This is a genomic window from Mesorhizobium sp. M0029 (genome assembly GCF_040323735.1).
Classification (GTDB): Bacteria; Pseudomonadota; Alphaproteobacteria; order Rhizobiales; family Rhizobiaceae; genus Mesorhizobium.
Map to the genome: position 1 here is coordinate 109,633 of NZ_JAMYVF010000015.1, position 51,902 is coordinate 161,534.

The window sequence follows — 51,902 nt, forward strand, 5'->3', positions numbered from 1 at the left end:
CTGCTTGAGCGGCGCGGCAATGATGCCGGCGATGGTGCGACGCGGGTTGAGCGACGACATCGGGTCCTGGAAGATCATCTGCAGGTCGCGGCGCAGAGGTCGCAGCTCCGCATCCGGCAGATGGGCGATATCGCGGCCCTCGAAATGGATGCTGCCGACGCTCGGCTCCAGAAGTCTGACAAGCGTGCGGCCGAGCGTCGATTTTCCGGACCCGGATTCACCGACGATGCCGGTCACCGAACCTCTCGGCAGATCGAAGTCCAGGCCTTTCAAAATCTCGGCCAGCGGCGCGCGGCCGATCAGCGGCTTGCGGGTCATGTCGGGCAGCGCCACCTTCAGCCCGCGCACGGAAAACAGCGGCTCAACCATGCGGCCGCCTCCACGCCTGGTCTGCCGCGCCGATCTCGGCGGCAAGCCCGGCCAGCACGGTCTCGTCCACCGGCTTCAGCGAGGCCAAGGGATGGGTGTAGCGTGGCGTGGCGGCTATCAATGCCCGCGTATAGGGATGCTCAGGCGCGGCGAAGAGAGCGGCTGCATCAGCCTCTTCCACCACCTTGCCGGCGTAGAGCACAGACACTTGCTGGCTGATCTTTGCAACGACGCCGAGATCGTGGGTGACGAACAGGATCGCGGTGCCATGCTCGCGTTGCAACTCGGCGATCAGGCGCAGGATCTGCTTTTGCACGGTCACGTCGAGCGCGGTTGTTGGCTCGTCGGCCACGATCAGCCGTGGCTCGGCGGCGAAGGCGGCGGCGATCAGCACGCGCTGGCGCATGCCGCCGGACAGCTCGTGCGGATAGCATTTCAGCACCCGGTCGGGATCGCGGATCTGCACTTCATCCAACAATTGCCGGATACGCTTGTCCGCCTTGTCACCGCTCCAGCCGAGAATGCGCACCAGCCGGTCAGTCATCTGCGGACCGATGCGGCGCGACGGGTTGAGCGCAGTCAACGGATCCTGCGGGATCAGCGCCGTGCGGGCGCCGATCAGCGTACGCCTTGCCTTGGGCTGCAGCCTGCCGAGGTCTTGGCCTTCGAGCTGCATGGCGCCTTCGACGATGCGCACGCTTGACGGCAGCACACCGAGCACCGCCTTGCCGATCATCGTCTTGCCGGCGCCGCTCTCGCCGACAAGAGCACGCACCTCACCCCGCTGCACGGAAAGCGACACCGACCGCAGCACGCGCTGGCCGTTCGGCAGCACGGCGCTCAGGTTGGCAATATCCAGGCAAGCGCTCATCGCAGCACCGGATCGAAGCGTGTCTTCAGCGCCTCACCGAACTGGCTGAACGACAGCACGGTGAGGATCAGCGTTACAAGCGGAAACACCAGCACCCACCAGGCCTGATGGATCGACAGCCGGCCCTCGGCGATGATGCCGCCCCAGGTCGGATCGTCGGTCGAGATCGACAGATTGACGAAGGACAGGATGGCCTCGACGATGACGGCGATGCCCATCTCCAGCGACAGCAGTGCCACGATCGACGGCACCACATTGGGCAGCACCTCGCGCAGCATGATGCCGATGCGGCCATAGCCGGCGATGCGGGCGTTCTCGACATAGTCCATGCGCGACTGGCCCATCGCTTCGGCGCGGATCACCCGGCAAAAGCGCGTCCAGTCGATGATGGCGATGGCGAGGATGACGGAGCTGAGACCAGTGCCGAGCACCGCGACCAGCAGGATGGCGAACAGCACCGGAGGAAATGCCATCCAGACATCGACGATGCGTGAAATGATGCGGTCGGCCCAGCCGCCGAAATAGCCGGCGACCAATCCGAGCGTCGAGCCGACAAGGCAGGCGGCAATCGCCGCAGCGAAGGCGACGATGAAGGCGATTTGGCCGCCGAAGATAAGCCGCGACAAGAGGTCGCGGCCGAGGCTGTCGGTGCCCAGCCAATAGCCGGGCTCGGCGCCATCGAGCCAGAAGGGCGGCAGCCGCTCCAGCATCAGATCCTGCGCCAGCGGGTCCTGCGGCGCCACCAGCGGCGCGAACATCGCCGCAAGAAGTACCAGCAGCAGCCAGCCGCCGGCCAGCCACAGCCTCAGGCCCAATCCGCGCCGGGCCATGCGTGCCTCACCCATGGCGCAGCCTCGGATTGAGCAGCGCATACATCATGTCGACTGCAAGATTGATCAGCACGAACAGCAGCGCGAACACCAGCACGATGCCTTGGATCAGCGGCAGGTCGCGGTTGATGACGGCATCGATCGCCATGTTGCCGAGCCCTTCGTAGGAAAACAGCCGCTCGACGATGACCGTGCCGCCGACAAGGAAGGTGAACTGGACGCCGACGAGAGTCAGTGTCGGCAAGGCAGCGTTCTTCAGCGCCTCGCGCAGGATAACCTGCGTTTCCGAAAACCCCTTCACCCGCGCCAGCACGACATAGTCGAGGTCAAGCACTTCCTTCAGCGACTGTTTCAGCAACTGCGCGATGATTGCCGCCAGCGGCAATGCCAAGGCTACTGCCGGCATCAGCATGTGTTTCAGCAGATCCCAGGTCAGGTCGAAGCGCAGCCGAAGCAAGCTCTCGAAGAAATAGAACTGGGTGACGAAGGGCAGATCGAGCTGCGGCGACACGCGGCCGGAGATATCGAAGATCGGCACCAGCACGCCAAACAAAAGGATCAGCACGAGGCCCCACAGGAAATCGGGAATGGAAAGGGCGGCGCCGCTGGCGATATCGATGCCGGCTTCGACCGCCGTGCCGCGCTCGCGGGCTCCGAGGATCGCCGTCGTGCCGCCGAGCCCAACCGCCATGACGAGCGCGATGATGGCAAGTTCCAGCGTTGCCGGCAAACGATTGAAGACAAGGCTGAGCACATCTTGCCTGAGCGAAATCGAGGTGCCGAAATCGCCCCTGACGACGCCGGACAGCCAGATGAAGAATTGCTGCACGATGGTCTTGTCGAGCCCGTAGAGTGCACGCAGCCGGTCGATGTCGGCATCTGTCGCACCGGGGGGCAGCATCATGGCGATCGGGTCACCAGGCGCGACGCGGATCACGACGAAGACGACGACAGCCACGCCGAACAGCGTGATCAGCATCGTCAGCAGACGGATCAGGAATCGTTGCAGGAGCATTCTGGTGTTGGCCCAGTGCGTTTCTAACGAAGAGCCCCCTCATTCGTCCGCTTCGCGGCCACCTTCTCCCCGAGGGGAGAAGAGGTCACGGACAGCTGAGCTGGTCTCTTCTCCCCAGCGGGGAGAAGGTGGCCCGAAGGGCCGGATGAGGGGGCCGCTCAGCGAAGGGTGGCGCCCACAAGCCGATATCAGGCAGGGGTCATCAGCGCCGGCAGCAGCGCGCCGGACACATGCTGCACCACGTTGACGCCCTTGGCATGCACGATAGGTTGCGCATACTGAATCAGCGGCAGCACATAGGCCTGCTCGGCGATATACTTGTCGACAGCCTTCCAGCCGGCGATGCGCTTGGCCTCGTCCTTCTCGCCCCAGAGCGGATTGATCATGTCGATCAGGTCCTGGCTGTCCCACACCGAATGCGGGCTCGGCCCATACATGGCAAAACCAGTCGACGTTGTCGGATCGCCGATGGCATTGCCCCAATTGTAGAAGGCGGCCGGCGCCAGCTTGTCGGCGGCGCGCAGCTCATAGTGCTTGGCGATCTCGTAGACCTCGATCGTCGCCTCGATGCCGACCTTGCGCCACATGCCGACGATTGCCTGGATCATCTCATAATCCTTGGGCTTGAAGCCCTTGGTCGTCTGGATGGTGAACTTGACCGGTTTTTCCGGCGAATAGCCGGAAGCCGCGAGCAGCTCCTTGGCCTTTTCAGGATTGTGCTCGACCTTGATCGAGGCATCGAAGGCCGTGTACTCCGGGGTCTCCAGCGTAGCGATCGGCTGGCCATAGCCGCGCAGCAGCCGTTTGACCAGAAGCTCCTTGTCCACAGCCATGACAGCGGCCTGGCGGACGTTCTTGTCCAGCATCGCTTCAATGTCATTGAAGAAGATCATGCCGATGTCGGAAACAGGCTTGCACGAGCCGGCAAGCCCGTCCTTGGCGATCAGCCGGTCATACTCTTCATAGGGGACCTCCAGCGTCACCTGCGAGGAACCGGATTCGATCTCGGCAACGCGGCTCGCCGCGTCGGTGACGAACTTGATCGTCACATTCTCGAAGGCCGGCTTGTCGCCCCAATAGTGCGGGTTGGCCTTCAGTCGGAGGAAAGCATTTCGCTCGAATTTTTCCACCATGTACGGGCCGGTGCCGATCGGCGCCTTCTCGAAACCTTCCGCGCCAACCTTCTCGTAGTAGGCCTTCGGCAGGATGTAGCCGGTCAGGAACGACATCCATTTGAAATAGACCGGATCGAACTGCACGACGTCGCCGGTGATCTTGTTGCCGTCGATCTTGAAATTGTTGACGTTCTTCCAGACGAACTGGATCGGATTGCCGGTCTTTTCGTCGCCCGCCCGCTGCAGCGACCAGACCACGTCCTCGGGCGTGAAGGGCGAGCCGTCATGCCAGGTCACGCCTTCGCGCACCGTCATCGTCACCTTGGTGCGATCCTCGTTCCAGCCCCATTCGGTGAGCAGGCCAGGCGCAAAGGACAGGTCCGGCTTTTGCGGAATGAACTGGTCGAACACTGACTGGTAGAGGCCCTGGATCGTCGGGTTGACGGCCGAGGGTCCGGTGGTCGGATCCCAGGACGGCAGGTTGACGTTATAGGCGATGGTCAGCTCGCCCGCTGCCGCCTTGGCGATCTCAGGCAGGCCGATCGCCGCCACCCCAAGTGCCGCGGCACTGTATCCCAGCAATTCTCGTCTGTTGATTGTCATGGTCGTTCCCCTTGTTGGTTTTGTTGTCTTTGCGCGGCACTATCAGTTTATCGATCCGGGCTTCGTGGGCAGCAGCGCCTTGCCTCTCGTCGCCTTCATGAAATCTTGCGAGCTACCTCCCGCCAAGCTGTTGCGCGAGCATGAAGCCGGAGGCCGCGCCGGTGCCGGCGCCGGGCCATGTCGCGGCGCCTATGAGATGCAGATTGCCGACCGGCGTGTTCCAGCCGGCATAACCGCGCGCCGGGCGGAACAGGAAATTCTGTGCCAGATGGTGGCTGCCGCAGACCTGGTCGCCACCGACGAGATTGGGGTTCTCACGCTCGAGGTCGATTGGCGAGAACACTGCACGGCCGAGGATTTTCGGGCGCAGTCCGGGTGCGTATATCTCGATGATGTCGAGCACGCGCTCGGCGTAGGCATCCTTGACCTGATCCCAATGCGCGGGCGCGATCCTGCCTGCCGCATCGCCCAGGATTTCGGCAGGCAGCATGCGCACCTGCACCCACAGCACATGCTTGCCCTGAGGCGCGCGCGACGGATCGATCGCGGTCGGCTGGCCGACGACCAGCACCGGTTCGTCCGGCAGCATGCCCGCCATCGCCTGCTGATAGGTGCGCGACATCGCGTCGAGCGACGGCGACAGATGCACATAAGCGAACTGCCGAAGCTCCGCGCCGGCGCGCCAATCGGGCAGGTCGTCGAGCGCCAGATGGATCATCATCGTGCCCGGCGCGTGCCGGAATTTCTGCATCGCCGTGTCGAAGCCGGCGTCGCCGGAACCGTTGGGCAGCAACTTGCCGGTCAGCGCCCTGGGCGCGACGCCGGCAATCACTGCCTTGGTGGCCGTATGTGTCTCACCTGAAGCGAGTCGCACGCCCGATGCCTTGCCGCCGGCAACGGTGATCTCGGCAACTTCCGCCCCGGTGACGATCGTGCCGCCCGCCGAGGTGACCATACCTGCCAGCGCCCGGATGATCGTGTCGGCGCCGCCCTTGCCTAGCACCATGCCAAAGCTCTGGTTTGCGATCGATTCCAGATAGGGGAACACGGCGCCGCCGGCGATGTCGGGTGCGAAATCGAGATGCATGCCCCAGGTGGCAAGCGTTGCCCGCACATAAGGCGACTCGAAGGTCTCCTCCAGCCAGGCGCGAGGTGACGACAGCAAAAGCCGGCCGGTATCGAGCGCGCCTGACATGCCCTTCTTGCGCCACAGGTTCCAGGCGGTGCCGGCAAGCGCGCGGGCACTCATCGGCGATCCCAGCAGCCGGAACAGATGCTCGGCCTCAGCAGGAAGGGCGGCAACGAGCTTGCGCCACGTCGCGGCATCGGCGGCGGAGAACGCGGCCAGCCGCGTGGCAGTCCTTTCCAAGTCATTGCTGACGCCGAACCAGCGTCCGTCCGGAAAGGCGCTGGCGAAACAGTCGGCGACCGGCGCGAACTCAAGACCCTGCGCTTTCAATTCATTTGCATATTTCCGGTGGAAGGCGGAGCCGGCAAACAGGCTCAGATTCATTGCACCGAAATCGTGCCGGAACCCTGGGAGGGTGTATTCGTGGGTCTGGACGGCACCGCCGATTGCTGCGCTGCGCTCGAAAATCCCGGTTTTCCAGCCTTTCAGCGCCAGATGCGCGGCGCATGCCAGACTGTTGTGGCCCGCCCCGACAAAGATGGCGTCGAACTCGCTCACGCCCCGTTCCCATTTCCTTTATGCTTAAAGATAATTGCAGATGCATATGTTTTCGTCTAGTAGGATATTAAGGGCCGAGACGAGCCTTGATCTTCACCAGAAAGAGGGAACTTCAGACCATGGACACGCAAAAACTCCTCGGCGAAGTCGCCGGCCAGCTGCTTTCAGGCGCCATCAGGGTGGTCGACCTCTCTGCGCAACTCGGACCCGACACGCCTCTTATCAAGCTGCCGCCGGAGCTTGCCGTCGACACGCCAAAGGTCGAGATCCATAACATCTCCCGTTATGACAAGAACGGCCCGTGGTGGGCATGGAACTGGCTGAAGCTTGGGGAGCATTCGGGCACGCATTTCGATGCGCCGCAGCATTGGATCAGCGGCAAGGACTATCCGGACGGCGCCACCGACACCATTCCGGCGCAGAATTTCATTGGTCCGGTCAATGTCATCGACTGCTCGAAGGAAGCCGCCGCTGACCACGACTTCCTGCTCACCGTCGACCACATCAAGGCGTGGGAAGCCAAGCATGGCGCCATCAACGCCGGGGAGTGGGTGGTGATGCGCACCGACTGGTATAAGCGCAATGGCTCGGAAGCCGAATTCCTCAACGCCAACGAAACCGGCCCACATACGCCAGGTCCGACAGCCGAAGCCATCCAGTTCCTGATCAGCAAGGATATCAAGGGCTGGGGCTCAGAGACGATCGGCACCGATGCCGGCAAGGCAGGCGGGATGGAGCCGCCATTTCCAGCCCACACGCTGATGCACAAGGCGAACCGCTATGGCCTCGCCAGCCTCTGCAACCTCGACCAGTTGCCTCCAAAGGGCGCCATCCTGATCGCCGCACCGCTCAAGATCGAGCATGGCACCGGCAGCCCTATCCGCGCGCTGGCGCTTGTATCCTACGGCTAGGTGAAAGCACGCCAAGGTGAGCCAGCCGGATCACATCATCGTTGGCAGCGGCATCAACGCGCTGGTCTGCGCGGCGATGCTCGGCGGCAAAGGGGCGCGTGTGCTCGTCCTCGAGCGCAATGACCGCATCGGCGGCTGCGTGCGTACCGAGGAGATCACCGCTCCCGGCTTTATCCATGACGTGATGGCAACCACCTTCGTGCTGTTCATCACCTCGCCGGCTTTTGCGGCGTTGGGCGGCGATCTCGCCAGGCACGGGCTGGAATTCTGCCACACCGGCACGCCAACTGGCGTGCTGCGGCCGGACGGCAGTCATGCAGTGCTCACCACCAACCGCGCCGCCAATGTCGCGGCAATCAATGCGATTGCCGCCGACGATGGCGACCGGCATGCGGACGATGTCAGCGGCATCGAGCGCAATGCCGGCCTGTTGTTCGGCCTGCTCGGCGGCAGCCTGTGGTCCTATCCGACGGCGAAACTGCTGGCCGGCGATGCCTGGCGGCGCAGCCCACGCGGCCTTGCCGCCTTTCTCGGCGAAGCACTGGTGCCGGCGCGCAGCTGGCTGGAAAGCACCTATCGGTCCGAGACAATCCGCGCGCTGTGGGCGCCCTGGGTGCTGCACGCCGGGCTCGGACCGGAAGACGCCTTCTCAGGGCAGATCGCCAAGGTCATTGCCTTCGCGCTGGAAGCGGCCGGGGCGCCGATCGTCAAGGGTGGAGCGAAGACCCTGCTCACCGCCTTCGAAGCTCTGATAAGGGAACGTGGTGGCGACATCCGTACCGTCGCCGATGTCGCCTCGATCGTCCAGAGCGGTGGCCGCGCGACCGGCGTACGGCTCGCCTCGGGCGAAACGATTACAGCAAACAAGAGCGTCATCTGTTCGGTCACGCCGACGCAGCTTTACCACCGGTTGCTCGGCAGCGAGGCTCCCAAGGCCGATGTCGAAGCGACACAGAAATATCGCTACGGCAAAGGCAATTTCCAGATTCACTATGCGCTGAACAAGCCGCCGGCATGGCGCGGTGCTGGCCTGGACCAGGTGGCATTGTTGCACCTGACGCCGGGGCTCGATGGCGTCTCGAAAGCCTGCAACGAGGCGGCGCGCGGCATGCTGCCGGACGTGCCGACCATCTGCGTCGGCCAGCCGCATGCGCTCGATCCGTCGCGCTGCCCGGAGGGCAAGGCGATCCTGTGGCTGCAACTGCCCGAGGCGCCCAGGCACATCAAGGGCGACGCCGCAGGCACGCTGCATGCACCGGCTGACGGACAATGGACCGAGGCGCTGCGTGAAGCCTACGCCGACCGCGTCGAAACCATTCTCGCCAGCCACATCGATGGCTTCAAGGGCAGCGTGATTGCGCGCCGCGCCTATTCACCGGCCGATCTCGAAGCGATGAACATCAATCTGGTCGGCGGCGACCCGTATGGCGGGTCGTCCACCATCGACCAGTCGTTCCTGTGGCGGCCGTTCAAGACCAGCCGCAACCATCAGACCGGCATCAAAAACCTCTATCACATCGGCGCCTCCACCCATCCGGGTGCAGGGCTCGGCGGCGGCTCCGGCTTTCTTCTGGCGGGCAGGCTGTGATGGAGCAGAAGGTCGCAGAAAAACGCCAGCGCATTTCGACGCTTGGCCAGATCGGCCTGCAGCAATTCGCGCCCTATCTGATGAACCGCATCATGGGGCGCTACAACGCCACCTTGCGCGACGATTTCCGCAAGCAGGGCCTGACCATTCCGCAGGTCCGCACGCTCGCCGTGCTGTCGGTCACCGACGGTGTCACCGTCAACGACCTCTCGGTCTACACCGTCATCGAGCAGTCGACCTTGAGCCGCACGCTCGACACGCTGGAAGGGCAAGGCTTCGTGCGGCGCGAGCAAGGCGTCACAGACAGCCGCATCCGCCATGTCTTCCTGACCGATGACGGCCGCGCCGAGTTCGCGCGCGCCTGGCCGGCAATGCATGACGCGTTCGAGGCGATGTTCGACGATGTCGACGACGCCGAATACGCGGCGCTGATCGCCACATTGCAGAAGATGCTGAAGAACATTCGCAAGCACGACATCTAGACGTTAGGCGCCGGCCGCACCGCCGGCAACGGAAGGTTGGAAAAATGGCCGAACGGTCTTTTGCCAAGGAAGTCGAAAAACTCAGGCTCGGCGCTGGCGAGGAATTTGCCGGCGAAGGCATTCTCGCCATCACCAAGGCGCTGCTGCAATGCGGCGTCGGCTATGTCGGCGGATACCAGGGCGCGCCGATCAGCCATCTGATGGACGTGCTGGCCGACGCACAGGACATTCTGGGCGAACTCGGGGTGCATTTCGAGGCGAGCGCCTCGGAAGCCACCGCCACCGCCATGCTCGCTGCCTCGGTCCATTATCCGATCCGTGGCGCGGCGACCTTCAAGTCGACTGTCGGCACCAATGTCGCGTCCGACGCGCTCGCCAACCTTGCCTCCGGTGGCGTTACCGGCGGCGCGCTGATCATCGTCGGCGAGGATTATGGCGAGGGTTCCTCGATCATGCAGGAGCGCAGCCATGCCTTCGCCATGAAAAGCCAGGTCTGGCTGCTCGACCCGCGCCCGAACCTGCCTTCGATCGTCAAGGCGGTCGAGGATGGCTTCGAGCTATCCGAGGCGTCCAATACGCCGGTGATGCTGCAGGTGCGCATCCGCTGCTGCCACGTCCACGGCCATTTCATCGCCAAGGACAACAAGCGCCCGCCGATGACGGTGGCCGATGCGCTCGACGCGCCGCGCCGCGACACCGGCCGCATCGTGCTGCCACCCGCCTCCTTCCTGCACGAGAAGGAGAAGGTGCAAAAACGCTGGCCGGCGGCTGTCGATTTCATCGCGAGGAACAAGATCAACGAATTCTTCGGCTCGGATCACGGTTCGGTCGGCATCGTCATGCAGGGCGGCATGTACAATTCGGTCATCCGCGCCTTGCAGCGTCTCGGCCTTGCCGACACCTACGGCGAGACGGATGTGCCGCTCTATGTGCTCAACGCCGTCTATCCCCTGATAGACGATGAGTTCCTGTCTTTCTGCGAAGGCAAGCAGGCGGTGCTCGTGGTCGAGGAGGGCCAGCCCAACTACATCGAGCAAGCCTTTGCCGCCATGCTGCACAAGGCCGGGCGCGGTACCAGGCTGGTCGGCAAGGAGTATCTGCCGATGGCCGGCGAATACACCGGCCAGGTCATGCTCGACGGCATCGGCGCCTTCCTGCGCGCCGAGGCCTCGCATCTCTTGCCGGGCGAGGTGCGCGCGCCCAACAAGGTCGGCGACGGCGTCGACACCGCCGACCTGATCAATGTCGTGCCGGGCCGTCCGCCGGGCTTCTGCATCGGTTGCCCGGAGCGGCCGATCTTTGCCGCGACAAAGCTGGTCGAGCAGGAACTCGGCAAGCACCACATCGCCTCCGACATCGGCTGTCATTTGTTCTCGATCATGCCGCCTTTCGAGCTTGGCGCCACCACCATGGGCTACGGGCTCGGGCCGGCCTCGGCTTCGGCCTTCAATTCGCCCGACGCCAAACGGAGGTCGATCTCCTTCGTCGGCGATGGCGGCTTCTGGCACAACGGCCTGACCTCCTCGATCGGCAACGCGGTGTTCAACAAGAATGACGGCGTCATCGTCATCGTCGACAATTTTTACTCCGCCGCCACCGGTGGGCAGGACATCCTGTCGTCGCGCGCGGGCAACAAGACCAAGTCGACCAAGCATCCGATCACCGAGGCGGTGAAAGGCATGGGCGTCAAATGGCTGCGCCACATCGACCGCACCTACGATGTCGGCAAGATGCAGGACACGCTGCGCGAGGCGCTGACGACGGAGGAAAAGGGACCGAAGGTCATCGTCGCCTCGTCCGAATGCATGCTCAACCTCCAGCGTCGCGAAAAGCCGCTGGTCGACAAGGCGATCAAGGGCGGAACCCGTGTCGTCAAGCCGAAATTCGGCGTCGACGAGGACATCTGCACCGGCGACCACGCCTGCATGCGGCTGTCCGGCTGCCCGTCGCTGTCGGTGAAATCGCTCGACGATCCCTTGCGTGACGATCCGGTGGCATCGATCGACCAGAGCTGCGTTGGCTGCGGCAATTGCGGCGAGGTGGCGGACGCCGCCGTGCTGTGCCCATCCTTCTACCGCGCCGATGTCGTGCACAATCCGGGCCGCTGGGACCGTTTCCTGGAAAGCGCTCGCCGCGCCGTGATCGGCCTGATGCAGCGCCGCCGCGAGAGCCGAAGGTTGACGTTCGCCGATGCTTGACCAGGCTTCGCCCTTGCGCCCGAAATCCGGTGCCGCCGATACCGAGCCGGTGATCAAACTCGCTTTGCTCGCGGTCGGTGGCCAGGGCGGCGGTGTGCTCGCCGACTGGATCACCGATGTCGCCGAGCGCAATTCCTATGTCGCGCAATCGACCTCCGTCGCTGGCGTCGCCCAGCGCACCGGCGCTACGATCTATTACGTCGAGATGGCCCGCGACACCGGCCGGCTGCCGGTCTTTGCCCTGTCGCCTTCGCAAGGCGATGTCGACATATTGATCGCCGCCGAGCTGATGGAAGCCGGCCGCGCCATCATCAGGGGCTTCGTCACGCCCGATCGCACCACGCTGATCACCTCCTCGCACCGTATCGCCGCGGTGTCGGAAAAGATCGAGCCGGGTGACGGCCGGGCCTCGTCTTCCAAGGTACGCGCGACGGCGGAAGCTGCATCGAAACGCTTCATCGCCTTCGACATGGAAAAGATCGCCGCGGACAATGGCTCAATGATCTCGGCCAGCCTCCTTGGCGCGCTGGCAGGCTCCGACGCATTGCCGTTCAGGCGTGAAAGCTATGAGCAAGCGATCGGCGCCGGCGGCCGGGGCGCGAAAGCCAGCCTCGCTGCCTTCGCGGTCGCCTACGACCGCGCGCGCGGTACGACGGCCCCCGCGCCAGAGCCGGCAGAACCGGCCACGGTCGACCCCGCTCCGGGCGCAGGGCGCGTGAGCGGTCCGCAGAACCTGCTGCAGGGTTGGCAGGCGCTGGCCGCCCGCATCGACCTGATGCCCGCGGCGGTGCGCGACATGGCGCTCCGGGGCCTGAGAAAGGTCGTCGACTACCAGGACATCGCCTATGGCCGCGACTATCTCGACCGGTTGGACAAGGCCGTTGCGCTCGACGATCCCGGCCATGCCTATGGATTGTCCATCGCTGCCGCCAAGCATCTGGCCAACGCGCTGTGCTACGACGACATGATCCGCGTCGCCGATCTCAAGACACGTTCGACGCGTGACCGGCGGGTGCGCAAGGAGGTGGGCGTCAAGAACGGCTCCATCCTGCAGGTGACCGAGTATTTCCATCCGCGCATCGAGGAGTTCTGCGGCACTTTGCCGGTGGGGTTGGGCAGCTACATCGAGAACCGACCGAAACTTGCCGGCTTTCTCGACCGGCGCATCAATCACGGCCGGCGCATCCGAACCGACAGCTTTGCCGGCTTTGCGGTCCTCTGGTTCATCGGCGGCCTGCGCCGCTGGCGCCGCCGCCTGTTGCGCCACAAGGTCGAGACGGCGCATCTGGAGCGCTGGTATGCGCTGGCGCTTGGATATGTGCCCCAGGATTACGCGCTCGCCGTCGAAATCCTGAACTGCCGTCGGCTGATCAAGGGCTACAGCGACACCCACGTCCGCGCCCAGTCCAAATTCGATCGCGTCCTGTCAGCGCTCGATCTGGTCAAGGGCCGCGATGACGCTGCCGACTGGATCAGGCGGTTGCGCGAAGCTGCGCTGAAAGACGAGAAAGGCGACATGCTCGATGGCGCGGTGAAGACGGTGGCATCGTTGTCTGATCATGGTGTGGGAGGAGGTCGAGCTTAGGCTGGTACCTCTACGCTACTGCCGCCGTTTCCCTACTCCCACTGGATTGCGGATTGAACACGCCGCTTCAAGCGATCGCAGCTCGGCTTCCACCCGGATTGCGGGAAGCGTTGCCGGCCGACCTGCCGGGCGTCAGTCGCGCGATATGGACAGCCCCGCGAGAAGCGGAGCGTACGCGGCGAGCCTGCGGGATACGAACTCCGTGAAGAGCCGCACCCGCTTCGTCTTGCGTGTCTCGCCTTGCGTGAGAAGCCACAGTGTCCCATGCATGGGCACGTCGATCCCCGGCACCCTCACCAGCAGGGGGTCGGCATCTCCAACGAAGCACGGCAGTTTCGTTATCCCAATCCCTTGGTGCGCCGCGATGATCTGCGTCTCGGCGTCAGGTGTCCTGAACGGTACTCCCGTCACGTGAACTTCTCCCTCGCGCGCCCAGTCCGGAATTCCATGATTGTCTATGCCTATCCACCGGATGGGATCAGGCGTGCCCGCACGCCACGCGGCTAGTCGATCGCGAGACATGTAGACGCCGCTGAACAGCTCCGGTCCCTTCAGGCCGTGAAGATTGAGCGGCAGGGTCTTGCGGTCGGCGACAATGCGGATCGCGACGTCGGCCTCTCGGTTGGTCAGATTGGCCAGCTCGCCGGACGACAGGATTTCCATCTCGATGTCGCGATGTAGACGCGCGAAGTCGGCGAGATCCGGCATGAGCAGGTGTGTGGCGAGGAACGGTGGAAGCGTCACCCGCAAAAGCCCGCGCGCGCTCTGGTCACGACCGAAGACTCGCGTCTCCAACTGGTGCGACGACGCTTCCATCTGTGTCGCGAGATCGAGGACCTCTTCGCCCGCAGCCGTCAGGCGGTAGCCGGAAGGCAGCTTTTCGAACATCTGCGCCCCGAGGCGTTCCTCGAGCTGAGCGATGCGTCGCAGCACGGTCGAGTGGTTCACACCGAGGTGCGCGGCGGCAGCACGCACCGAGCCGCCGCGCGCGGCGGCAAGAAAGTAGCGGACGTCATCCCAGTCGATCATGGTGCATTCCTGCGCAGCGAAGTGCGGTTTGCAAAGCCCATACTAACACGATCAGCCGTAGTTCGTGCGGTCGCCGCGGCGTTCAATCATCTAGCTGGATCGTTTTCGCACCAGCGATGTGCGCGATTGCGCACTCACCGCCCGACTTCGGCGAACCCATCTTGAGGCTCTCGCGGGACTTTCCCGTGCAGCCAAAGATACGAGACGGCGAAACGAAGGATGCATGACATGAACAGACTGAATGGAAAGACCGCTGTGATAACCGGCGGCGCTACGGGCATCGGCCGCGCCGCAGCCAAGCGCTTTATCGAGGAGGGCGCCTTCGTCTTCATCTTCGGCCGCCGGCAGGAAGCGCTCAACGCCGCCGTGGCTGACCTTGGGCCTAGTGCCCGCGCGGTTAAGGGCTCGGTCTCGGATGAGGCCGACCTCGACCGACTCTACACTGCGGTGAAGGCCGAGCGCGGAAGCCTCGATATCGTCTTCGCCAATGCCGGGGCGGGAAGTCCGCTTCCGCTCGGGCAGATCACCGCCAGGCACATTGACGAAACCTTCGACACTAATGTGAAGGGTACGATCTTCACGGTCCAGAAGGCGCTGCCGCTGATGAGCCAGGGCGGTTCGATCATCCTGACCGGCTCGAGCGCCGGCACCACGGGCGCTCCGGGGTTCACTGCCTATAGCGCGAGCAAGGCGGCAGTGCGCAACCTGGCGCGGACCTGGGCGGAGGACCTGAAGGGCACCGGCATCCGGGTAAACGTGTTGTCGCCCGGGGCGACGGCGACCGAACTCGCGAAGGAGGCGTTGGGCGAGGAAGGCCAGAAGGCCTACGGCGCGATGACTCCGCTCCAGCGCATGGCCGATCCGGCGGAGATCGGGGCCGTGGCCGCCTTTCTCGCGTCGCCGGACAGCAGCTTCATGACTGCCAGCGAGGTCGCCGTCGACGGCGGCCTGGCTCAACTCTGACCCCCAGCGCGGTCCGTACCTGGCCCGTGCGCAACGAAAGACAAAGAATTATGAAAAAACTCGAAGGCAAGATCGCAGTCATCACGGGCGGAAGCAGCGGGATCGGATTGGCCACAGCCAAGCGCTTCGTAGAAGAAGGAGCGCACGTCGTGATTACCGGGCGAAGAGAGAAGGAGCTGAAGGAGGCCGCAGCCTTCATCATGAAAAACGTTACGACGGTCGTGGGTGACGTGTCGCTCCTGGAAGATCTGGATCGCCTCTATGCCGTCGTGAAGGAGAAATATGGTCATATCGACATTCTCTTCGCCAACGCCGGCGCGGGGACGATCGCACCGCTCGCCGTCGCTATCGAGGCACATTTTTGATCAGACCTTCGATGTGAACGTGAAGGGTCTGTTCTTTACGGTGCAGAAGGCCCTTCCCCTGTTCAAAGACGGCGGTTCGATCATCCTGAATTCTTCAGTGTCGAACGTGTTAGGGCTTCCAGGGTTTAGTACCTACGCCGCGAGCAAGGCGGCTGTACGCAACTTCGCGCGCGCTTGGACACTGGAACTCAAAGACCGCAAAATCCGCGTCAATGCAATGAGTCCGGGACCAATCGAGACGCCGGCCTTGGAGACAACGACTGGCCTTACCCCTGAGCAAGCCGAGCAAGCGGCCGCCCAGTTTGCGTCACAGATCCCAATGGGTCGCAGGGGCAAACCAGAGGAAATCGCTGCTGCCGTAACGTTCCTCGCCTCCGATGAAAGTTCTTTCGTCACCGGCGTGGATCTCGCCGTCGATGGAGGCATGGCGCAAGTCTGAGCCCCGCATTAGCACCAGATCGGAGAAGTACTATGAACTATGCAATCGTAGGATTCGGCAATATCGGACAGGCCCTTGCCAAGGCGTTTGCCCGAAACGGCATCGAAGTTTCCGTTGCAACCACACGCGACCCGGAAAGCTTTGCCGCCGATGCGGCCGCGATCGGACCCACGATCATCCCCAAAAAACCTGGCGGAAGCCATCAAGGCGGACATCATCTTTTGGCTGTCCGCTTCGAGGCGCACCCGGATGTCGCGAAGGCGCTCCCCACCTGGCAGGGGAAGACGATCATCGATGTGACCAATGCCTATGGCGTGCCCCCGGAGGAACTGGGAGGACAACCTTCTTCCAAGTTCATCGCGCAGGCCTTCTCTGGCGCAAAACTGGTCAAGGGCTTCAACCATTTGGTCGCCCCGGTGCTTGATCATGATCCGGCCGTACATGGTGGCCGGAGGGTCGTGTTCCTGGCAAGCGACGATGACGCTGCCGCAATACAGATTGGGGAGCTTGCGGAAAATCTCGGTTTCGCGCCGACCAAGCTTGGCGGGGTGTCGGAAGGTGGCCTGCTGTTCCAGGCGCGCGGAGACAGCTGGGGTCGTCTCATCTTTAAGGACTTGGTCAAGTTCGGCTGACGAGCACGACGTCCACACCGGCAAAGAGACAACGCAGGCGATCGGAACTCGGATCGGATCAAGCCCGATCCGATCCGAGCAAATGGAGAAATCATTATGAGCACCGAGAAGAATATCCACTCCTAAGGAGATTTCGATGTACGACCAATCCAAGGTGTCCGAATTAATCCGGTTCGCACGAATCGAGGCGGGCTCCACCGTGATCGACGTCTACCCTGGCGACGGAGACTGGACGCGCCTCTTCTCCGACATCGTCGGATCAGAGGGGCGGGTCTACAGCTTCGTGCCGGCCGAAGTCGCCCACTTCAAGAACGATCCGGTCGGCCTCATGCGGACGCTCGCGAAGGAGCCGGGCCGAGAGAACGTCGAAGCCGCCTCGGCGGATCTCGTCGCGATGCCGGAGGTCACGCCGCCAGCGGATGTCCTATGGCTGCACCTGTTTTACCACGATCTTCACACCGCCCTGGTCCAGAAGAAGGGTGCGACGGCCGCCGACTTCAATCGAGCTGTCTACAAGCGGCTGAAACCCGGTGGGTCCTACGTCATCGTCGACCACGCCGCCGCCGCTGGGTCAGGCACGAGCGACACACGGTCGCTGCATCGGATCGACCCTGCATCCGTCCGCGAGGAGGTGGAGGCGGCCGGCTTCGTGCTGGACGCGGAAAGCACCGTGCTCTTGAACAGGGATGACCCGCACTCGATCAAGGTGTTCGATCCCGCGATCAAGGGCGAGACCGATCGCTTCGCGTTTCGGTTCGTGAAGCCCTGATAGCTCCCGGCGCCGACTTCATGTCCAGTTCCCCAATGGGCCAATCAACTCGGGTTCGCACCCGCCAAGCTGGGAAAGGTCAACGAGGATAGCGCGCTGTGCACGCACGCGATGCGGCAGCGCCTTGAAGGCGTCCGAGGTGATGATGGCACAAGGTTCTGGAGCACACCTGCCGCAGGTTCCTGATCTGAACTTGATGAAATGACGGAAGTCGCCGCGCCGTTGAGGGAGCCGGCGCATCCCTCAGGGGATGCGCCGGCTCAACGGTTCAAGAATGGTGGATTTCCGTTCCCAGCACCTTCAGGCATTCACGGATGAACGCCGCAAGCGCGGTCCAGCCTTTGGCTGAAACCATGGTCCCATCGACATAGGCGTCGGTGGGAGACAGATCGATGTAGGTGCCGCCGGCAAGCGTCACCTCCGGCTCGCAGGCGGCGAGCGCCGCCACCTTCTTGCCGCGCACGACGCCGTCGACCGCGATCAGAATCTGGACGCCATGGCAGATCGTGAAGATCGGCTTCTTGGCCTCGTGAAAATGGCGCACCATTGCCTGTATCCGCTTGTCGGTGCGGATGTATTCGGGGCCACGACCGCCGGCGCAATAGACAGCGTCGTACTGGCTCAGCTGCTTCTCGGCGTCGGCGAAGGTCTTGTTGATCAGCGCGTTATGGCCGGGCTTTTCGGTGTAGGTCTGATCGCCCTCGAAATCGTGCAGCGATGTCTTGATCATGTCTCCGGCGCTTTTGTCGGGGCACACGACATGGACGGTGTGTCCCACCGCTTCCATCGCCTGCTGATAGACGAAGATTTCATACTCCTCGGTGAAATCACCGGTCAGCATCAGGATTTTTTTGGCTGGCATGTCTTTTCCTCTCGGCTTGTTTCAGGGGCGAGGTGCACTGCGCGCCTCGCTTCCCGGGATCGAAATCGGCTCAGAACGGGGAATAGAATTCGTAGGCGGCAGGCTGGGCGGACAGCGGCGCGCCGCGCTTGAGGGTGCCTCTGACAAGCAACATCGCCAGGCTACTCGAACGCAGGCAGGAGCCTGTCCCGCGAATTTTCGATGTGCGCGCGCATGGCTTTTTCGGCGGCGTCCGGATCGCCCGCGGCAAAGGCAGCGAGAATAGCCTCGTGCTCGTCGAGCGCCTCTTCGGTCACCCTGGAGTGATACATCAGGCGGAAGATATGGAAGTGGGTATGCTGGTGATTCAGTGTCTCGCGAATGAGTTCGTTTTGGGCAAACTCGACGATCTTGTCGTGGAAGATCGCATCCTGACGGGCGAAGTTCGAATAGCGCAGGCGTTCGTCTTTCCCCACCCGTCGGGCCATGACGCCGGCCGCCTCCTGCAGCGCGGCAAGGCGCTCGCCGTCCATTGTTGCGGTGGCTTTGGCCGCGGCGGCAGGTTCAAGCAATAGACGCAGCTCGTAAAGCTCGTCGAAGCGCCGGCGGGTGATTTGTGGGGCGGCGCGATAGCCGATCAGGTGGGTTTTCAGAACCAGCCCTTCCCCCTCCAGCCTGCCAAGCGCTTCACGAATGGGGGTATGTGAGACGTTGAATTCCTTGACGAGATTGTCGACGGTGATGCGCGATCCCGGAGCAATCCTCAAGGACATGAGCTGCGCGAAGATTGCTTCGTAAACGTCGCCGGCCAGACTGTTGGCGCGCTGGATACGACCCCTGGCACGGGCTTCATTGTCAACCGTCAGGTCCGTGTTCTGCATCGTTTGCCTCTTGACAGAACCACCCACTAACACGATGCTCCGCGAAACTCAATCCTATATCCTATACGATTTTATTAGAGGGCATCGCATGATCATGACCTGCAGCGCCGAGGTCGGCCTCTGGCACGAAGCCAAGCCTGTCGGCTTCCAACCCGTCCTCGCAGGATCTTGTGCATGAGCTTGTTTGCAGCGGCGCGCCTGCCGAGCGAGATTCTGTTCGGCAAAGGCCAGCGCCATGTCCTGCCTGCCATCGCCGCCAAATATGGGCGCCGCGCGTTCGTCTGTACCGATGAGCGCTTCGCGGCGACGTCGCAGTTCGCCGAGATTCTCGCTGGCTTGCACAACGCGGCGATCGAGACGTTGGTCTTCGACCGAACGCTGCCGGATGTGCCGCGCGACAGCGTCGCCGCCTGCATTGCGCAAGCGAAAGATTTCAAGCCGGACATGGTGATCGGCATCGGGGGCGGCAGCTGCCTCGATATGGCCAAATGCGCTGCACTTCTGCTCAGCCACGGCGGCAAGCTCGAGGACTACTATGGCGAGTTCAAGGTACCCGGCCCTACCCTTCCGGTGATCGCAGTGCCGACGACGGCTGGAACAGGCTCCGAGGTGACCCCCGTCGCCGTGATCTCCGACCCGGATCGGACGCTGAAAGTGGGTATCGCCAGTCCGCATCTCATCGCAGCAGTGGCGCTTTGCGATCCGGATCTGACGGTGACCTGTCCACCATCCTTGACGGCGATCGCCGGCGCCGACGCGCTGACGCACGCAATCGAGGCCTTCACAGCGGCCAAACGCGGCGCCGACCCTCATTTGCCGCAACAGCACGTGTTCATCGGCAAGAGCGCTCTGACCGATCATTTCGCGCTTTTGGCCATCAGGCTGCTCGGCCGCAGTCTGGAAAAGGCATATCGCGACGGATCGGACGAGGATGCGCGCGCCGACGTGATGATGGGAGCGCTGGCCGCCGGTTGCGCTTTCGGCACGGCGGGAACGGCCGCCGCCCATGCGGTGCAGTATCCCGTCGGTGCGCTTACCCACACCCCGCATGGCCTGGGAGTGGCCACCATGCTGCCCTATGTGATGACCTACAACCTGGCCGCCGCAGCCGCGGAGATTGCCGAAGTCGGCGCTGCTCTTGGCCTTTCCCATCAGGGCGGCGGCGACGCCGATGCCTTGGCGCACGCCACCATCCGTGAGGTGAGCCGGCTGTTTGGCGCCATCGGCATCACACCGACATTGGCCGAATTGGGTCTTCCCGAAGACAAGATCGACTGGACTGCTGAGCAGGCGCTGGGCATCGACCGGTTGATCAAGAACAATCCCCGCCCGTTCGACCGCGCCGCGATGCGACAGCTGGTCAGGGCTGCCTATGACGGCGACATGTCCGCCACCACGATGTGATCGACAGGAGTTCATCCAATGAACATTGCCGCAGCCATATCCGACGAGGATCAAGATATGTTCGACTACGCCACGGTCTCGCACGGTCTCTACATTGGCGGACGCTGGCGGCCCTCATCGGAGGGCCGCGTGATCGAAGTGGTCGATCCCTCGACTGAAGCCGTGATCGCTGCGGTTCCCGATGCAACGCTCACTGATGCCGCCGCCGCCGTCGACGCTGCCGCGAAGGCGGCGGCCGGCTGGCGCGAGACCCCGCCACGCAGGCGATCGGAAATCCTGCGGCGCTGCTTCGAACTGATGACCGAACGGGCGGAGACGTTGGCCGCGCTGATCTCGCTGGAGAACGGCAAGGCGCTGCGCGATGCGCACGGCGAAGTCGCCTATGCGGCGGAATTCTTTCGCTGGAACGCCGAGGAAGCGGTCCGCATCAACGGCGAGTTCGGCCTTGCGCCCTCGGGCGCGAACCGGATCATTGTCGACTACCAGCCCATCGGCATTTGCGTGCTCATCACGCCATGGAATTTCCCGGCTGCGATGGCGACACGCAAAATCGCTCCGGCGCTCGCGGCCGGCTGCACGGTGATCCTGAAGCCCGCCAGCGAGACGCCGCTGACGGCCTATGCGCTTGCGGCGCTCTACGAGGAGGCCGGCGTGCCGCCCGGCGTCGTCAACGTGCTGACGACCTCGACCCCCGGGCCGGTGACGGCGGCCATGCTGGCCGATCCGCGCGTGCGAAAGCTGTCCTTCACCGGCTCGACCGGCGTCGGCCGCGTGCTGCTGGCCGAAGCCGCAAAGCACGTCATTTCCTGTTCCATGGAGCTTGGCGGCAACGCTCCCTTCATCGTCTTCGACGACGCCGACCTGGAAGCAGCCCTCGACGGTGCGATGGTTGCCAAGATGCGCAACGCCGGCGAAGCCTGCACGGCCGCCAACCGGCTTTACGTCCAGGCCGGCATCCATGATGCTTTCGCGGAAGGCTTGAGCAAACGCATGGCGGCACTCAACCTGGGCCCGGGCACAGACTCAGACACAGAATGCGGGCCGATGATCACCAGGAAGGCTGTGCACAAGATCGACCGGCTTGTGCAGGACGCCGTTGCCCGCGGCGCCAAAATCCTGTGTGGCGGCGGCGTATCTGAAGGCAGAGGCTTTTTCTATCCGCCAACGGTGCTCAAGGACGTGCCGGCCGACGTTGCCATGGCTCACGAGGAGATCTTCGGTCCCGTGGCGCCGATCAGTCGCTTCGAAAGCGAGGCGGATGTCATCTCCAAAGCCAATGACACCGAATACGGTCTCGCTGCCTACATCTATACGCGCGACCTGGGCCGGGGGATGCGCGTGGCATCGAAGATCGAGTCCGGCATGATCGCGCTCAACCGCGGCCTGATGTCGGATCCGGCGGCGCCTTTCGGAGGTGTCAAGCAGAGCGGGCTAGGCCGCGAAGGCGGTCAGAAGCACGGCGTTGCCGAGTTCATGGAGGCCAAGTACATCGCCGTGACCCTGTGAGCGGACATCACGCCAAAGATCCGTTTCGCATTCGCGATCATGTGGTCGAGTTCGATGACATCGTCGCCGAGATCGTTCGCAGAAGCGAGGAGACCAGGGCGAATGTTCCCATGGTCGCCGATGTCGCCTACGGGGCTGACGCCACCGAAACCGTGGATCTGTTCTTTCCCGAGGGCAAACGGGACCGCCTGCCGGTGCACATGTTCATCCACGGGGGCTATTGGCGCATGTTCTCCAAGCGCGACTATTCCTACGTCGCCGAGACCGTTACGAACGCAGGTGCGATCGCGGTCATTGTCGACTACGCGCTGATGCCGACCGTCAGGATGGCCAGGATCGTCGACCAGGTGCGCCGCGCCAAGCGATGGGTATTTGACAATGTCGCACACCATGGCGGCAATCCCGGCCTGCTGACCGTTAGCGGTCATTCCGCCGGTGCGCATCTGGCAACAATGCTTTTCGACGGTGACGAGCGGCCTTCCGGCATCAAAGCTGCGCTGCTGCTTGGCGGCCTTTACGACCTGAAGCCATTGCAGATGTCGTTCCTTGCCGCGGAGATCGCGATCACCGACGAGGAGGCCCGCCGATTCTCGCCGATCGACCACAGTTTCGATCCATCCGTGGGCGTAGATATCTCGGTCGGCGCCGATGAAACGCCGCCGTTCCACAGCCAGGCCGCACTCTTCACGGACCACCTTGACACACAGGGACTGACTGTTTCGCGCACCACCCTTGGTGGGGCCAATCACATGAGCAGCGTCCGTGACCTTGGCTTGGCTGGTACCGAGGCCGCGTCACTGCTGGCGCGCGTCGTGGCCGCCTGAGACTTCCGCCAGAAGCGCTGCTGGGCGCGACCGTTCTGCAAAGTAGCGTCGCAGCATCGAGGTGCCGACAGCGGTGGCAAATCTTCCGCCACCGGTCGCCATACCGTAAGCCCGCCGGCGATGTCGACGTCGACGTGGTTCATGCTTTCCAGCGTGATTGAGCTTGATAACCGATGTCGGCGATCGCCGTCATGCCGGCAGCGCAGTTGAGTTCTCAAAGCCAACCGGCCAAAGATGCCCCTCAGGGGAGAGCGGGCCGGCGTTCCGTAACCTCGCCTTGAGAATATGATAGCCTGCGGCACCCGGAGAAGGGAATCTGCGCTCTCAAACCAGCATCGACTGCTGGGCGGAGATCCCAGCCGTCGCGCCGTGCGATATTGCCAGGGTGACCGATGGCGGCGTGAGGGGGTTGGCGAGGTCGCCCGCGGCGTAGATGCCGGGCATGCTGGTTTCGCGGCGCTCGTCGACCTTGAGGATTACGCCGAGGGGCGTATCGACCGTGGCGAGGCCCAGTGATTCGTGCAGGCTTGCGGACGGCTTGTTGCGCGGATGCGCGAACAGGATGTCGACCGCGACATTGGGGCCGGTATCGAGCTTGACGGTGGCGTTATGCCCCCCGTGATGGGCGATCTCGCTGATCCGGCCGTCGACGACAGGTATGTTGCGGCGCGCCAGACCGGCCCGGATGTCGGGAGGAATGTCGTGACTATCGGCAAACACCGTCAACCTGTCGGTCCAATCGTGGTACAGCCTGACATAATTGTGCGACGGCGGGCCGGACCAGACGAGGCCCCAATGCTGGCCGGCGACTTCAAAGCCGTCGCAATAGGGGCAGGGCACGATGGACGTGCCCCAACCTTTGGCAAAGCCCGGAACATCAGGCATCTGGTCGGCGACGCCATAGCTCAGGATCAGGCGGCGCGCGCCGAGGCTTCCGCCATCGCCAGTGAGGACGGAGAAATCGTCGATGGCCCCGGAGAGGCTGTCGGCCCGGGCATTGACCAGCTTGATCGTGGGATAGCGCGCCAGCTGCCGCCGCGCCTCGGCCAGGATGTCCAGCGGTGGCTTGTGATCGTGGCCGAGCAGGCCATGCGAGTGGCCGGCGAAGCGGTTGCGCGGCAGGCCGGTATCGAGAACGGTGACCTTACGGCGGGCACGGCCGAGTTGCAGGGCACCGGCGAGACCGGCAAAGCTGCCGCCGATGATGATGACGTCATCCATGATGGGCTCCGTGTTGTGGATGAGGGGCTGGTTGGACCAAACCTACCCATCGGCTTGCGCATTTCAGAAACTACATGGTATCGTAATCCAAGAATTAGGATACTGTCAAGGACTGGAATTGTCGTGACCGAAAATAGCCAGGGCCGGCGCGGCCGGCCCGCCAACGAGGCGCTTGGCCAAACGATACTCGACGCTGCGTCCGAACTCTTTGTGGAATTGGGTTTTCAAGCGACCACATTGGACAAGGTCGCCCAGCGGGCGAAGATATCCAAACTCAGCATCTATCGGCACTTCGAGAACAAGGAGGCGCTGTTCAGCGCGGCCATCGCGTCCGGCTGCCATCAGTTGTTTACACCACAGGCCCTTCTTGAATGCGTCGGCGGTTCGGTCGAGGATCAGCTCATGGCGGTGGGATCATCCCTACTTCGCACGCTTTTGAGATCAGATGTCCGCAGTGTCGAAGCCATGGTCATGGCCGACCAGACGAATCCAAAGTCCTTAAGCAAGCTCCATTACGAAGCCGGCCCCGCCAATGTCATCGCCCAAATCGAGGCCCTGTTGCGTCAGTTGCACGCGAAGGCGGTTCTGAACGTGCCCGATCCTCTCCGGTCCGCCCGCTTGTTTGCCGCGCTTTTCAAAGGATCCGATCTCCTGATTATCGCACGCTTCGATGAGGCGAGAGCAGCGGACGACAACGAAGTCGAATCCTATTGCCGGTCGGCCGTCGCCATGTTCATGGCTGCGCACGGCTAGCAGTCTGCCCTGCCGCTAATCATTGTATTTCTGCGAAATACTCCGCTAGAGCCGCCGTCGCGATGGCGCCCATCCACCTCGTGTCGATCGCGTCGGGGTGGGGCTGCGCGCCCGCCGGTGAGCGGCATCTCCTACCTGCTCCGGTCACAGCGCTGCTTCGGCCGACCCTGTGCGGGCGAGGAAGAGAATGCCGGTTACGGACGCCAGAACCGAGCAGATGACGTGTCAGCCGCCGCGAAGGACACCTGCGGACGGAACGTTTTTTGGTACACTTGAGTACGTCCATTCGTGGGTCGGACTCCAGCGGCTCGTGCCCGACGCGCCCCGGGGAAGGCCGCTGGTGCCCGCGACAGATCCTTCCAAGGTGCGGGTCTGGAATGGCCCAAAAATTCTCTCGAGCTCCCGGAACATCGGTCCGCCCCTGTGGTTCGACAAGCAGCGGCACAGTCGATCCAACCAGGCATCGGCCCGCTTAGGACAGGCGCGAGGTCCCTACCCACAGATCTTGCGAAAATAGGAGCAAGCTATGCGAGCGTTGGTCTGGCACGGCAAGGAAGACATACGCTGCGATCAGGTTTCGGACCCGGAAATTGAGGATGAACGTGACGCGATCATCAAGGTGACGAGTTGTGCCATATGCGGCTCCGACCTTCACCTCTACCACAACTATGTGCCAGCCATGCTGCCCGGCGACATCATGGGCCACGAGATGATGGGAGAGGTCGTTGAGGTCGGCAAGGGCGTCAACGGCGCTCTGAAGAAGGGAGACCGCATCGTCGTGCCGTTCACCATAATCTGCGGTGAGTGCGACCAGTGCAAGCGACAGAACTTTTCGGTTTGCGAACGCACAAACCGCAAGAAGAATCTCGGTGACAAGGTGTTCGGGCACACCACCGCGGGTCTGTTCGGCTACACTCATTTGACCGGCGGCTATCCTGGGGGACAGGCGGAATACATGCGTGTGCCGTTCGCCGATGCCACGCACGTAAAGGTGCCTGACAGCCTTACCGACGAGCAGGTTCTCTTCCTCGGCGATATTTTTCCTACCGGATGGCAGGCGGCGGCACAGTGCGACATTGAGCCCACCGATACGGTTGCGGTGTGGGGCTGTGGCCCAGTCGGGCAGATGGCCATACGCAGCGCCCTGCTGCTCGGCGCGAAACAGGTGGTGGCGATCGATTGCCTGCCGGAGCGGCTTTCCATGGCCGCGGCCGGCGGCGCCATCGCCATCAATTTCGCCGAGGAAAGTGTCGTCGAACGACTGCGGGAACTCACCGGCGGAAAGGGCCCGGAGAAGTGCATCGATTGCGTCGGCATGGAAAGCCACGTCTCGCTGGCCCAGCCCGATACCGTCTACGATCGCGCAAAGCAGTTGATGCTGATGGAAAATGATCGACCGCACGTTTTGCGTGAGATGATCTATGTCTGCCGGCCGGCCGGCGTGATCTCGATCCCCGGCGTCTACAGCGGGCTGGTCGACAAGATTCCGATGGGACAGGCAATGAACAAGGGGCTCACCTTCCGAATGGGGCAGACCCATGTCAACCGTTGGACCGAGGATCTGTTGCGCCGCATCGAAGATGGCCAGATCGACCCATCCTTCGTCATCACACATACCGTGGGGCTCGAGCAGGGACCCGAGATGTACAAGGTGTTTCGCGACAAGCAGGACAGCTGCATCAAGGTTGTGCTGAAACCGTAGGGAAATCGTCATGAACGTGATTGCCAAACTTACCAACATCACCCGATCGCCTGGCGATCCCAAAGTGCTGAAGACTGGGCAGAGTGCGGTCGCGGCCTCCGATGGCCTTGCCCGCAAGCTCGGCTGGTTCAGCATCGCGCTTGGCGTCGCCGAACTGGTTGGCGCCGAGCGGATTGCCGGCGCGCTCGGCATGCGCGGCAAGGAAGATCTGATCCGCGCTTATGGGGCGCGGGAAATAAGCAGCGGCATACTCTCGCTTTCAGTGGACAAGCAAGCGGGGCTGTGGAGCCGGGTGGCCGGCGACGGCCTGGATATCGCGACATTGCTGACAGCGTATCGGCATGGCAACCCAAAGCGCGATAATGTGGGCCTTGCGCTTGCGATGGTCGCCGGCATCACATTGCTCGACATCATCGGTGCGAAAAGCGTGACCGCGCGCCACTCTCGGAGGGGGACCAAGCCACGCGACTACAGCGATCGAAGCGGCTTTCCCGGAGGCACTGCCGCAGCCCGCGACCGTGCCCGCTCGCAGCGCAGCCAGGAGGCCGGCGCAGCCTGATAGAGATTTCCGAACCCTGGCGCCATGCGACCTGGACAGGTGGCATCTCGTCAGGCCCTAACGCCAGAGGTGGTTGCTCTCGGCGAGCCGACTTTGCTGGAACAGAGTGGACCGTCGCGCGGCCGTTCTCGCCGTCTCCTGGGTCACCGCCGCGCATGGGTTGTGTGGCCGGTGCGTTAAAGGCACGAAGCAAGCAGCGATCCGACCGGTGTCGAGCCTTCCATGTCTCTTGCCTTGGCAAGGTTCCGGCGATCCTCAGGCCGAGCCGCGTTCGGGAAGCTCGGTCTCTTCCGCCACCCCTTTCCGCAGGTCTCGGCGCAAGCGTTCCGCTTCGTCGGAATTATTATCGTCGTCTGTCCGCTCGAGTTCGCGATCGATTGTCTCGCGCGACCCCTCTGCCGGATCCTGTTGCGGAGATGTGTTCGGGCCGGTTTCGATCTTGCCGTCGCCGGGAACGGTGCGGTCGCGAGACTTCGTCATCTTCAGCTTCCCTTTCATCTGTCATCTGCCTCGGCATCTCCGATGGCATGAATTTTGGCCGCTTCCCTGCCGAACCGGATCGTCGAGGCTTTGTTCCGGGAAAGCCCCCGCAGGTTCGTGCTGGTCGGCCCCGGGGCATTGGTCGATGCCCTTGCCGGGAAGCATCCTATGCCAACGAGGTCGGCGGCAGCCTCATCGATGTCGTTATCAACATGTGGGCTGTGAAGGCGTTTTCGGCCCGGACACGCGAGCACGCCAGGCTCGCGGCGAGTTTTCGAACCGAAGCAGATGCGCAGCGTAACAGCTGGATGTATACGGAAAAGGCTGCCTCATCCACGACATCGCTTTCGGGAGGGCCGGCGGCATGCTCGCCTGGGCGGTCCGGCAGCTGGTAGCGAACTGGTCATAGGCCTTTGCAAAGCCGCGTCGATGAAGCGGGTGCGGTAGCGCTGGTCGGTGTAGCATCGACGCGTCCGTCAATCGGAGACAAGTGCGACCACTTTTGTGACCTCACTGTTTTTTCCACCGGACTCGACATCTCACTATCATAGTTGATTGTGGCTGCCGGTAACCGTGCGTAATGGATCCATTCCAACTCTCCAACAGGAAAACGGTATGTTGTATCCGGGTCGGTTTTTGGGGCCAAGCGACATTGAGATGCTCGCCCAGGTTTGTCACACGGTCTGCAAAGAGCGCGCCCTACCTCTTGCTTCGCAGAACGGAGAGCGCATAGCTGCGCATATACTCAGGCTGTTTATGAACGGCTTGATTGAGCAGAATGAACTGCTCGATGCTGAGAGGAACTGGGCTCTTCGGCCTGACCGTTCGGTCCAGCAGACGATGTCAACTACGCGCACATGAGAGGCCGCGGGACCCAGTCTTGGTTCTTACAGCCGAACACCCGCCGCTATCTGAGATATGTTGCGGGGTTTTCTTCGCCGCGGAGTGATCCGATACAGTGGGCGGAAATCATGGCAATCCTGTTCGCAGTGATTCTATTGATACGCGTAATCGCAGTCGCATTCTTGGTCGTCGGAAAGCCGCTATGGCCGGTTGGGAACAAACCTGACATTTAAGCGTTTGTAGAGCCCTTTCACCGGGCAACTCACCGAAATGCTTCTTGCCGTGAATGATGCGATGTCGACGGCCGTTTTGGCGGGCAGGAGCGCCAATGCGGAAGTATTCGGTGTGGTCGACCTCACCAACAAAGCTGAGGTCGACATCGGCATCACCAGCTTGGGAAGAGCCATCCAGTTCGTGGCCAACGCCTCGGTGCTTGGATATGACATTCGCGGCGCCATGGTCTTCTATGGCGCGCCCGGTACCCCGAGCCTAAGGGCGAGAGAGTGCGAGCGCTTGTGGGCGCAGTTTGGCGGCGCGCTTCTACAGCCGTAGCTCTATCAGGACGTTCGCCCCGCCCGTTCATGGTATGAACGCGTACGGAGCTGAGCGCTACCCAGCCGCTGCGGAATGGCTCAGTGGTAGCTCTAGCTGGCGACCGCACTGAGCAGCTTTTCGGTGATGGGCTTTGAGCGGCTGAGCCAGCGTGGGAACGTCCGGCCGCATACCTGCCGCTGCCTGCTTTCATGTGACTGGGCGGGGCTATTGGGGAGCCGGGTTGACCACTGGGCCCTTAGCCGAGGGAAGCACAGTACGGCAACCTCGCTCTTTGCTGGCTAACATCCTTCCGCTCTCAGGGACCGGACCATGCGCACAACAACAGGGTCATACGGTTTCTTTTCGGATTTCCGATAATTCATTGTGAAAAGCGCGGCACGCTGGTTGCAGACCATAATTGCACGGACGTAGCGAATCTCGCCATTCTTGACCCCGGAGTAGCTGGCCCATTTCGGGGCTAGGCGCCGATAGGTCAGTCGCCAACCGGCCTTTTCGTCCTCGATCATGCGATGTTCAATCTCGGCGCGAAAACTTGCTTTGCCCAGTCGCGCGCCCCAAACGACCAGAAACGCGTCTCTTGGGCCCTGAAAAGCCGCGCCCTGCTCCGAATTCTGAGTCAGGACGAAATTCGGAGGAATATCGAAACTAAAGCCAAGCTGTCGGACGCCGAAGGGCTGCCACGCCTCGGCCTGAAGCAACGTGGTCCAAAAGAGAAAAACTGTAAGTCCCAGCAGGAGGCGTCGCATTGCTCTGATTTAGCGCTGGCTAACATGGTGTCCAGACGGACAGAGGTCTATGACATAAAAAATATGCTTCATGGCCGCGCAGCATATGGACGCGGGATTCGCGATTGACGGCGTGCGGTCGAAACGGCTTCCGTCCCACGAAAGGGAGGACGCAGAGGGAATTGATGCGTCGGTATGATCGATTGGCAGAAAATTGGCGAGGCCGAATGTCCAACGTTCATTGCCCGCAAAAATGGGCGCCGGCTTCCTCTTGTGCCTAGGGAAGAAGAGCCGAATTATTCCCTGGCGAAGACCCTGATCTACCTCAGACGGGGCATGCCTCAGTAACTTCGCCGTGACCTGATCCCTTCGGGGAACAATCACATCGAGCTCCAGTTTGGCCTTCAAGCGAAAGCACTGATGGAGCATGCCATGAGATTTCCACACAGCAAGACGGCCGCGGCCGCCGTTTTCATTGCCCTGACCTCCCCCGCACTCGCCCAGACAAGCGGAACACCATCACCCTCGACACCTGCACCCGCTCCGGCAACCGAACCGCCGACCGCCGGACAGTTGCCGGATGCGACCGGACAAGCGGATGCACCAACACGCGAAATGATCCGCCAGATGGTTGAGCAAGCTGTCCGGGAGAGAATGCAGCAGGATCGCGGTTCCGAAGAAGGTTTCCGCGAGGAAGATAGTCGCAACTATCAAGGCGATCGCAACGAGGGTGCTGACCGCCACGATGAAGATGGCGGCCGTTGGCAGAACCACGGTGGCCGCGATCGTGGACACAGAATGGCTGGACGCTGGCATCATCAGCTGATGCGCGGTGCCGGCATGCGACTGATGTTCGGGCTGTTGGACACCGATGGCGACGGATCGGTTTCCGAGGACGAGGTTCAACGCGCGGTGGGCAGGATGTTCACTAGCATTGACGAGAATGGTGACGGCAAGATCGATGCGGACGAGATCCAGCCCTTCATGCATGGCTCCAGCATGCATGGCACTGATAGCGAGGACACGCCGTAGCTGCCTTCAAAATGAATGCCCTCCCTCGGACAAAGCGGGCGAGCGCCTGGCGGTCGAATTCGAAGCGGTGTCTCTTGGCTGTTAGGCGCGGCGGCCCTAACAGCACCCTCCAGCCTTGCGCTATTCCCGCGGTCCCCGGAGACGCCAGCCGTGACAAAAAAAGGCTGCGCAGTGCTGATCGAGGAACGATCGAAGCCGACCAACGCAGGGTCACTCGGGCGCCCGGTCCTCCAGCAGAACGAAGGATGCGGCGATCAAGTCGTCGCCATTGATACGTCCTTGGCTGTCCTCCAACATAGTTGCAACCTTGTGGAAGGCCATCATTTCACCCGCGTCAATCTGCGCTTCACGCATCTTGGCTGTGAGATCAGCCACGCGATTTCCTAACGAATGTGATTTTGCAGTCTCGCAATTCGACATGATTAGTCATCCTTTGCCTTGGGGTTTCAGGCTGCCGAACGCAATGCTTCAGCGGATGTTCCGAATTTGGCCATCAGTCTTATGGGATAGGACTTGCGTCTGATTGCGGTTGGAAGAAGCCCGAACGGCGGAACACGCAGCCGGACGCCGAATTGGAAACCCACCGTCGATCGAAGTCCCTTGTCGCCGGTTGAGATCCCGCCATCTTCACTGTCGAGAGGGTGGCGGGATCGCCTTCCGAGGAGCGAGCGCATATGAGGTAATAGATATTTGGCAGATGTACTCACGGCCATCCTGCTCGCTTCTTTTGTCTGCGCATGTTCATTCTTTTCGGGAAACCCCATCTCTCCAACAACACGCAACAACCGCGTTGCTACCCACGATTGATGCGATGACAACTGCAGCAACAAAGCAAAGCCTCTTTGCCTAAGGTGCGATTGCCGCGGGCTTTTTCGACTTGAAGGTCGTCCAACGCGCCCGGTGGTCAGGCCATGGCGTTCAGCGGGAGCCAGGTAGACTCATCGCGAAAATCCCGCAGCGAGGCATGTCGCAAGTCCTCCTCGCCGCGTGCGGATACTGGAATCCGCCTGGCTCGTTGTGACAGGCATGCGAAGATGAGTGTCGGCGCATGGACGCGGAAAAACCCGCCAGCTTGAGCCAGCGGGCCTTGTGATGGGATGGCCCGCGCGTGCGGTCAAGGCTGCGCGGGCCGACCATGATGAATGAGGGGACATCTTGGTCACCGGCACGACCGATGAAGAACGAGCCGGGTGTGACAGAACACCCTTGGAGCGAGGATGTTCCCGTCCGCGCAAAAAAAACCGCCGGCGTGAGCCGGCGGGCAGCCGCTATTTTGCCGTCAAGAGGACAGACCGCTTGCGGCCCACCCACTGCAGCATTTTTCCACTTTGAGCCGAAATCATTCTCAACTATGGTTCGCCAGGCTTAAGGCATGGGGGATTGCCGATGGTTTTATCACGCAGGGGTGTCGTGCTCGGCGGTCTGGCGCTGGTCGCGGTCGGTGGAACCGGCAATATTGTTCAAGCCGCGGCGGCAAAATCCTTTTTCGCCGGTACCGCAAGCGATAACGATTTCGTCTATCGCAAGACCAACTTCGCCAAGATCGACAAGAGATGGCATCGCCAGATCGTCAAGTATTTCAGCAGCGAGCCGGTCGGCACCGTCGTGGTCGATACCCGCCACCACTTCCTCTACCTCATCATGGAAAACAAGACTGCCATCCGCTACGGCGTCGGCGTCGGCAAGGAAGGCTTCAAATGGTACGGCCGCGCGACGATCGATCGCCGCGCGCTGTGGCCGCAATGGGTCCCGCCCCCCGAAATGCGTGAGCGCAAACCGGACTTACCGCCCATGATCGCGGGCGGCGCGTCCAACAATCCGCTCGGGCCGCGAGCGCTCTATCTGTACCGCGACGGCGCCGACATCGGCTACCGCCTGCATGGCACGCTGGAGCCATGGAGCATCGGCACCGACGCTTCCAGCGGCTGCATCCGCATGTTCCCCGAAGATATCATCGACCTCTACCAGCGGTGCCCGATCGGCACCGCGGTGGAGGTCCTGCCGCACATCGCCGACCAGGCGCCCGCTTCCACCACTGTCGAATGATTGGCGCATCATGAACCGCATGATTGAAAACACGCGCCGGCTGCTCGCCGCCGGCCTGCTGGTTCTGGCCGCATCCTGCTCGACCAGCAACACGCTGGCCCCGTCGACGCCTGACGTCACCAACGCCGAGATTGCCGGCTTCCAGAACGTGCAGCCGGGCAGCGAGGAGGATTTTATCCTCAATGTCGGCCGCCGCACCTACTTCACGAAAGGTTCGGCCGCGCTCGATTCTGTCGCCAAGGCCACCCTCGACACCCAGATCGCCTGGTTGACAAAGCATCCGCGCTGGCTGCTCAAGCTGCAGGGTTTCGCCGACGATCCCGGCGCAAGTGAAACGGCGCTGTCACAGCAGCGCGCCGATGCGGTGATGGACTACCTCGCCGCCGGCGGCATAGACCGGAACCGCATGTGGGCCAAGGGCTACGGCAAGGACAGGCTCGTCCGCGACTGCCCCGACTCCGCCTGCAGGTCGCAGAACCGCCGCGTTGTGTCTAATTTGCGCGATGAGAGGGACGAGTCGTAGAGGCTGCTGTTTTGCTGGTCGCCAAATCAGTCTCACAACGCGACGGCGGCATGGCTGCAATGCGCCTATCGGGGACATTCACCCAGCGTTTGCCCCTCCCCGAAAGCTGACGCTCCGGTGAACCCGGAATGAAGTCAGCCTCGCGTCTACCAACCTCCGGTTCAGGGTCTGGTGGGTGGCTTCGGCATGCGCCTCGACCAGTTTGCGGACGTGGCGGTTGTCCGCGATCCTGATCGCGCATGAGCCTCGCCAGATGTCAGTGTGCTACCGGGAGTGGGCGCCGTGGAGCTGGCAGGTACGCTCGCTCAAAGCATCGGCCGTCCACCGGTGACCTCGTAGAGTGCGCCGGTGGTGTAGCTCGATCCTTCCGAGGCAAGCAGCACATAGGTCGCTGCAAGCTCTGCCGGTTGCCCGGGACGCTTGAGCGGTGTGTTCTTCCCGAACTCCTTGACCTTCTCAGAGGGCATTGTCGACGGGATCAGCGGCGTCCAAATCGGCCCGGGAGCGACCGCGTTTACCCGAATGCCGCGTTCAGCTACCAGTCCTGCAAGTCCGGCGGTGAAGTTGGCGATCGCTCCTTTGGTAGTGGCGTAGGCAAGCAGTGCCGGCGAGGGACTGGTCGCGTTGATCGAGGATGTGTTGATGATGGTCGAGCCGGGTTCCATGTGCTTCACTGCTTCCTGGGACAGATAGAACATCGCATAGACATTGGTGCGAAAGGTGAGATCCCATTCCTCCGCGCTGATGTCCTCCAGCTTCTCGAACGACGCCTGGTGGGCTGCATTGTTGACGAGGATGTCCAGGCGCCCGCATTCATCGATAGCTCGCTGCACAAGCGACCGCGCGAAGATTTCGTCCGAGATGTCGCCGGGTGCGAGCACCGCCTTGCGCCCAGCTTCCTCGACCAAGCGCGCCGTCTCCTGCGCATCTTCGTCCTCTTCAAGATAGGAGATCATGACGTCGGCGCCTTCGCGTGCAAACGCGATAGCCACCGCCCGGCCGATGCCCGAGTCCGCGCCGGTGATCAGCGCGACGCGGTCCGTCAGCTTACCGCTGCCGCGATAGCTCTCCTCTCCGTGGTCGGGCCGTGGATCCATCTCGTCGGTGTAGCCGGGCATGTCCTGCTGCTGTTCGGGAAGCGGCGGCCGAGGATATTTCTGCTGGGCATCCTGCATGTCAGCTCCTTTTTTGGCTGGAGTTGCGGTTGTGTCGATCCGGTTCCGTGATCGGTCCCTTGGCGGCTTTCGAGCCACCGCCCCATTCCTCGGACTCGCACGCTTGGTCGCCGCCCATGAGGTCCGGCGAACCGCGATTTGCGGTGCCGCTGTCGGTCTTGTTCAACTCGAGCTCCTTCTTGCGTGTCGTCAGTCTTTCTCGCCGGCGGTAATCATCGACCTCAGCGGCTCTTGCGCCACATTCGCCTCGATTTCCACGCGTCCGGGGGTATCCGGTAGCGCCTTGCGGAAATTTCTCGCATAATCCGGTGGCATCTTCGGTGGCATCATCGGTTCGAACGGATCGACCACGGCCTCGATGACCACCGGACCCTCAGCAGCTAGGGCAGCGTCGAGAACACCTTCCACCTCCTCGGCGCGAGAGACGCTGTAGCCGATGCCGCCCATGGCTTCGGCGGCCATGGCGAAGTCGATGGGCTGGAGTTCGCAGGCGAATTGCGGGTTGCCGAGAAACATCATCTGCTCCCAGGCGATCTGATTGAGCATGCCGTTCTTGAGCACGAGCACCTTGAGTGGGACCCGGTACCGAACTGCCGTCGAGAACTCTCCGAGCTGCATCGCGAGACCGCCGTCGCCGACGACCGCGAAGACCGGCCGGCCGGGAAAGGCCAGGCCCGCGGCGATCGCGTAGGGCAGTCCGCATGCCATCGAGGCCAGCGCGCCCGAGACGCCGAAGGCCTGCCCGTCACGCAGTTCGATATGGCGGGCCGCCATCTCGGTGTTCTGGCCGGAATCGGCAACCAGGATCGCCTCATCGGGCAATCGTTTCCCAAATGCGCGTGTGACCACCTGGGGCTTGAGCGAAGTGGCGGCCTTTTGCTCCGACTGCGCCATTATCTCGCGCCAGCGTCGCATGCCCGCCTGCGCCTTCTCGAGGAAGCTGCGATCATCCTTGCGCTTCAGGCGCTTGTTCAGCAATCGCAGCGTCACGGCGGCATCGCCGGCAAGGCCGGCCTCAACGGGATAGCGCAGGCCGATGCGCTGCGGGTCGCGCTCGATCTGCACCCCGCGCGCCTGTCCCGGCTTCGGGTAGTATTCGATGTAGGGAAAGGTCGAGCCGACGACGAGCAGCGCGTCACATTCCTCCATGATTTCCTGCGACGGCAGCGTGCCGAGAATTCCGATGCCGCCAGTCGTCAGCGGGTGATCGTCGGGCAAGGCAGCCTTACCGAGCAAGGCCTTTGCGACGGGGGCACCAAGCAGCTCCGCCGTCTCTTCCAACTCGTGCCTGGCACCAAGCGCGCCCCGACCGGCGAGGATCGCGACCTTTGTCGCCCCGTTCAGGATCTCGGCGGCTTTCGCAAGTTGTTCTTCGTCGGGAAGCCTGCTTCCTTCGAACCAACGATCCGGCGTATGCGACGGTTTGTTGCGCTTCGAGCGCTTGGCTTGGTCGAGCGTGTGCTCCTGCACATCGCTGGCGATCGACAGATGCGCAACGCCGCGACGTGCCAGCGCCGACCTGCAGGCGAGACCGGCCAGGCTTTCCATATGCGCCGCGTCGGAGACCTGCGCGTTGAAGACGGCGACATCGCTGAAGACGCGCGTCAAGTCGACATCCTGCTGGGTGAAGGTCTCGATAAGGTCGTGGAACTGCATGCCGGTAATGGCGAGCACCGGCGCTTGGTCGAGCTTGGCATCGTAGAGTCCCGTCAGGAGGTGTGTGCCGCCAGGGCCGGAAGTTGCGAGGCAGACACCGAGCTTGCCTGTCCATTTTGAGTAGGCGCACGCCATGAACGCCGCGGATTCCTCGTGCCGCACCTGAATGAAGCGGATGCGGTCCTGCCGCCCGCGCAGCGCCTCCATGATGCCATTGATGCCGTCGCCCGGCAGGCCAAAGATGATATCGACGTTCCAGTCGATCAGCGTCTCGATGAGGATGTCCGCGGCGGTCGGCATGTCTCAGTCCTTACCGCGATGCGGATCCCGCCGCCTGGCTGCTCTTGTTCGCGGTCTTGTCAGTCTTACGCTGGTCTTTGTTGCCGCCGCGATTGCCGCCATGCAACTGGTCGGAAGATTGAGCGGTCTTGCCGTCTTCCAAATTAGTGGCCATGCGCAAAGCTCCCTTCATCCGGCCTGCCTAACCAGAAAGTCGGTGAGATGTTCCGTGCCCGAAGGCAATGCCGCCTACTCAGGTGCCCAAGGCAAAGGTCTCAGTACCACCCGATGAGGCGCTGTTCGGCAGTCAGCGGCTGAACAGGCGAGGTGCGATCGAACAGACGAAGGCATCGAACTGCTGCGAGGCCGAGGATTGCATGTAGTGGCCGAGGCTGTCTGATCGCCAAAGCTCTCGCGGCAGAGCTGGCCGATGTTCAGGTCGCGTCTTCGCAGGTCCCTATAGCCAGAGCGCAACGCCGCCCGGACCGTCCCCATAGGCGAACTCCTCGCACCCCTCGTCGACGATTTCTCGCGCGGGATTCCGCCTCAGTGGCGAAAGGACTCGTTCGTCGCGCACACCGCGGCGGGCGATGTGCGCCTCGACCATGCGGTGCCTGGCGTGCCGGTAGTCTGGCATGGCTCCTCGATAGCCTTAAAGACGACAGGCTTAGTCGTCCTGCCTGCGCTTGTGGTGCTCGCTCTCCTGGTTTTCGCCGCGGATCATCTGGCGATCATCCTTGTCGGTCAATTCCACGCCCTCGTCGCGCAGATTGGCGCCGCCTTGCCGCGCCTCGCGCTCCTGCTTGGTTCTCTTCAGCTCATCCTCGGCATTGAAATCGTCGCCGGCATTGCTGGTGTTCTCGCGCTTTTCGATGATGCGCAGCTGCTGCTCGTGGGTCTTCCGGCCGGCCATGGCAAGGTGCCTCCTACTTGTTCGTGCGTCCGGTCTGGTCAGGGTTGATGCCGCCCTGAGGCGTCACATCGTTCTGGACATCGCCTTCGAACGTATTGTCCCCATCGAGAGCATCGTTCTCGTCGAGCATATCGCCGCCCTTGACCGCGCCCTTCGAGGTGCCGATTCCCGGGTTGTCTCGCAGATCCTTGTCCGTGGGCTGTTTAGTCTTGGGGTGTTGGTTGGTCATGGAATTTCTCAGCGCTGGTTGAGCTTGGACGAACGACGGTCCTGGCGCTGTCCAACTTCAACGTGGAGAAAATGTTCCGGAACATATTCGCTTGTCAGGTGCGCGTAAGCGGCCAGGCGGCCGCCGTCTCGGCTAGCGAAACTCCAAGCATGCCACATTACATCCCATTCCGAGGCGAATTGGCAGGCTGAAGTGAAAATCGAGACGGTCGAAAGCTTGCAAGGAGTGGGTGCTCTGTTCCGGTGGCGATCTCGGTTGCAAGCAGTTCGCCGGCAATCAAGCCAAGTGTTGCGCCGCTGTGGCTGAAGGCAACGTAATACCCCTCGATCTCCCGCAACTGGCCGAAGACCGGCTCGCCGTCTCCGGGGATCGGCTTGGGCCCGACACCGTAGCTCTCCAATTCCAATTTCGGATGACCGTCGAGAACATTCGACGCTTCGTCGAGAAGCCCCTGGATGGTCGATGCTTTTACGCGATAAGTCCCGTCCGGATTGACTACCACCTCTTTTTCCGACCAGGCAGAATCGAGCGCGAGGGCGCCATCAGGCGTCGGCCGGATGGCGACGCGCGGCGTGTTGAGCACGGCGCGTAGAGGCAAGTCGACTGGCTTGGTCCTGACCAGCAGCGCGATTGGTGTCCCATCGGCAATACGCTGACCGGCCACGGCAACCATTCGCGGCACATCCGCACCGGTCGCCAGAAGCACCGCGTTGGCGGCGAAGCTGATCCCGCTGGTGGTGGTGACGCCGGTGGCGCGGCCGTTGGCGACGGTGACGGTAGCGCTTCCGGCCTCGGTGACCACCTGGCCGCCCCGCTCCACGAATTCCGCGATCAATATTTCGATCAGCGACGGCAGGTCGACCCAGCCCTCACCCGCGTTGAAGATCGCGCCTTGAGGCGTGACAGCGCTTGCGCAGACACCCGGCGTGACCAACCTTATGGCGTCCGCGGACAGATGCTGCGCATCATAGCCGAGACGTTTTTCGTGAGCGAAGACATCGGCGATCTCGTTTGAGGCATCGTCCGCATCCCACGTCAGGCCACCGTCGAAACGCAGCCAGGCGGCATCCGGGCATCGCGCCGACAAACTGCGGTAGCGGTCGATACCGATCATGCGCAGGCGATGATATTCAGCCGAGCGCCTGCGCGCCGAATTGATCCAGGCGAGCGAGCGGCCGGAAGCTCCCTTGGCGAGCGGTCCATCATTGACCAGCACGGTCTCGATGCCGAGCCTTGCAAGATGAACGGCCGAGGAGACGCCAAAAATGCCGCCGCCGACAACAACGACCTTGGAAACCTGATGTGATGCAGCCATGAGATATCTTTCACTGGTGGAGGTTGGTTTGGGCGGCCGTCTTGAAGGGCTCATGCGTGATCAAAGCACTTCGGCAAGGAAGTGCTTCAGACGCGGGCTTTTCGGCGTGTCGAAAATCGCGGCAGGCGTGCCGGCCTCGATGATGCGGCCTTCATCCATGAAGACGACCTGATCGGCGACCTTGCGGGCGAAGCCCATTTCATGCGTCACCACGACCATTGTCATGCCGCGCCGGCCGAGATCCGCCATGAGGTTGAGCACACCCTTCACCAGTTCTGGATCGAGTGCGCTCGTTACCTCATCGAACAAGATGACCTCCGGGTCCATCGCCAATGCACGAGCGATTGCCACACGCTGCTGCTGGCCACCGGAAAGGCTCCCTGGACGATGGTGTTTGCGGGTCGCAAGCCCGACGTCGGCAAGGCGCGCCTCGGCGATGCGCTCAGCTTCCTGTACAGGGAGCCCCTTTACCTTGGTCAGCGACAGCATGACGTTTTCGAGCGCGGTGTGGTCGGGAAACAGATTGAACTGCTGGAAAACCATGCCGACACGCCGGCGCAGTTTTTCAGGCTTCATCGCCAGGATGCTCGCACCATCGAGCAACACCTCACCGCCCTTGGGCTCGACCAGGCGGTTGAGGCAGCGCAGCAGGGTCGACTTGCCCGAACCTGATGGGCCGATCACGCATGTGACCGTGCCAGGCTTGACTGCCAGGCTGACGCCTTTGAGAACATCGAGGTCGCCATAGGCCATGTCGAGATCGGTGATGGCGAGACTGCCGCCCTTGAAGCGGGGCAGCGCTGAGCCGGCATCAGAGCCGGCCTCCGAAGGTGCACTGCCGGTGGCGCCCTCCAGTTCGCTCACTTCGGCCAGGCCGCTGATGACGAGGCCGGCCTTTTTCTTTCCGACCCGCAGCGAGTTGTCGATGTAGTTGACCACATGGGTCAACGGCACGGTGATGACGAGATAGAACACGCCGGCCAGAAGCAATGGCGAGAGGTTTCCGGTGACCACTGCCTGGTCCTGACCGACACGGAAGATCTCGCGCTCCGAGGCGAGCAGACCGAGGAAGTAGACAAGGCTTGAATCCTTGACGTTGCCGATGAACTGGTTGACGAGGGCCGGCAAGACGCGGCGGATGCCTTGCGGGATCACGATCAGGCGCATGCCTTGGCCGTAGCTCATGCTGAGCGCCCTGCAGGCCTCCATCTGCCCGCGCTCGACGCTCTGGATGCCCGAGCGGAATATTTCGCCGATATAGGCGCCGGCGATCAGGCTCAGCGCAAGAATGCCGAGCGGAAAGGGCGAAGGGCCGAAGATTTCACGGCCGATGCGGGCAAAGCCCTGGCCTATCAGCAGGATGGTGACGATCGCCGGCAGCCCACGGAATATATCCGTGTAGACCCGCGCCGGAATGCGCAGCCAGCGCGATTGCGAGATGCCCATGACCGCCAGGATCATGCCGAGGATGACACCCAGTACTGTCGACGCGGCGGCGAGGATCAAGGTGTTCTTCAATCCGATGGTGATCATGCTGGGCAGCACGTCCGCCATTGCGTGCCAGTCGAGGAAACTGCGCCGCAGGTTTTCGAGCCAGTTCATTCGCCCCCCTTTTGGTTGCGCTATTTACATCGTCCGCATCAAGGACGGAGGCGTAATCCGGCCGCCGGCATGAAAGCCAGCGGCCGGGTACGGTCTACTTCTTGGGAAGATACTGGTCGGGCATCGGCGAGCCGGGGAACCACTTTTCATAAAGCGTCTTCCAGGTGCCGTCCTGCATGGCCGCGTGAAGGGCGGTGTTCAGCGCATTGCGGAGCTTGTCGTTGCCCTTGCGCAGGACAAAGCCGGCCGGCGCGTCAAAGGAAGGAATATTGACCGCGATCTTCAGGTTCGGGTAGCGAAGGCCATAGTCCTTGGCGGCCTCGTAATCGAGGAAGTGGGCATCCACGGTTCCGTTGTTAAGCGCCGAAACGGCGGAGTTGTTGTCGGGGAATTTGACGAGATCGGTTCCGACAAAATTCTTCGCCGCGTAGATTTCCTGGAGCGTGCCTTGTACGACGCCGAGACGTTTGCCCTTGAGCCCGTCCGCCGCCGTGATTGCCTTGTCGGCGGTAAGCACGGAGAGATAGCCTGCGATATACCCGTCGGAAAAGTCGACGGTCTTTTTGCGTGCTTCCGTCGTGCCGATTGCCGCGACCGCGACATCGAAGCGCTCGTTTGCAACGGAAGGCATCAGCGCCGAGAATTCCTGGCCGGTGAAGATCACCTGGTCGGGCTTGAATCCAAGGCGGCTCGCGACGTTGCGGAACAATTCGATGTCGAAGCCGGTGAACGACCCATCGGCCTGGGTGAAAGCGTAGGGTTTGGCATCGCCCATGGTTCCGACGCTGATGACCTTCGCATCAATGAGGCCATAGGGATTGTCATCCGCGGCGGCCGCTCCTGAAACCAGCCCAGCGCCGACGCACATCGCCATAAGAGCCATTGCGCCGGTTCTGACCGGGCACATCAACGACTTGAGAATTTCTTTCCTGCTCATGTCTTTCTCACTCTGAAGGTCTGTTCTTCTTGGTATTTGCGTCGAGCCGCCATCTGGCGCCCCGACATGCCCTTGACGAGATTACGGTCCGTCACGCCTCTCGGCTCCACTCCTTCTAAAGAGACCGGTATCATATTGTATGAGACCGGTCTCTTTGATAATCGTTATCGCCTCATTGACCTCCCGTCAACAACTCTTGTAGTCGTCATCCAATGAAAAGAACCGCCCCCAAGACCCCGTCGATAACGGTCAGCGACGTCGCCCGTGCGGCCAATGTTTCGAAAGCGACAGCCGCGCGCGTGCTCGGCGGATACGGCGTCGTCAGCGACATGATCCGCGCGGAAGTCATGGCCGCGGCCAAGGCCTTGGACTATCGTGCGAACGAGCTCGCCCGCAGCATGACGACCGGCCGCTCCGGCATCATCGGCGTGGTTGTCGGCGACATCGAGAACCCGTTCTTCAGCCTCGCGGTACGCGGCATCAGCGACGCGGCAAAGGCAGCCGGGTTCAACGTCATCCTGGCCAATTCCGGCGAGAAGATCGAGGCGGAAAAGGCGGCCGTGAAACTGCTCATCGGCAAGCGCGTCGACGGGCTGATCGTCACGCCGTCGGAATCGCGCGACATCGCGCACCTGCGCGATATCCACCGCTCGGGCCGACCGCTTGCCCTGCTGGATAGGGCGCTGGCAGATCTGGACGTCGATACGGTCACGACCGACGATCGCGGCATCGCCATGCTGGCGACCCGCTTTCTAGCGGATGCCGGCCACCGCAACATTGCCTACGTAACCGCGGTCGACGCCGAAGGGCACGAGTACCGCGATCTCGGGCAGATCTACACCTCGTCGGTCCGTGAGCGCATCGACGGTTTCCTCACCGTGTGCCGAGAGGCCGGACTTGATCGGCCAGAACGCTATGTCCGCCTTGGCGCCACAAGCCCCACCGAAACGCGCAGGGTTGCCGGCGAGATGCTGTCGGCGCCGGATCGGCCGACGGCGATCCTCGCCTCCGACAGCGTCATTGCGCTAGAGATCTTCAAGGTGACCCGCGAGCGCGGCCTGCGGGTTCCCGACGACATTTCGCTCATCACTTTCCATGATGCGGACTGGACGAGCGTCACCACGCCGCCCATCACCGTTATCGACCAGCCCGTCTACGCGCTTGGCAAGAGCGTCGCGGAATTGCTCATCCGGCGATTGAAGGGAGATTCCCGCCCGGCGGAAAGGCTCGTTTTGCCGACCGCCATCATTGCACGCGGATCCGTTGGCCCGCCCTCGGATGGAAAGCCGCAAGTGCGCCAAGCATAGGCCTGACGGCGGTACGGCCCACATGAATACGTTAGAACAAGGTCGACGCACTCCGCTTTAAGAATGTACGTCGATCAACCCAGCAAGCACCCTGATCGCAATGCCGCGTCCACCGTCATCGGGACGGCACGTGCCGGCTCATGGTTTGAAGAGCGTGACGATGAGCGAGATGCCCGGCTACTTCTTGCGCCTGCCTGGCTTCAGGGCCGCCAGAAGACTGGTGATCCTGCCGGCGTTTCGGTTGCGGATCTCGGCCTCGTTCTTGCGGCGCACCGCGGCGCGGACAAGCCTGGCGCCGAGATAACGCAACGGCTCGGGCGGCAGCGACATGCGCCGCTCGATGCCGACCAGACCGCTTTCGCTCCAGCGATCCTTTCGCTCGAGCACCAGGCTCGCCAGAATGCGTCCGGCTATCGGCGTCTGCGCGATGCCGGTGCCGTTAAATCCCATGCCGTAGAAGATATTGGGATGATCGCGCAGGTGGTCGAAGACAGGAACGTGTTCAGGCACGCAGTCGATCGGCCCCGACCAGTCATATTCGATCGCCACACCGCGCAGCGAGGGGTAGACCCGATGCAGCTCTCGCATATTGTCGCGGCCGTGCTCCGGGCTGCGGTTGAAGCTGGCGCCGAAATTTCCACTGAAGGCGACGTTGCCGCTGCCACGACCGAAGACCACCCTGCCCCCGATGGTGCGCTGGTAGTAGAGCACCTGGGCCTGGGAATCGCATATCGAGGCACCGTCGCGCCAGCCGATGCTGTCGAGCAGTTCGGGGACGGCGGCAGTGGCAATCACCTCGCTGCCGACAACATAAAGATGCCGTCGCAGTTCCGGCAGCGCCGAAAGCCAGGCGTTGGCGGCAAGCACGATTTTGTCAGCCCGTACCGCGCCATGCGCCGTGCGCACCGTGCATGTCATGCCGGGTTCGATGGCGAGGACCGGGCTGCGCTCATGGATGATGACGCCGCGTGCCAGTGCCAGCTTGCGCAATCCGATGGCAAGTTTGGCGGGATGGACCGTGCCGGCAGTGGTCTCGACGACGCCGACATAGGAGGCCGATGAACCGGTGCGGCGTTGAATGTCCTCGGCCGTCAGCGGCCTGAAACGGTTTTCTCCAACAGCTGCCGTCAAGGCCACGGCGGTCTCCCAGGCGCCTTCCTGCGCAATGGAGCTTGCGGTCCACAGCCATCCATCCAGCCTCAGGTCCATGTCTATGGTGCCGTTTTGCTGCAGCGTCTTCAGCTCCGCGATCGATGCCACCGTGTCGGCGCACAGCAGGCGCGCTTCCTCGAGACCGACGACCGCACTGATCTGGTCGATTTCGGCGAACCATGAATGGACCTGACCGCCGTTGCGCCCCGAGGCCCCCGATCCGCACAGATCGGCTTCAAGGATCACCACCCGCGTTTGCGGCGCCAGTTCAAGGATCCGCAGCGCCGTCCACAGACCGGTATAGCCGCCACCGACGATCACCACGTCGGCGCGCTCGTCGCCTCGCAATGGCTCGGTCGCAGGGGCGGCGGCAATGTCCTGCAGCCAAAACGACCGGTCAGATGCAAGCGCGACCGCAGGCTGCCGCAAACGAATTGTAGTCACGCTTGGGCTCCCTGCGCATCGACAATGAAGCTGGCATATTTGGCTGGCAGCCAATCGGGCATCGGACGCGGTCTCTGGGGAAACCCGCCAAGATGGGTGCAGGTCTGCGCCGCCGCGATCGACGCCCTGTGCAATGCCTCCAGGGCGCCGAGGCCGCCGAAATGGAAGCCGGCGAGGAAAGTGGCAATGAAACTGTCGCCGGCGCCACACGTATCCACGACATCGACAAGCGTCGCCGGCGCATGCACGACATTCGTGCCATCGTCGAAGTAGGAGCCGCGTCGACCACAGGTCAAAACCACCTGCCTTGCGCCGGCCGCCCTGAGCGCGCCCAGCGATGGCTCGATGGGAACATCGACATCGTCCGGTCCGGACGCAAACAAAAGCGGGACACCGTCGAGCGGCAGCGCCATATGGGCGGTCGATAGATCGATGCTGAACGGCACATGGTCCGCCACCAATCGTTGAACAAGGTGCTTGTTGGCGTTGGTGCCGAGATGCACCCAGTCGGCCGCGGCGATGACCGCATAATGCGCGGGCGCCGGCATGTAGTTTTCGCCCACACCGAAGGATTCGTGCAGGAACTTCCGGTCGCCGGATTCATCGCGCAGCAAGGTGACGGCCGTATCGCCGGGACGCCGTTCGACGTCGTCCGGAGATAGGCCGGCACCTTGCAGTTCGGCAAGCACCACGTCGCCTTCGGGATCGTTCCCGACGGCGCCGAAATAGCGCGCGGACCAGCCGTTGCGCCGCCATTGCGCCGCGACATTCAAGGCATTGCCGCCCACCGTCATCAAGTTGTTGGTCAAATAGGCATCAAGGCAATTGTCCCCGACCGCGATAAGCTTCTTCGACCTCATGCCGGCACCGTTGCGCGATCGATATACGGCGCGATGGCGCCAAGGCAGCGTGTCCAGGCTTTTACCGGATCGAGCGCGTAGGAGCCGTTGCCGAACGGCTCGAAGGTGAACTTACCGGCATAGCCGAGGCGCGCGAGTTCGCTGACATAGTGGTCGAGCGGCAGCGTGCCCTCCCCCCACACCAGATGCCCGCCTGGCGTGCCGTCGACCAGATGAACATGCGCCAGCCGCGAGCCGAACAGGTCGACATAGCCGGCCACGGTGTCGCCGGCCGTGGCCATGGCGACAGTGTCGAGCACGACATCGACGTTGCCGGCGCCCACCTCATCCAGCATTTGGCGCAGGCCTGCCGCATTATTGACGAGGTTGCTCTCGAACCGCTGCAACGGCTCGAGCAGGCAGCGCACCCCGTTTGCGGCGGCGCGCCGGGCGATCTCGCCGATCGAACCGACCGCGCGGTCCCATGCCGGTTGCCGGGGTTCGCTCTCGTAGCCCCGGCCGGGCGTCAGGAAGAGATAGCGGGCGCCAAGCGCCGCGCAGATGTCGGCTGCACGGCAAAACCGCTCGATGCTGTCCTGGCGCAGTGCGGCGTCGCCTGAGGCGATGTTGATTGGATACAACACCTGCTCAGGCGTAAAGCACCAAGCCGACAGCTCGTTGTCGGCGAGTACCCGGCGAACGGATTCGACACGTGCGTCCGTGGCGTGGAACAGGTCCAGATGCTGGGCAATCCCCCACAGCTCGATCTCGAGCAGGCCAAAGCCTCGGATCGTCCTGGCGACCTCATCGAAGGGGAAGTGCTGGAAGCTGAAATTGGCTCCGATCAGCTGATGAGCAGCGAGCTGCGGCATGAAGGCTCCTTTCGGGAATTGTTATTTGCCGATGCCTTCGGCCAAGCCACGGATGAAGTAGCGTTGTGCGGCAAAGAACACGATCACGATAGGCAGCGCCGAGATCGTCATGGCCGCGAACACCACGGCATAGTTGGTCCCGTGGGTTGCCATGATCGACGTCAGTCCGACCGGCAGCGTCTGCACATCCGAGCCGCTCGTGAAGATCATGGCGAAGAGATATTCGTTCCAGGCGAACAGGACGTGCAGGATGACGCAGGAAATGATGATCGGCCGGCACAGCGGCAAGGTGATGCGCCAGAAGATCTGACCCTTGCTGGCGCCATCCATCGTCGCCGCCTCGTCGATGTCTTCAGGCAGATCCAGCATGTAGGCGCGGATGAGGAAGGTGGTGAACGGCACACGGAACGCCGTGTAGAGAATGATCAGCGCCCAGTAGGTGTTGTAGAGACCGAGCGCCTGCAACATCTTCACCAGTGGAATGATCGCCACGGTGGGGCTCAGCATCAAGCCGCCCAGAACGATGGCAATAACCAGCGGCTTTGCCGACATCTTGGTGCGGGTCAGGCCGAAGGCCGTCCAGGCGCTGATCAGGACGGTGCATATGGCCGAAGCGACGGTCACCAGCACCGAGACTGTCACGTAGCCACGCACGCCCTGGTTCCATGCCTGCATGTAATTGTTCCACGACCAATGGGTGGGCAGGGCGAAGGGATCGCCGAAGATCTGCGCATTGTCCTTGAAGCCGCTCAGCGCCATCCAGATCAGCGGATAGATGACGACGACACCAAGGCAGACCAGGAACGAATAGAGCAATGTCCTGGCGATGACCGACCACACATTCACGTTCCGGCTGCGACCGGCTGCGACCATCGCACTCATAGCTGCACCCGGCGGCGCTTGGTGTACCAGAGCTGTGCCGCACCTGTGAGCATGGTCAACATGAAGATGACGGCGGCGATCGCCGCGCCATAGCCGAAATTGTCCTCGATGAAGGCCTTCTGGTAGAGCCACGTGCCCAGCACCTGGCTGCTGTTGTTAGGCCCGCCTGCGGTCATCACCATAACCTCGTTGAACACCTGGAACGCGCCCGTGATGGTGACGATGATCATCAACCCCGTCATTTCCCGGGTGAGCGGAAAGGTGATGCTCCACAGGCGGCGAAGCGGACCCGCGCCGTCGATCGTTGCCGCATCGTAGAGGTCGCGCGGGATCTTCTGGATGGCAATGGCGAACAGCAGCGTCGAATAGCCAAAACCCTGCCATTGGCTCATGGCGATGATGGCATAGATGGCGGTGTGCTCATTGCCGAGCCAAGGCATGACGAGCTGGCTCAGTCCAACACGGCTGAGCGCGGCATCCAGCAAGCCGATCTGCGGCTGGTAGATGAAATAAAACAGCAGGCCGGTCACCGTGATCGAGATTGCCGACGGCACGAAATAGACGGCGCGCCACAGCCGGCGCCAGCTTTCGCTTTTCAGGTCCTCGATAATGGCCGCCAGCAGGAACGCGCCGAAGACCTGGAAGATGACGGAGATGAGAGCGTAGAGGCAGTTGTTCCACAGCGCCAGCAGCACGACCGGGTCATGCAGCAGCCGGTCGTAGTTGGCGAGGCCGACATTGGTGACCTCGCCGGTGTAGATGTCCTGGTCGGTGGTGCTGACGATGAAATTGTCGACGATCGGATAATACACGAACCAGCCGATGAGGATGAGCGCGATCGCCGCCCATCGCAATGACAACAGGTTGGCGAAGCGCGCCCGCCGGCTCTTTGGCCGTTGCGGCTTGGCGACGCCGATGTCGGCGCCGCTGTCCACTGTGTCCGAGGCCCTTGCCATTGGTATGCCTTATTTGGCCGCGGATGCGGCATTGCGCACCTCGTCCATCACTTGCTCGGGCGTCATCGAGCCGCCCGCCAGCGCCTGCAGGCTGGACAGCCAGACGGCGGCGACGCGCGGTGGGTTGGCCGTATCCAGCCAGGGCATGAGGTATGAGGCGGCGTTGATATCCTTGAGGCCATCGACCACAGCCGCGCTCATGTTCGATTCCGAGGCGCCGCCGATGGTGGCGCTCGGCTGGCCATAAGGTGGCGCAGACAAGACCTGCGCATTTTCCTTCGAGGTCACGAACTTCATGAAATCGATCGCCAGCGGGATGTTCTTCGATGCCGCATTGATCATGTAGCCCTCCGGCGCGCCCTCGATCGACCTGGCGTCACCCTTGGCGCCGGCGGGCACCGGCAGCCGGAAGAATCCGAAATCGGCGGGCTTTAACGCCGACTCCGGCGTGGCGGCCTGATCGAACTCGATGATCTCCTGGTAGTACATGGCCGACTGCGCGTTGGTGAAGGCCTGGAGAGCCGAGGCATAGGATGTGCCGTTGACGCCGGCGCCATCGGTGCAGCGCTCGACAAGCTGGCTGAACTGCTTGAGTGCTGCGATATAGCCTGGGTCGGTGTATTGGGCGGTGGCCGGATCGAAGTCGCGTTCCAGCGTTCCCTGCGGCACGTTGTAGGCGAGCAGCTGGCCTGCAAAGTGGATTGCCGGCCAGGCCTCCTTGTTGCCGAAGGAGATCGGTGTCACGCCGGATTTGCGGATGGCGTCGCAGCTGGTCAGCAATTCCTCGAAAGTGCCGGGTGCCTTGAGGCTGAGCTTGGCGAAGATCTGCTTGTTGTAACCCATGAACTTGGCATCCTGGTAAAGCGGAATGCCATAGAACTTGCCGTTGTATTGGAACGCCTTGACGGCGGCTGGAGACAGCGACTTGCCCCACTCGGTATCGGCAGCAATGACGGGCGTGAGATCAACGGCGCGATTGCCGCGCACGAAATTGCCACCCCAGCTGCCTGTCCAGGAGAAATAGATATCGGGCAGCGAGTTGGAAGCGACCAGCGTCTTGGTCTTGCCCTTCACGCTGTCGTCGCTCTCCTGGATAAGTTCGACCTTCACATCCGGATGGAGGTTCTCATAGGCCTGTGCCAGGTTGACGAAATAGGGCGACAGCTGTTGCAGCCCGAACTTCGTCAGGACCGAAAGCGTGCCGGTGTATTCCACCTTGGCGTTTGGGTCGGCCGTGACAGCCGGCGAAGCGGCGGAACTGCCGCTTATCGACAACCCCAATGATGATACCGCGGCCACCGTGACCGCCACGATTTGCAGCGAACGTTTCATGGATAGCTCCTTCAGAGGTGAGAGGGGATCAATATTCCACGCGTTTGTAGTAGCGACGGGTGGTCAGCGGGTGGTTGCGCAGCACCTCGAGATGGGCGCTCAGCCGCTCGAGCAAGGTGGCGAGCAGAACCGGCGAGATCATGCCGCGGACCTTTGCGGAGATGCCCGGCAACTTGACCGAGGCCGCGTCCAGCGTGCGAACGCGGTCCGTGTAGCGCTTGGCGAAGTTCTCGACCCGGTCGGCCAGGGGCCGAAGGGCATCTTCGCCCTTGAACACGAAAACGCTGACGCCCGGCTCGACCAACTCGAGCGTACCGTGGAAGAAGTCGGCGGCGTGCACCGGGCGGGTGCGAATCCACTGCATCTCTTCGAGGATGCACATGCCGTAATAGTGTGCCTCCGGCCACACCGAGCCGGCGCCGGTGAAGATGTGATAGGTATCGTCCTTGATTGTCTGGGCCAGTTCGGCCGCCCTGTCCTCAAAGGCAGCCTTGGCGTCGGCAAGCAGATCCGGCAGCAGTTTGAGTTCGGCGACAGTGCCATCAAAATCATCATATTCGCCGCGCTCTTCCAGCAGGGCAAGGACGATCAGCAGCGTCTGCAGGTAGAAGGATTCCGACGAGGTGTCGTCTTCGGCGAAGTTCGTGAAATTGTGGTCAGCCTCCCGTGCGATTGGCGTATCCGAATGGCCGGTGAGCGAAATCGTGCGCACACCACGTTTTTTCAGAAAGACCATGAGCTCGACGCCTTCCTTGGTCGTGCCCGACAAGGACGGGATGACCACCACGGCCTTGCTGTCGAGACCGGCGGGCGGATCGATCACGACCTGCGCCGGATAGGCACCGCTCACCGGGAAGGTGGAACAGCGCTGCGCCAACTCGATCGCGGGCAAGGTTAGAAGCTGCACGCCGCCGGTGCCCATGAAAAACAGCCGCTCGACGCCATCTGCCAGCAGTGTGCGCATCAGTGAGCGAACCTCACCTGCGACGGCGACGGCCCCGCTTTGGATCTTCACGAAGCGGTCCCTATCGAAGTTCAGCATGACGTTTTCCTTGTATTTCGCATGTTACAGGCCTCTAGCCCGCCTTAGGCGTCGGTGGGCCGTCTAGCTCGTTTTCCCGATGTGAGATCGATCTCACAAGCAATAATGGGCACGCAATTTCGCCAATGGCAAGTCCTTTAGACGAAGTTCTCCGAAATCGGGGGGTTTGCTCTTTAGCGCACAGCGCGCCGGGCAACCGATCCGCGTACGATCAAGCGGGTCTGAAATCGGGTACGGCGCGGTGCAACCTTTTTGCCGGCAAGCCGCTCCAGCAGGTATCTGGCGGCGAGCGGTCCGATCTCGGAGATGGGTTGCGCCACGACCGTTATCTGCGGATCGGTGAACGTGGCGAGGTTGAAGTCATCGAAGCCAACCACCGACACATCATGCGGAATCGAGAGCCCCATTGAACGCAGGCCAAGAAGCGCGCCTTGCGTCATGAGGCTGTCCACCGTGAACAGTGCGGTCGGGCGATTGCGCCGGCTGAACAGGCGGATCGTGGCTTCGATGGCGTGCTCGACGGTCGAGCGCGATACGCCGATGAGCGCTTCATCGATTGCGATCCCATGCGAGTGGAGCGAGTTTTGGTAGCCAGCCAAGCGTTCCTGTGCCGTAAAGATGCGTGACTCGTCGCGCAAAAGACCGATCCGGTGGTGACCGTTGCCAACCAGATAGTCCACTGCCTCGCGTGCCCCGCCCTCGTTGTCGACGACGACGCTGTCGCATTGCAGGTCCTTTACCACGCGGTCGATGAGCACGATCGGCGCGCCTTCGCGGGCCAGTTGCACAATATGCTGGCTGTCGGTTGCAGACGTTGGGGCAAGGATGAAGCCGCGAATGCTGAGCGAGCGAAGGCTCTCAAGCAGTTCTTTTTCCTGTTCTACATTCTCCTCGCTGCTGGCAATCAGAAGATTGTGGCGGTGCTTGCGCAGCTCCACCTCTATGTCGTGCGCGATTCGGGCGAAGAACGGATTCTGGATGTCGCCGGGCACGAAGCCTATAATCGGCAACTGTCCGCTGCGCAGCGCCTGCGCGACGAGGTTGGCCCGATAGCCCAGCCTTTCGGCTGCCGCAACCACGCGGAGCGCCGTCTCGTCGCCAACGTAACCGTAGCTGTTGAGCGCACGGGCGGCCGTGGCGCGCGACACCTTAGCCGCTGCGGCAACGTCCTTTAGTGTGATTCCTTTCTGGGTCACAGGTAACCGTCCTTCTTGGATCTGAACATTGCGTCAGATCATCCTCGGCTCGTCTTGCCGGCATCGTTGTGGGGCATATCGGACGATTCTCAAACTGCGAACATAGCTTTCGCAACTCCTTGCCACCTAATCGAGACACGCGCGCTGTTTGGCTATCTGGAAATTTGATCCACGAATGCACTTACATCTTGTGCAGTCAGTTAATTGCCTCGCACTGCCAGCATACGGCAATGAGTTCACGCTATGGTCTAGGCGCCCTCCCTGGTATCGGTCATAACACTGATGGAGACGACTAGCCTTGCGGCCAAACTCGTCCAGCGATTGCAGGTTGTGTGCGTCAAGTTCTGCAAAATGGGGCAGCCATGATGCTGGTCATGCGGCTTGGCGCAGAGCGAGCTTCTTGTGCTCGCGCAGGTCGTCCATGTTGA

Annotated in this window: 50 protein-coding genes and 2 pseudogenes (1 of these 52 running past the window's edge); 21 read left to right on the forward strand and 31 right to left on the reverse strand. The window is 62.3% G+C overall.

The annotated features are described in order from the left end of the window. From NKJ76_RS23215 to NKJ76_RS23240, 7 genes and pseudogenes are all read right to left on the reverse strand, one after another. Nucleotides 1-369: the 5' end (the start) of an ATP-binding cassette domain-containing protein gene (locus tag NKJ76_RS23215; RefSeq protein ID WP_023699865.1), read on the reverse strand. The gene continues 462 nt to the left of window position 1, outside the view; the window shows 369 of its 831 coding nt (coding positions 1-369); it begins with the start codon at nucleotides 367-369; its stop codon lies beyond the left edge, outside the window. Continuing rightward, nucleotides 362-1,240, reverse strand: a complete 879-nt coding sequence (locus NKJ76_RS23220; protein ID WP_352538434.1) for an ABC transporter ATP-binding protein — start codon at nucleotides 1,238-1,240, stop codon at nucleotides 362-364. Before NKJ76_RS23220 ends, NKJ76_RS23215 begins: the two co-directional genes overlap by 8 nt. Continuing rightward, on the reverse strand, nucleotides 1,237-2,085 hold the full coding sequence (locus tag NKJ76_RS23225; RefSeq protein ID WP_023667797.1) for an ABC transporter permease: 849 nt from the start codon (nucleotides 2,083-2,085) through the stop codon (nucleotides 1,237-1,239). The genes NKJ76_RS23220 and NKJ76_RS23225 overlap by 4 nt, the downstream gene beginning before the upstream one ends. Next, the gene (locus NKJ76_RS23230; protein ID WP_023667796.1) at nucleotides 2,078-3,085 is read right to left on the reverse strand and encodes an ABC transporter permease; all 1,008 of its coding nucleotides are present in this window, start codon (nucleotides 3,083-3,085) and stop codon (nucleotides 2,078-2,080) included. The genes NKJ76_RS23225 and NKJ76_RS23230 overlap by 8 nt, the downstream gene beginning before the upstream one ends. 42 nt (nucleotides 3,086-3,127) lie before the next feature. Further along, nucleotides 3,128-3,240 (reverse strand): annotated as a pseudogene (locus NKJ76_RS32435) (endonuclease domain-containing protein); the annotation flags it as partial. Nucleotides 3,241-3,273: 33 nt separating this feature from the next. Then, nucleotides 3,274-4,803 (reverse strand): ABC transporter substrate-binding protein, encoded by a 1,530-nt coding sequence (locus tag NKJ76_RS23235; RefSeq protein ID WP_023686913.1) that lies wholly within the window; start codon nucleotides 4,801-4,803, stop codon nucleotides 3,274-3,276. Between the two features lie 112 nt (nucleotides 4,804-4,915). Continuing rightward, complete coding sequence (locus tag NKJ76_RS23240; RefSeq protein ID WP_352538435.1) at nucleotides 4,916-6,490, reverse strand: phytoene desaturase family protein; 1,575 nt, start codon at nucleotides 6,488-6,490, stop codon at nucleotides 4,916-4,918. Between the two features lie 119 nt (nucleotides 6,491-6,609). Between NKJ76_RS23240 and NKJ76_RS23245 the strand changes: the two genes are divergently transcribed. From NKJ76_RS23245 to NKJ76_RS23265, 5 genes are read left to right on the forward strand one after another with little or no spacing between them, the layout of a single operon-like run. After that, nucleotides 6,610-7,401 (forward strand): cyclase family protein, encoded by a 792-nt coding sequence (locus tag NKJ76_RS23245; RefSeq protein ID WP_352538436.1) that lies wholly within the window; start codon nucleotides 6,610-6,612, stop codon nucleotides 7,399-7,401. A 16-nt stretch (nucleotides 7,402-7,417) separates the two neighbouring features. Next, a complete protein-coding gene (locus NKJ76_RS23250; RefSeq protein WP_352538437.1) occupies nucleotides 7,418-8,989 on the forward strand; it encodes a phytoene desaturase family protein in 1,572 nt (523 codons plus the stop codon). Next, the gene (locus NKJ76_RS23255) at nucleotides 8,989-9,471 is read left to right on the forward strand and encodes a MarR family winged helix-turn-helix transcriptional regulator (RefSeq protein ID WP_023667791.1); all 483 of its coding nucleotides are present in this window, start codon (nucleotides 8,989-8,991) and stop codon (nucleotides 9,469-9,471) included. Before NKJ76_RS23250 ends, NKJ76_RS23255 begins: the two co-directional genes overlap by 1 nt. Before the next feature lie 44 nt (nucleotides 9,472-9,515). Further along, the gene (locus NKJ76_RS23260) at nucleotides 9,516-11,669 is read left to right on the forward strand and encodes a thiamine pyrophosphate-dependent enzyme (RefSeq protein WP_352521162.1); all 2,154 of its coding nucleotides are present in this window, start codon (nucleotides 9,516-9,518) and stop codon (nucleotides 11,667-11,669) included. Further along, entirely contained in the window at nucleotides 11,662-13,254 is a 1,593-nt protein-coding gene (locus tag NKJ76_RS23265; RefSeq protein WP_352538438.1) for an indolepyruvate oxidoreductase subunit beta family protein, read from the forward strand. The genes NKJ76_RS23260 and NKJ76_RS23265 overlap by 8 nt, the downstream gene beginning before the upstream one ends. Before the next feature lie 132 nt (nucleotides 13,255-13,386). On the opposite strand, the gene NKJ76_RS23270 is transcribed toward NKJ76_RS23265, so the two are convergent. Then, nucleotides 13,387-14,283 (reverse strand): LysR family transcriptional regulator, encoded by an 897-nt coding sequence (locus NKJ76_RS23270; protein ID WP_352521160.1) that lies wholly within the window; start codon nucleotides 14,281-14,283, stop codon nucleotides 13,387-13,389. 228 nt (nucleotides 14,284-14,511) lie between these two features. On the opposite strand from NKJ76_RS23270, the gene NKJ76_RS23275 reads away from it, so the two are divergent. The 4 genes and pseudogenes from NKJ76_RS23275 to NKJ76_RS23290 all read left to right on the forward strand — a co-directional run bounded on the left by NKJ76_RS23275 (nucleotide 14,512) and on the right by NKJ76_RS23290 (nucleotide 17,451). Further along, on the forward strand, nucleotides 14,512-15,246 hold the full coding sequence (locus NKJ76_RS23275; RefSeq protein WP_352538439.1) for an SDR family NAD(P)-dependent oxidoreductase: 735 nt from the start codon (nucleotides 14,512-14,514) through the stop codon (nucleotides 15,244-15,246). 50 nt (nucleotides 15,247-15,296) lie between these two features. Beyond that, nucleotides 15,297-16,050 (forward strand): annotated as a pseudogene (locus tag NKJ76_RS23280) (SDR family NAD(P)-dependent oxidoreductase). Between the two features lie 32 nt (nucleotides 16,051-16,082). After that, nucleotides 16,083-16,682, forward strand: a complete 600-nt coding sequence (locus NKJ76_RS23285; RefSeq protein WP_352538440.1) for an NADPH-dependent F420 reductase — start codon at nucleotides 16,083-16,085, stop codon at nucleotides 16,680-16,682. A 136-nt stretch (nucleotides 16,683-16,818) separates the two neighbouring features. Then, a complete protein-coding gene (locus tag NKJ76_RS23290) occupies nucleotides 16,819-17,451 on the forward strand; it encodes a class I SAM-dependent methyltransferase (protein WP_352538441.1) in 633 nt (210 codons plus the stop codon). Nucleotides 17,452-17,719: 268 nt separating this feature from the next. Here the strand turns inward: NKJ76_RS23290 and NKJ76_RS23295 are convergent, their stop codons facing one another. Beyond that, entirely contained in the window at nucleotides 17,720-18,313 is a 594-nt protein-coding gene (locus NKJ76_RS23295; protein ID WP_023667783.1) for a DJ-1/PfpI family protein, read from the reverse strand. Between the two features lie 161 nt (nucleotides 18,314-18,474). Then, a complete protein-coding gene (locus NKJ76_RS23300; protein ID WP_023729141.1) occupies nucleotides 18,475-19,173 on the reverse strand; it encodes a GntR family transcriptional regulator in 699 nt (232 codons plus the stop codon). Nucleotides 19,174-19,347: 174 nt separating this feature from the next. On the opposite strand from NKJ76_RS23300, the gene NKJ76_RS23305 reads away from it, so the two are divergent. Genes NKJ76_RS23305 through NKJ76_RS23315 form a run of 3 tightly spaced genes read left to right on the forward strand, consistent with a single transcriptional unit; the run spans nucleotide 19,348 to nucleotide 22,907 of the window. Continuing rightward, entirely contained in the window at nucleotides 19,348-20,577 is a 1,230-nt protein-coding gene (locus tag NKJ76_RS23305) for an iron-containing alcohol dehydrogenase (protein ID WP_352538442.1), read from the forward strand. Nucleotides 20,578-20,634: 57 nt separating this feature from the next. Further along, nucleotides 20,635-22,083, forward strand: a complete 1,449-nt coding sequence (locus NKJ76_RS23310) for an NAD-dependent succinate-semialdehyde dehydrogenase (RefSeq protein WP_352521297.1) — start codon at nucleotides 20,635-20,637, stop codon at nucleotides 22,081-22,083. A gap of 41 nt (nucleotides 22,084-22,124) precedes the next feature. Continuing rightward, nucleotides 22,125-22,907: an alpha/beta hydrolase gene (locus NKJ76_RS23315; protein WP_352538443.1), complete on the forward strand. Its 783-nt coding sequence runs from the start codon at nucleotides 22,125-22,127 to the stop codon at nucleotides 22,905-22,907. Between the two features lie 324 nt (nucleotides 22,908-23,231). Here NKJ76_RS23315 and NKJ76_RS23320 read toward each other — a convergent pair whose 3' ends face one another. Then, nucleotides 23,232-24,128 carry an NAD(P)/FAD-dependent oxidoreductase gene (locus tag NKJ76_RS23320; RefSeq protein WP_352538444.1) on the reverse strand — a complete coding sequence of 299 codons (897 nt, stop codon included), beginning with the start codon at nucleotides 24,126-24,128 and terminating at the stop codon, nucleotides 23,232-23,234. A 123-nt stretch (nucleotides 24,129-24,251) separates the two neighbouring features. Here NKJ76_RS23320 and NKJ76_RS23325 point away from each other — a divergent pair, with 123 nt between their 5' ends. The 3 genes from NKJ76_RS23325 to NKJ76_RS23335 all read left to right on the forward strand — a co-directional run bounded on the left by NKJ76_RS23325 (nucleotide 24,252) and on the right by NKJ76_RS23335 (nucleotide 27,142). Then, a complete protein-coding gene (locus NKJ76_RS23325) occupies nucleotides 24,252-24,881 on the forward strand; it encodes a TetR/AcrR family transcriptional regulator (protein WP_023748019.1) in 630 nt (209 codons plus the stop codon). Between the two features lie 526 nt (nucleotides 24,882-25,407). Further along, nucleotides 25,408-26,583: a zinc-dependent alcohol dehydrogenase gene (locus NKJ76_RS23330; RefSeq protein WP_352538445.1), complete on the forward strand. Its 1,176-nt coding sequence runs from the start codon at nucleotides 25,408-25,410 to the stop codon at nucleotides 26,581-26,583. Between the two features lie 10 nt (nucleotides 26,584-26,593). Continuing rightward, a complete protein-coding gene (locus NKJ76_RS23335) occupies nucleotides 26,594-27,142 on the forward strand; it encodes a hypothetical protein (RefSeq protein WP_352446593.1) in 549 nt (182 codons plus the stop codon). A gap of 255 nt (nucleotides 27,143-27,397) precedes the next feature. Here the strand turns inward: NKJ76_RS23335 and NKJ76_RS23340 are convergent, their stop codons facing one another. Further along, the gene (locus tag NKJ76_RS23340) at nucleotides 27,398-27,622 is read right to left on the reverse strand and encodes a hypothetical protein (RefSeq protein WP_155922421.1); all 225 of its coding nucleotides are present in this window, start codon (nucleotides 27,620-27,622) and stop codon (nucleotides 27,398-27,400) included. A gap of 1,137 nt (nucleotides 27,623-28,759) precedes the next feature. On the opposite strand from NKJ76_RS23340, the gene NKJ76_RS23345 reads away from it, so the two are divergent. The 3 genes from NKJ76_RS23345 (at nucleotide 28,760) to NKJ76_RS23355 (ending at nucleotide 30,777) form a co-directional block, all read left to right on the forward strand. Then, entirely contained in the window at nucleotides 28,760-29,017 is a 258-nt protein-coding gene (locus NKJ76_RS23345) for a hypothetical protein (protein ID WP_245259880.1), read from the forward strand. Nucleotides 29,018-29,529: 512 nt separating this feature from the next. Further along, nucleotides 29,530-29,874, forward strand: coding sequence for a hypothetical protein (locus tag NKJ76_RS23350; RefSeq protein ID WP_352538446.1), 345 nt, complete (start codon nucleotides 29,530-29,532; stop codon nucleotides 29,872-29,874). A gap of 303 nt (nucleotides 29,875-30,177) precedes the next feature. After that, nucleotides 30,178-30,777: an EF-hand domain-containing protein gene (locus NKJ76_RS23355; protein WP_352538447.1), complete on the forward strand. Its 600-nt coding sequence runs from the start codon at nucleotides 30,178-30,180 to the stop codon at nucleotides 30,775-30,777. Nucleotides 30,778-30,987: 210 nt separating this feature from the next. Here the strand turns inward: NKJ76_RS23355 and NKJ76_RS23360 are convergent, their stop codons facing one another. Further along, a complete protein-coding gene (locus NKJ76_RS23360) occupies nucleotides 30,988-31,152 on the reverse strand; it encodes a hypothetical protein (protein WP_023667766.1) in 165 nt (54 codons plus the stop codon). A 1,011-nt stretch (nucleotides 31,153-32,163) separates the two neighbouring features. On the opposite strand from NKJ76_RS23360, the gene NKJ76_RS23365 reads away from it, so the two are divergent. Further along, nucleotides 32,164-32,823 (forward strand): L,D-transpeptidase, encoded by a 660-nt coding sequence (locus NKJ76_RS23365; protein ID WP_023686888.1) that lies wholly within the window; start codon nucleotides 32,164-32,166, stop codon nucleotides 32,821-32,823. A 10-nt stretch (nucleotides 32,824-32,833) separates the two neighbouring features. Continuing rightward, nucleotides 32,834-33,346 carry an OmpA family protein gene (locus tag NKJ76_RS23370; RefSeq protein WP_023732303.1) on the forward strand — a complete coding sequence of 171 codons (513 nt, stop codon included), beginning with the start codon at nucleotides 32,834-32,836 and terminating at the stop codon, nucleotides 33,344-33,346. 305 nt (nucleotides 33,347-33,651) lie between these two features. Here NKJ76_RS23370 and NKJ76_RS23375 read toward each other — a convergent pair whose 3' ends face one another. The 10 genes from NKJ76_RS23375 to NKJ76_RS23420 form a co-directional block, all read right to left on the reverse strand. Beyond that, the gene (locus NKJ76_RS23375; protein ID WP_023667763.1) at nucleotides 33,652-34,521 is read right to left on the reverse strand and encodes an SDR family oxidoreductase; all 870 of its coding nucleotides are present in this window, start codon (nucleotides 34,519-34,521) and stop codon (nucleotides 33,652-33,654) included. A gap of 1 nt (nucleotide 34,522) precedes the next feature. Beyond that, on the reverse strand, nucleotides 34,523-34,687 hold the full coding sequence (locus NKJ76_RS23380) for a hypothetical protein (RefSeq protein WP_352538448.1): 165 nt from the start codon (nucleotides 34,685-34,687) through the stop codon (nucleotides 34,523-34,525). Nucleotides 34,688-34,710: 23 nt separating this feature from the next. Further along, the gene (locus tag NKJ76_RS23385) at nucleotides 34,711-36,477 is read right to left on the reverse strand and encodes a thiamine pyrophosphate-dependent enzyme (RefSeq protein ID WP_352538449.1); all 1,767 of its coding nucleotides are present in this window, start codon (nucleotides 36,475-36,477) and stop codon (nucleotides 34,711-34,713) included. Nucleotides 36,478-36,487: 10 nt separating this feature from the next. Next, a complete protein-coding gene (locus NKJ76_RS23390; RefSeq protein ID WP_023695157.1) occupies nucleotides 36,488-36,649 on the reverse strand; it encodes a hypothetical protein in 162 nt (53 codons plus the stop codon). Nucleotides 36,650-36,913: 264 nt separating this feature from the next. Next, a complete protein-coding gene (locus NKJ76_RS23395) occupies nucleotides 36,914-37,093 on the reverse strand; it encodes a hypothetical protein (RefSeq protein ID WP_352538450.1) in 180 nt (59 codons plus the stop codon). A gap of 30 nt (nucleotides 37,094-37,123) precedes the next feature. Then, a complete protein-coding gene (locus NKJ76_RS23400; RefSeq protein ID WP_023699894.1) occupies nucleotides 37,124-37,369 on the reverse strand; it encodes a hypothetical protein in 246 nt (81 codons plus the stop codon). A 13-nt stretch (nucleotides 37,370-37,382) separates the two neighbouring features. Beyond that, on the reverse strand, nucleotides 37,383-37,598 hold the full coding sequence (locus NKJ76_RS23405; RefSeq protein ID WP_023732308.1) for a hypothetical protein: 216 nt from the start codon (nucleotides 37,596-37,598) through the stop codon (nucleotides 37,383-37,385). A 157-nt stretch (nucleotides 37,599-37,755) separates the two neighbouring features. Then, nucleotides 37,756-38,913, reverse strand: a complete 1,158-nt coding sequence (locus tag NKJ76_RS23410) for an NAD(P)/FAD-dependent oxidoreductase (protein WP_352538451.1) — start codon at nucleotides 38,911-38,913, stop codon at nucleotides 37,756-37,758. Nucleotides 38,914-38,973: 60 nt separating this feature from the next. After that, complete coding sequence (locus NKJ76_RS23415) at nucleotides 38,974-40,515, reverse strand: amino acid ABC transporter permease/ATP-binding protein (RefSeq protein ID WP_352538452.1); 1,542 nt, start codon at nucleotides 40,513-40,515, stop codon at nucleotides 38,974-38,976. 94 nt (nucleotides 40,516-40,609) lie between these two features. Beyond that, on the reverse strand, nucleotides 40,610-41,452 hold the full coding sequence (locus tag NKJ76_RS23420) for an ABC transporter substrate-binding protein (RefSeq protein ID WP_023738312.1): 843 nt from the start codon (nucleotides 41,450-41,452) through the stop codon (nucleotides 40,610-40,612). 212 nt (nucleotides 41,453-41,664) lie between these two features. Between NKJ76_RS23420 and NKJ76_RS23425 the strand changes: the two genes are divergently transcribed. Continuing rightward, a complete protein-coding gene (locus NKJ76_RS23425; RefSeq protein ID WP_352538453.1) occupies nucleotides 41,665-42,759 on the forward strand; it encodes a LacI family DNA-binding transcriptional regulator in 1,095 nt (364 codons plus the stop codon). A 177-nt stretch (nucleotides 42,760-42,936) separates the two neighbouring features. On the opposite strand, the gene NKJ76_RS23430 is transcribed toward NKJ76_RS23425, so the two are convergent. The 8 genes from NKJ76_RS23430 to NKJ76_RS23465 form a co-directional block, all read right to left on the reverse strand. Continuing rightward, nucleotides 42,937-44,355: an NAD(P)/FAD-dependent oxidoreductase gene (locus NKJ76_RS23430; RefSeq protein ID WP_352538454.1), complete on the reverse strand. Its 1,419-nt coding sequence runs from the start codon at nucleotides 44,353-44,355 to the stop codon at nucleotides 42,937-42,939. Further along, on the reverse strand, nucleotides 44,352-45,215 hold the full coding sequence (locus NKJ76_RS23435) for a PfkB family carbohydrate kinase (protein ID WP_352538455.1): 864 nt from the start codon (nucleotides 45,213-45,215) through the stop codon (nucleotides 44,352-44,354). The genes NKJ76_RS23430 and NKJ76_RS23435 overlap by 4 nt, the downstream gene beginning before the upstream one ends. Next, nucleotides 45,212-46,066 carry a sugar phosphate isomerase/epimerase family protein gene (locus NKJ76_RS23440; protein WP_352538456.1) on the reverse strand — a complete coding sequence of 285 codons (855 nt, stop codon included), beginning with the start codon at nucleotides 46,064-46,066 and terminating at the stop codon, nucleotides 45,212-45,214. The genes NKJ76_RS23435 and NKJ76_RS23440 overlap by 4 nt, the downstream gene beginning before the upstream one ends. Before the next feature lie 21 nt (nucleotides 46,067-46,087). After that, nucleotides 46,088-46,948 (reverse strand): carbohydrate ABC transporter permease, encoded by an 861-nt coding sequence (locus NKJ76_RS23445; protein WP_352538457.1) that lies wholly within the window; start codon nucleotides 46,946-46,948, stop codon nucleotides 46,088-46,090. Further along, entirely contained in the window at nucleotides 46,945-47,904 is a 960-nt protein-coding gene (locus tag NKJ76_RS23450) for a carbohydrate ABC transporter permease (RefSeq protein ID WP_352538458.1), read from the reverse strand. The genes NKJ76_RS23445 and NKJ76_RS23450 overlap by 4 nt, the downstream gene beginning before the upstream one ends. A gap of 9 nt (nucleotides 47,905-47,913) precedes the next feature. Next, a complete protein-coding gene (locus NKJ76_RS23455; protein WP_352538459.1) occupies nucleotides 47,914-49,236 on the reverse strand; it encodes an ABC transporter substrate-binding protein in 1,323 nt (440 codons plus the stop codon). A gap of 28 nt (nucleotides 49,237-49,264) precedes the next feature. Beyond that, nucleotides 49,265-50,278, reverse strand: coding sequence for an SIS domain-containing protein (locus NKJ76_RS23460; protein WP_023738306.1), 1,014 nt, complete (start codon nucleotides 50,276-50,278; stop codon nucleotides 49,265-49,267). A gap of 173 nt (nucleotides 50,279-50,451) precedes the next feature. Then, nucleotides 50,452-51,474 (reverse strand): LacI family DNA-binding transcriptional regulator, encoded by a 1,023-nt coding sequence (locus NKJ76_RS23465; protein ID WP_023724728.1) that lies wholly within the window; start codon nucleotides 51,472-51,474, stop codon nucleotides 50,452-50,454. Between the last annotated feature and the right edge of the window lie 428 nt (nucleotides 51,475-51,902).

Coding starts and splice junctions, on each gene's coding strand:
- NKJ76_RS23300 (WP_023729141.1), bottom strand. CDS start 19,173: ATGCAGAACACGGACCTGACGGTTGACAATGAAGCCCGTGCCAGGGGT.
- NKJ76_RS23350 (WP_352538446.1), top strand. CDS start 29,530: ATGTTCAATCTCGGCGCGAAAACTTGCTTTGCCCAGTCGCGCGCCCCA.
- NKJ76_RS23265 (WP_352538438.1), top strand. CDS start 11,662: ATGCTTGACCAGGCTTCGCCCTTGCGCCCGAAATCCGGTGCCGCCGAT.
- NKJ76_RS23285 (WP_352538440.1), top strand. CDS start 16,083: ATGAACTATGCAATCGTAGGATTCGGCAATATCGGACAGGCCCTTGCC.
- NKJ76_RS23290 (WP_352538441.1), top strand. CDS start 16,819: ATGTACGACCAATCCAAGGTGTCCGAATTAATCCGGTTCGCACGAATC.
- NKJ76_RS23440 (WP_352538456.1), bottom strand. CDS start 46,066: ATGCCGCAGCTCGCTGCTCATCAGCTGATCGGAGCCAATTTCAGCTTC.
- NKJ76_RS23340 (WP_155922421.1), bottom strand. CDS start 27,622: ATGACGAAGTCTCGCGACCGCACCGTTCCCGGCGACGGCAAGATCGAA.
- NKJ76_RS23455 (WP_352538459.1), bottom strand. CDS start 49,236: ATGAAACGTTCGCTGCAAATCGTGGCGGTCACGGTGGCCGCGGTATCA.
- NKJ76_RS23355 (WP_352538447.1), top strand. CDS start 30,178: ATGAGATTTCCACACAGCAAGACGGCCGCGGCCGCCGTTTTCATTGCC.
- NKJ76_RS23320 (WP_352538444.1), bottom strand. CDS start 24,128: ATGGATGACGTCATCATCATCGGCGGCAGCTTTGCCGGTCTCGCCGGT.
- NKJ76_RS23400 (WP_023699894.1), bottom strand. CDS start 37,369: ATGGCCGGCCGGAAGACCCACGAGCAGCAGCTGCGCATCATCGAAAAG.
- NKJ76_RS23230 (WP_023667796.1), bottom strand. CDS start 3,085: ATGCTCCTGCAACGATTCCTGATCCGTCTGCTGACGATGCTGATCACG.
- NKJ76_RS23255 (WP_023667791.1), top strand. CDS start 8,989: ATGGAGCAGAAGGTCGCAGAAAAACGCCAGCGCATTTCGACGCTTGGC.
- NKJ76_RS23335 (WP_352446593.1), top strand. CDS start 26,594: ATGAACGTGATTGCCAAACTTACCAACATCACCCGATCGCCTGGCGAT.
- NKJ76_RS23385 (WP_352538449.1), bottom strand. CDS start 36,477: ATGCCGACCGCCGCGGACATCCTCATCGAGACGCTGATCGACTGGAAC.
- NKJ76_RS23395 (WP_352538450.1), bottom strand. CDS start 37,093: ATGCCAGACTACCGGCACGCCAGGCACCGCATGGTCGAGGCGCACATC.
- NKJ76_RS23305 (WP_352538442.1), top strand. CDS start 19,348: ATGAGCTTGTTTGCAGCGGCGCGCCTGCCGAGCGAGATTCTGTTCGGC.
- NKJ76_RS23310 (WP_352521297.1), top strand. CDS start 20,635: ATGTTCGACTACGCCACGGTCTCGCACGGTCTCTACATTGGCGGACGC.
- NKJ76_RS23275 (WP_352538439.1), top strand. CDS start 14,512: ATGAACAGACTGAATGGAAAGACCGCTGTGATAACCGGCGGCGCTACG.
- NKJ76_RS23390 (WP_023695157.1), bottom strand. CDS start 36,649: ATGAAGGGAGCTTTGCGCATGGCCACTAATTTGGAAGACGGCAAGACC.
- NKJ76_RS23415 (WP_352538452.1), bottom strand. CDS start 40,515: ATGAACTGGCTCGAAAACCTGCGGCGCAGTTTCCTCGACTGGCACGCA.
- NKJ76_RS23365 (WP_023686888.1), top strand. CDS start 32,164: ATGGTTTTATCACGCAGGGGTGTCGTGCTCGGCGGTCTGGCGCTGGTC.
- NKJ76_RS23345 (WP_245259880.1), top strand. CDS start 28,760: ATGTCGACGGCCGTTTTGGCGGGCAGGAGCGCCAATGCGGAAGTATTC.
- NKJ76_RS23460 (WP_023738306.1), bottom strand. CDS start 50,278: ATGCTGAACTTCGATAGGGACCGCTTCGTGAAGATCCAAAGCGGGGCC.
- NKJ76_RS23260 (WP_352521162.1), top strand. CDS start 9,516: ATGGCCGAACGGTCTTTTGCCAAGGAAGTCGAAAAACTCAGGCTCGGC.
- NKJ76_RS23410 (WP_352538451.1), bottom strand. CDS start 38,913: ATGGCTGCATCACATCAGGTTTCCAAGGTCGTTGTTGTCGGCGGCGGC.
- NKJ76_RS23235 (WP_023686913.1), bottom strand. CDS start 4,803: ATGACAATCAACAGACGAGAATTGCTGGGATACAGTGCCGCGGCACTT.
- NKJ76_RS23295 (WP_023667783.1), bottom strand. CDS start 18,313: ATGCCAGCCAAAAAAATCCTGATGCTGACCGGTGATTTCACCGAGGAG.
- NKJ76_RS23435 (WP_352538455.1), bottom strand. CDS start 45,215: ATGAGGTCGAAGAAGCTTATCGCGGTCGGGGACAATTGCCTTGATGCC.
- NKJ76_RS23450 (WP_352538458.1), bottom strand. CDS start 47,904: ATGGCAAGGGCCTCGGACACAGTGGACAGCGGCGCCGACATCGGCGTC.
- NKJ76_RS23270 (WP_352521160.1), bottom strand. CDS start 14,283: ATGATCGACTGGGATGACGTCCGCTACTTTCTTGCCGCCGCGCGCGGC.
- NKJ76_RS23245 (WP_352538436.1), top strand. CDS start 6,610: ATGGACACGCAAAAACTCCTCGGCGAAGTCGCCGGCCAGCTGCTTTCA.
- NKJ76_RS23225 (WP_023667797.1), bottom strand. CDS start 2,085: ATGGGTGAGGCACGCATGGCCCGGCGCGGATTGGGCCTGAGGCTGTGG.
- NKJ76_RS23330 (WP_352538445.1), top strand. CDS start 25,408: ATGCGAGCGTTGGTCTGGCACGGCAAGGAAGACATACGCTGCGATCAG.
- NKJ76_RS23370 (WP_023732303.1), top strand. CDS start 32,834: ATGAACCGCATGATTGAAAACACGCGCCGGCTGCTCGCCGCCGGCCTG.
- NKJ76_RS23220 (WP_352538434.1), bottom strand. CDS start 1,240: ATGAGCGCTTGCCTGGATATTGCCAACCTGAGCGCCGTGCTGCCGAAC.
- NKJ76_RS23405 (WP_023732308.1), bottom strand. CDS start 37,598: ATGACCAACCAACACCCCAAGACTAAACAGCCCACGGACAAGGATCTG.
- NKJ76_RS23375 (WP_023667763.1), bottom strand. CDS start 34,521: ATGCAGGATGCCCAGCAGAAATATCCTCGGCCGCCGCTTCCCGAACAG.
- NKJ76_RS23420 (WP_023738312.1), bottom strand. CDS start 41,452: ATGAGCAGGAAAGAAATTCTCAAGTCGTTGATGTGCCCGGTCAGAACC.
- NKJ76_RS23425 (WP_352538453.1), top strand. CDS start 41,665: ATGAAAAGAACCGCCCCCAAGACCCCGTCGATAACGGTCAGCGACGTC.
- NKJ76_RS23445 (WP_352538457.1), bottom strand. CDS start 46,948: ATGAGTGCGATGGTCGCAGCCGGTCGCAGCCGGAACGTGAATGTGTGG.